Source organism: Streptomyces sp. NPDC025784, from assembly GCF_055558435.1.
Map to the genome: position 1 here is coordinate 223,633 of NZ_JBVHMN010000010.1, position 55,353 is coordinate 278,985.

The following is a 55,353-nucleotide window of genomic DNA, read 5'->3' on the forward strand; positions in this document are numbered from 1 at the left end:
CGACACCGCGGGCACCACCACCGGAAACGGCGGCACACCCACCGACACCGCGGGCACCACCACCGGAAACGGCGGCACACCCACCGACACCGCGGGCACCACCACCGGAAACGGCGGCACACCCACCGACACCGCGGGTGGTACGGGCCACACCAGCGCCGGTACGAGCGGGGCGACGTCGTCCTCGCCGCCTCCCGGCACCCCCGAGGAGTCCCTCTCCGCCGACCCGGGGCCGAGCGACTCGGCCCCGTCCGGATCCGGTGGTGAGGACTCCGTCCCGGCCGACCCGGGTGTCGGCGACTCCGCGACCGACTCCGGTGGGACCACCGGGGACACGTCCTGACCCGCCACGAACCAGCGCAGAACCCGGGGGCAACCGGATGGCACCAGGATCACCGCAGTCAGGGGTGGGCCGGCTCATCGCCGGCCGGTATCTGCTCGTGGACCAGGTCGGCTCGGGCGGCATGGGCCATGTGTGGCTGGCCCACGACCAGCGGCTCGACTGCGACGTGGCACTGAAGGAGATCCGCTTCCGCAACGTGCCGGAGGGCAGTGAGGAGCACGAGGCACGTATCGCGCGGGCCCGCGCCGAGGCACGGCACGCGGCGGTGCTGCGCGGGCACCCGCACGTGGTGACGGTGCACGACGTCCTGGAGCACGAGGGGCTGCCGTGGATCGTGATGGAGTACGTGGCGGGCGCGGAGGACCTGCGCGGCCTGCCCGCCCGGCGCGGCCTGCTCGCCCCCGACGCCTGCGCCCGCGTGGGCCTCGCCGTCCTCGACGCGCTCACCGCGGGGCACGAGCGCGGGATCATGCACCGGGACGTGAAGCCGGCCAACATCCTGCTCGCTCCGGACCGCACGGGCGCACCGGACACCCGGATCCTGCTGACCGACTACGGCATCTCCGTCCAGCCGGACTCCCTGGAGACCCGCTGGACCAGGACATCCGTCCTGGTGGGCACGGCCGGATATCTTGCGCCGGAACGCGCCACGGGCGGGCCGCCGACCGCCGCGACCGACCTGTTCTCGCTGGGCTGCACGCTGTACTTCGGCGTGGAGGGGCACGGGCCGTTCGACCGTGACACCGATCTCGCCGCGATCACCGCCGTGGTCCTGGAGGAACCACCCGTGCCGCGACGGGCCGGCGCGCTGTGGCCGGTCATCGAGGCCCTGCTGGTGAAGGATCCCGCCCGGCGGATCTCCGCCGAGGACACGGCGGCGGCCCTGGCCCGGATCATCACACCCCAGCCGCATCCGCCGACCCGGCTGGACACGGGCTCGCAACCGCCGTGGGCGGGGCCCGGCGGTGCCGTCCCCGGGCCTGAGTCCGAGGTGCCGGCGGGCGACCGGGGCTTCGCCCTGCCGTCCGCGTACCCGCAGACGGCCGCGGGCCCCGACCCCGACCGGGGTCCGGCGACGCCCTCCGGGTACGCCCCGACGTCCCCGGCACCACAGGCGTACTCCCCCACGGCCCACGAACCGCCCGCGCCCCACGAACCGGTCCTCCACCCACCCACGGCACACGCGCAGGGCCCGTACGCCCCCACAGCGCCGGCGCCGGGCCCCTACTCACCGCCGGCTCAGGCGCCCGGCCCGTACGCCCCGCCGGGCACGTACGACCCGCGGTCACCGCGGGAGTTCCCGTCGCCGTCGCCGGGCCCGGCCGGACCGGGGCAGGGCTTCGGCCCGCCCGGCTCCGGAGGGCCGGGGCGGCCGACGGCCTCTCCCCCGCCCCACCGGCGCCGGCGTCCGCGCGTCCTCCAGGCGATGACGGCGGCGCTGCTCGCGCTGGGGCTGACGGCCGGCGGGGTCTGGTACGCGATGGCGCACAAGGTGGTCCGGCCGTACGGCGCGCGGGTCGGGCTCGCCGAACCTCTCGAACTGCGCGACTGTGTGGTGGCCGCGCGGACCGGCGGGCAGGTCACCGGCACCTCGCGGCTGGAGGTCGACCCCGGTTGCGGCCAGGGGACCGACGGACAGGTGCTGGCCCTGTACACGGCTCCCTCCCTGGCGGCGGCACGGTCCGGCGGGCCTCGGCGCTGCGCCGAGGCCACCGACGCGACGGCGGCCGGGCTGGCACGGAACGTCGCATCGGTCCCCGTGATCCCCACGAGCGAGGGCTTCGCGCAGACGGGCGGCCGCGTCGCGTGCCTGCTGGTCGGGAAGTACGGCCCGGTCGGGGGTCCGCTCGGCGCGTACCGGGCGTACGGGTCGGCCATCAACGACGCGGGACAGTTCCAGAAGGGCGACTGCCTCGGCCGCATCACCGGGGACGCGCGCACCTCGAACCACTTCGAACTGGTCGCCTGCGACAAGAAGCACCAGGAGAAAGTCGTGGGGATGACCCATCTCGACGGTCCCGTGGCCGCGAAACGGCTCGACGCGGCGGCGGACGCGCAGTGCGAGGAGGACGCCGCTGCCGGGCTGTTCGGCGACGGAGCGGGACGGGAGGTGAACCATGGCCTCCACAACGAACGCCCTTGGCCCAATGGACGGTTCCTGGTCGTCTGCACCGTCGCGGGCCGCTTCACCGGCACGCGGTGAGGGCGACGGCTGTCCTACCGGCCCTGGCGAACCTCCTCCCTTCGGGTGAAAATGTCCCCAAGGCCACGGGCCGCGTCGCGGACCCTGCCTGGAGGAGGGTGCTGCGATGCCCGGTACGACGAAGGCGATGGGTGTGCTCACCGTGGGCGGACTCGTCGTGGTGACCGCCTACACGGTGGCGCTCGGCAGCAACGGCTGGCTGTGGTTCGGCTGGGTCGTCCTCGGTCTGATCACCGTGGCGATGGTGGCCTCCCGGGGCTCGTGAGGGCACGATCAGCGACCCGTGCGGCCCGTGAGCGGCGCCGGCCGCCTTCGAGGTGAACCTCGGACCGGCGTCGGCCGCGGGCCGTCGCGATGTCCGGGCCCGCCCGTCACTGCCTGGGCAGCCGCCCCGCCGAATGCACGCCGGGCTGGTACTTGGGCAGCCTGGCGGTGATCTTCATGCCCGCGCCCACGGCGGTCTCGATGACGAGCCCGTGGGCGTCGCCGTAGACCTGACGCAGTCGTTCGTCGACGTTGGAGAGTCCGATTCCCCCGGAGGGGCTGCCCTCCCCGGCCAGGATGCGGCGCAGCCGCTCCGGATCCATGCCGGCGCCGTTGTCCTCGATGACGACCAGTGCCTCGGCGCCCGCGTCCTGGGCCGTGATACTGATGTGGCTCTTGTCGGTCTTGCCCTCCAGACCGTGTTTGACGGCGTTCTCCACCAGGGGCTGGAGGCACAGGAAGGGCAGAGCGACCGGCAGCACCTCGGGCGCGATCTGCAGGGTGACGGAGAGCCGTTCGCCGAAGCGTGCCCTGACGAGCGCCAAGTAGTGGTCGATGGCGTGGAGTTCGTCGGCGAGCGTGGTGAAGTCACCGTGCCGGCGGAACGAGTAGCGGGTGAAGTCGGCGAACTCCAGCAGCAGTTCGCGAGCCCGCTCGGGGTCCGTCCGCACGAAAGAGGCGATGACCGCGAGCGAGTTGAAGATGAAGTGCGGTGATATCTGTGCCCGCAGCGCCTTGATCTCGGCTTCGATCAGGCGGGTGCGTGACCGGTCGAGGTCGGCCAGCTCCAGCTGGACGGAGACCCACCGGGCGACCTCGCCCGCGGCACGGACGAGGACGGCGGACTCGCGGGGCGCGCAGGCGACCAGCGCTCCGTGCACCCGCTCGTCGACGGTGAGCGGCGCGACGACGGCCCAGCGCAGCGGGCAGGCGGGCTCGTCGCAGCCGAGCCGGAAGGCTTCGCCGCGGCCGGTCTCCAGCGGGCCGCCGAGCCGTTCCATGATCTCGGTGCGATGGTGTGCGCCGATGCCGTCCCAGGCGAGGACGGTCTCCCGGTCGGTGAGGCACAGCGCGTCGGTGCCGAGGAGGCTGCGCAGCCGTCGAGCGGAGCGGCCCGCCGTCTCCTCGGTGAGGCCGGCGCGCAGCGGAGGTGTGGCGAGCGACGCGGTGTGCAGGGTCTGGAAGGTGGCGTGTTCGACGGGGGTGCCGAGTCCGCCGAGGCTCTCGGGCCGCGCGGTGCGTCGGCCGATCCAGAACCCCGCGGCCAGCAGCGGCAGGACGGCGACGCACAGCCCGGCGAGGAATCCGCTCACACCGCCGCCTCTCGCCGGGACCGCCTCATGCCTGGATCTCCTTCGCTTCGGCGCCCGTCCGCGGTGGGCCGGCGGGCAGTGGACCGCCGGTCAGCTCCTCGGGCAGATGGAACCGGGCCAGGATCGCGGCGGTCCCCGCGGGCACCCGGCCGGGCGTGGCCAGCGAGACCAGGACCATGGTGAGGAATCCGAGCGGTACGGACCACAGCGCGGGCCAGGCGAGGAGCGCGTGCAGGGTGCCGGTTCCGGGATAGCCGGCCATGGTCGCGGCGACGGCGACGAAGGCAGCGCCGCCGCCGACGAGCATGCCGGCCGCCGCACCCGGCGGAGTGAGGCGCCGCCACCAGATGCCCAGGACCAGCAAGGGGCAGAAGGAGGACGCGGAGACGGCGAAGGCGAGCCCCACGGCGTCGGCGACGGGCAGTCCGCCGGCCAGCACGCTCGCGGCGAGCGGCACCGCCATCGCGAGGACCGTGCCGAGCCTGAAGTGCCGTACTTGGCGGGTCGGGAGGACGTCCTGGGTCAGTACGCCCGCGACCGCCATGGTCAGGCCGGACGCGGTGGACAGGAAGGCGGCGAAGGCGCCGCCCGCGACGAGCGCGCCCAGCAGGTCGGCACCGAGCCCGCCGATCATCCGGTCGGGCAGCAGGAGCACGGCGGCGTCCGCGTCCCCGGTGATGCTGAGTTCCGGGGCGTACAGCCTGCCCAGCGCGCCGTAGACGGGCGGAAGGAGGTAGAAGGCGCCGATCAGGCCGAGGACGGCGACGGTGGTGCGGCGGGCGGCGACACCGTGCGGGCTGGTGTAGAAGCGGACGACGACGTGCGGCAGGCCCATGGTGCCGAGGAAGGTGGCGAGGATCAGTCCGTACGTGGCGTACAGCGGGCGTTCCTCCCGGCCCGCCGCCAGCGATGTCGACATGCCGCCGTTGCTGCCGCGCTCGGCCACCGGGACCGGGTCCCCCTCGGTGAAGGTGAGCCGGGTGCCGCGCTCGATGCGGTGGACCCCCGCGGGGAGCCGGATCCGCTCGTCCGTGTGGGGCCGGGCGTCGACCGTGCCGGTCGCCGTGACGTCCAGGGGCCGGGTGAGATTCAGGTCGAGGGTGTCGTCGACGCGGACGACCCGTTGTTCGCGGAAGGTCGCCGGTTCGTCGAAGGCGTCGCGGGGCGCGCCGTGCGACTGCCAGGCGAGGACCAGGAAGAGTGCGGGGACCAGCAGCGCGGTGAGTTTGAGCCAGTACTGGAAGGCCTGCACGAAGGTGATGCTGCGCATGCCGCCCGCGGCGACGGTGGCGACCACGACCACGGCGACGAGTACGCCGCCGAAACGGTCGGGGGCGTCGGTGAGCACGGCCAGGGTCAGGCCGGCGCCCTGGAGCTGGGGCAGCAGGTACAGCCAGCCGACGCCGACGACGAAGGCTCCCGCGAGGCGTCGCACCGCCTGGGAGCCGAGCCGCGCCTCGGCGAAGTCGGGCAGCGTGTAGGCGCCGGAGCGGCGCAGCGGGGCTGCGACGAACAGCAGGAGGACGAGGTAGCCGGCCGTGTAGCCGACCGGGTACCAGAGCATGTCCGGGCCCTGCACCAGGACGAGTCCGGCGATGCCGAGGAAGGAGGCGGCGGAGAGGTACTCGCCGCTGATCGCGGCGGCGTTGAGCCGCGGGCCGACGGTGCGCGAGGCGACGTAGAAGTCGGAGGTGGTCCGGGAGATGCGCAGGCCGAAGGCACCGACGAGGACGGTCGCGACGACCACGAGGGCGACCGCGGGGACGGCGTAGTTCTGGTTCACGGGTCAGCGGTCCTCGACGAGTCGCACGAAGTCCTTCTCGTTGCGCTCCGCGCGGCGCACGTACCAGCGGGCGAGCAGGACCAGCGGCGGGTACACGCCGAAGCCGAGCACGCCCCATTCGAGACCGGCGCCGTCCGGCATCGCGGCGAAGACCAGTGGCAGTGGTCCGACGAGCAGCACGAGTACGGCGAAGACCAGCAGGGCGACACGGAGTTGACTGTGCATCAGGGAGCGGACATAGGTGTGGCCGAGCGTGGTCTGTTCGTCGATCTCGGTCCTGGGCCGGTAGTAGCCGGACGTTCTGCGGGTGTGCCGGGGCACCCCGGTGACGACCACGCGGCGTTCGGTCGGGTCCTGTGGCACGCGGCCCTCCTCAGCTCGTCGTCCGGCGCAGCAACAGGTCGCGCAGTTCGCGTGCGTGGCGGCGGCTGACCTGGAGTTCCACGGGGCCGACGAGGACACTCACCGTGCCCGCGTCCAGCCGGAGTTCGCCGATGTGCCGCAGGGCGACGAGGTGACGGCGGTGGATGCGGACGAAGCCGCGGGAGCGCCAGCGGTCCTCCAGGGTGGACAGGGGGATGCGGACGAGATGACTGCCCTGGGGCGTGTGCAGACGGGCGTAGTCTCCGTGGGCCTCGACGTGGGTGATGTCCTCGACGGCCACGAAGCGGGTGACTCCGCCGAGTTCGACGGATATGTGGTCGGGGTCGGGTTCGTGCACGGGTATCAGGGGGGTGGCGTCCCGGAACTGGGCGGCCCGTCGGACGGCTTCGGCGAGCCGCTCGCGGCGCACGGGCTTGAGCACGTAGTCGACGGCCTTCAGGTCGAAGGCCTGCACGGCGAAGCCCTCGTGCGCGGTCACGAAGACGACGAGCGGAGGGTTGGCGAAGCCGGTGAGCAGCCGGGCCAGGTCGAGTCCGTCCAGGCCGGGCATGTGGATGTCGAGGAAGACGACGTCGATGGCCTCGGGGCCGCCGGGGCCGGACTCCAGGGCCCGGTTGATCCGGCGCAGAGCCTCGGTGGCGTCGCTCGCGCCCTCGACGCTGCTGACGCGGGGATCGGCGTTCAGCAGATAGAGGAGTTCCTCGAGGGACGGTTGTTCGTCGTCGACGGCGAGCGCGCGCAGCATGAGAGTGGAGTGTAAGAGCGATCGGTCCGCCTGGACATGCGCGGAGCGTCCGCGTTCTCGCTGGATGCGTGGGCGTTGACGCTGGATACAGTGCGGTCATGAGCAGCAAGCCCGCGATGTTCGACGAACTCGACCGCAAGATCATCACGGCCCTGATGGCCAATGCCCGGACGAGCTTCGCGGAGATCGGCGCGGCGATCGGCCTGTCCGCCACCGCGGTCAAGCGGCGCGTCGACCGGCTGCGCGAGACGGGTGTGATCACCGGTTTCACGGCCACGGTGAAGCCTGCCGCGCTCGGCTGGCGCACGGAGGCGTACGTGGAGGTGTACTGCGAGGGCGCGGCCCCGCCGCGGCGGCTCGCGGAGGTGGTGCGCAACCATCCGGAGATCACCGCCGCGATGACCGTGACCGGGGGCGCGGACGCGCTGCTGCATGTGCGGGCGACCGATGTCGAGCACTTCGAGGAGGTGCTGGAGCGGATCCGTACGGAGCCGTTCATCCGGAAGACGATCAGCTACATGGTGCTGTCCCACCTGCTGCCGGAGGCTCCTGAGGCCGGGGCGACCCACGCCGTCCCGGACGACGCAGGAAACGTGCGCTGACTCCTTGGATCACGCATCATTGCTGCGCAATCACGCAGCTCTCCTCGCTTGTCGCCCGTATCCCCCGTTTCTTACCGTGGAGGAACCCCCAGCCGACACCGCAGGAAGCGGAGGTACCTCTCTGTGCCCGACAGCCGTGTGCCGCGCCCCCGGCGCTTTCTGGTCTGCGAACCCAGACACTTCGCCGTGCAGTACGCGATCAACCCGTGGATGCATCCCGACACGCCCGTGGACGTCGACCTCGCCCGCGGCCAGTGGGAGGCGCTGATCCGCGCCTACCGCGCGCACGGCCACACCGTCGACTCGGTGGAACCGGTCGCCGGCCTTCCCGACATGGTGTTCGCGGCGAACTCCGCGCTCGTCCTGGCGGGCCGGGTGTTCGGCTCGCTCTTCCACGCAGCGCAGCGCCGTCCCGAGTCCATCGCCTACGACACCTGGTTCAAGGCGGCCGGCTTCGACGTCTACCGGCCCGAGTCGGTGTGCGAGGGCGAGGGCGACCTGGTCCCGACGGGCCGGTACGTCCTGGCCGGCACCGGCTTCCGTACGACCCCCGAGGCGCACCGCGAGGTGCAGGAGTACTTCGGCGTCCCGGTGATCGGCCTCCGCCTGGTCGACCCGCGCTTCTACCACCTGGACACGGCGCTGTTCGTCCTGGACGACGACAACATCGCGTACTACCCGGAGGCGTTCTCGCCCGGCAGCCGTGAGGTGCTCGCCCGGCTGTACCCGGACGCGGTGCTCGCCACCCGGGAGGACGCCATGGCCTTCGGCCTCAACTCGGTCTCCGACGGCCGCCACGTCTTCATCGCGCCGCGCGCCGAGTCCCTCGCCGAGCAGCTCGACCGCCACGGCTACGTCCCCGTCCCCGTCGACCTGTCGGAGTTCCACAAGGCCGGCGGCGGCATCAAGTGCTGCACTCAGGAGATCCGTTCATGACGGCACCCACCCGCATCCCCGCCCGTACGCGCACCTCCGACGAGCTGATCCGCGCGGAGGCGCCGGTCCTCGCGCACAACTACCACCCGCTGCCCGTCGTCGTCGCCCGCGCCGAGGGCACCTGGGTCGAGGACGTCGAGGGCCGCCGCTACCTGGACATGCTGGCGGGCTACTCGGCGCTCAACTTCGGGCACCGCAATCCGGTGCTGATCGAGGCGGCGCACCGCCAGCTGGACCAGCTCACCCTGACCTCGCGCGCCTTCCACAACGACCGGCTGGCCGGGTTCGCCGAGTCCCTGGCCGCGCTGACGGGCCAGGACATGGTCCTGCCGATGAACACGGGCGCGGAAGCGGTGGAGAGCGCCATCAAGGTGGCCCGCAAATGGGCGTACGAGGTCAAGGGGGTCGCCCCCGACCGGGCGACGATCGTCGTGGCCGCCGACAACTTCCACGGCCGTACGACCACGATCGTCAGCTTCTCCACGGACGAGACCGCCCGCACCGGCTTCGGACCCTTCACCCCGGGCTTCCGCGTGGTCCCGTACAACGACCTCGCCGCGCTCGAAGCGGCCGTCGACGAGACCACCGCGGCGGTGCTGATCGAGCCCATCCAGGGCGAGGCCGGCGTGGTCATCCCGGACCACGGCTATCTGACCGGCGTGCGCGAGGTGACCCGCCGGGCCGGCTGCCTGTTCATCGCCGACGAGATCCAGTCGGGTCTCGGCCGTACGGGCACCACCCTCGCGGTGGAGCACGAGGAGGTCGTGCCGGACCTGGTGCTTCTCGGCAAGGCGCTCGGCGGCGGCATCGTGCCGGTGTCCGCGGTGGTGGGGCGCCGGGACGTGCTGGAGGTGCTCCGCCCGGGTGAACACGGCTCGACGTTCGGCGGCAATCCGCTCGCCGCGGCCGTGGGCTCGGCCGTCGTCGGCCTCCTGGAGACCGGGGAGTACCAGCGCAGGGCGGCGGAGCTGGGCGTGATCCTGCGCGGCGGGCTCGCACACCTGGTCGGCAAGGGCGTCGAGGGCTTCCGGGCGCGCGGACTGTGGGCGGGGGTCGACATCGACCCGGCCATCGGCACGGGCCGCGAGATCAGTGAAGGCCTGATGCGCGAGGGGATCCTCGTCAAGGACACCCACGGTTCGACGATCCGTCTCGCCCCTCCGCTGACCATCACCGGCGAGGAACTGCAGTCGGCTCTCGGGGCTCTGGAGAAAGTTCTGACGCAAGGGGTCTGATACCGGCCACGAGGCCACAGAGAGTGACACCGGAATGGTTACGCCCGGCGACGGCCGCGCCTACACTGATCGCTCCCCGGGGGAAACGAGGAGTGCCCCAGTGTTTTATTACGTGCTCAAATACGTGCTTCTGGGTCCGCTGTTGAGGCTGGTCTTCCGGCCTCGGATCGAGGGCCTCGAGCACGTACCGTCGTCGGGCGCGGCCATCGTCGCCGGCAACCACCTGTCCTTCTCGGACCACTTCCTGATGCCCGCGATCCTGAAGCGGCGCATCACCTTCCTCGCGAAGGCCGAGTACTTCACGGGTCCCGGCATCAAGGGCCGGCTCACCGCGGCCTTCTTCCGCAGCGCCGGGCAGATCCCCGTGGACCGCTCCGGCAAGGACGCGGGCCAGGCGGCGATCCGCGAGGGCCTCGGCGTACTGCGCAAGGCCGAATTGCTGGGCATCTACCCGGAAGGGACCCGTTCGCACGACGGCCGTCTGTACAAGGGCAAGGTCGGCGTGGCGGTGATGGCCCTCAAGGCCGGGGTCCCGGTGATCCCCTGTGCGATGATCGGCACCTTCGAGGCGCAGCCGCCCGGCAAGGTCATCCCGAACATCCATCCCGTCGTCATCCGTTTCGGCAAGCCCCTCGACTTCTCCCGCTACGCCGGCATGGAGAACGAGAAGGCGATTCTGCGCGCGGTGACCGACGAGATCATGTACGCCATTCTCAGCCTCTCGGAGCAGGAGTACGTCGACCAGTACGCGGCCGTCGTGAAGGCCGAGGAGGCCGAGGAGAAGGCGGCGAGCGCCCGCAAGTTCCGACGGATGCCGCTGAGCTGAGCGGAACCCATCTGCACCGGACGTACGTCCTGTACATTTTTTACGTATGAGACGTGCTGTGGTGATCGGAGCGACCGGACAGATCGGACGCGCGGCCGTGGACGCGCTGGCCCGCGACGGCTGGGACGTGACGGCCGCGTCCCGCGGCGGAGGCCGCGACGACGGCTGGCCCGCACAGGTGCGCGCCGTCGGACTGGACCGCGCGCAGGACATCGCCCTGGCCGCGGTGGTCGGTGACGGCTGCGACGTGCTGGTCGACGTCGTCGCCTACGGAGCCGAGCACGCACGCCAGTTGACGGGGCTCGCCGGCCGCGTCGGCTCCGCCGTGGTGATCTCCAGCGTGTCGGTCTACGAGGACGACAAGGGGCGCGGCTTCGACACGCAGTCGGAGCCGGACGGATTCCCCGAGTACCCGGTGCCGATCCCGGAGAGCCAGAGCACCGTACGGCCCGGCGAGGGCACGTACAGCACGCGCAAGGCGGCCCTGGAGCGCGATCTCCTCGCCGCGGGCGACCGGTTGCCGACGACCCTGCTGCGCGCGGGTGCCGTGCACGGCCCGTACTGCCGTACGCCCCGCGAGCTGTACTTCGTCAAGCGCAACCTGGACGGCCGTCGTCGGCGCGTCCTCGCGTTCGGCGGCCTGAGCCGCTTCCACCCGGTGAGTGTCCACACCGTCGCCGAGCTGATCCGGCTGGCGGCCCGGCGGCCGGGGTCGCGCGTCCTGAACGCCTGCGACCCCGAGGCACCCACGGTGGCGGAGATCGCGGCGTCGATCGACACGGCGATGGGGGTGCGGGCGCAGGACGTACTGGTGGACGGTCCGCCCCCGGCGCCCACGGTCGGTGACACGCCATGGACGGTGCCGCTGCCCGTCGTCTGCGACATGCGTGCCGCCGAACGGGAGTTGGGCTACCGCCCGGTGGTCCGGTACGCCGACAGGCTCCCCGAGACCATCGCCTCGATCGAACGCCGGCTGGCCGGCCGGGACTGGCGGGAGGCCTACCCCGACATGGTCCGCGCGTACGGCGACCTCTTCGACTACGCGGCCGAGGACGCCTGGCTCGCGTCCTGAGCGAGAGGTCCGGCCCGGCAGGAGCCCGGCCGGACCACGCGTGGGACGACCGGGACGAGTGAGGGGGCGGCCGGAGTCCGGCCGCCCCCTTCCCGCAGACGGGTTACGGCTTCGGCGTGGCGTGCGGCGCGCAGGTCACGTCGGACGCGTCCGTCCTGCCGGAGAGCAGGTAGCTGTCCACCCGCTCGTTGATGCAGGGGTTGACCAGCCCGGTCACACCGTGCGAGCCGGCGCCCTGCTCGGTGATCAGACGGGAGCCCTTGAAGCGCTTGTGCAGTTCGACGGCGCCGGCGTACGGGGTGGCGGCGTCACGCGTGGACTGCACGATCAGGACGGCGGGCAGACCCTTGCCGGTCTTGACGTTCACCGGGGTCTGCTGCTTGGCGGGCCAGGTGGCGCACGGAAGGTTCATCCACGCGTTGGCCCAGGTCATGAACGGGTAGTCCTTGTGGAGCCGGGTGTTGTCCCGGTCCCACTTCCGCCAGCTGGTGGGCCACTGGGCGTCGGTGCACTCGACGGCCGTGTAGACGGCGTTGCCGTTCTCCGAGGCGATGTTGCCCGCGGTGTCCGACAGGTCGGGGGCAGCCGCGTCGACGAGCGCCTGCGTGTCACCGGCGACGTACTTGCTGAACACCGTCGCGACCGGCACCCAGGAGGAGTCGTAGTACGGCGCACTCTGGAAGAAGGAGATCAGCTCGGCGGGGCCGACGACGCCGCCGAGGGGGCTCTTCTTCGCGGTGGCCCGCAGCTTCAGCCACTGGTCCTGGACCTCGGCGCGGGTGTCGCCGAGGTGGAAGACGGCGTCGTTCTCGGCGACCCAGTCCTCCCAGTCCTTCCAGCGGCCCTCGAAGGCGATGTCCTGCTCCAGGTTGGCCTGGTACCAGATGTTCTCCCGCGACGGGTTGACGACGCTGTCGACCACCATGCGGCGGACGTGCCCCGGGAAGAGCGTGCCGTAGACGGCTCCCAGGTACGTGCCGTACGAGACGCCCAGGTAGTTGAGCTTCTTCTCACCGAGGGCGGCCCGGATGACGTCGAGGTCGCGTGCCGTGTTCGGCGTGGTCATGTGCGGCAGCATCGCGCCACTGCGCTCGGCGCAGCCGTCGGCGTACTCGGCGGCCAGCTTGCGCTGGGCACGCTTGTCCGCCTCGCTGTCCGGGACCGGGTCGGCCTTCGGTGCCTTCACGAACTCCTGCGGGTCGATGCAGGAGATGGGGGCCGAGTGGCCGACACCGCGCGGGTCGAAGCCCACGAAGTCGTACGCCTTGGCGGTGTTCGCCCAGACGGGGCTCTTCGTGGTCACGCGGCGCGGGAAGCGCATGCCGGAACCGCCGGGGCCGCCGGGGTTGTAGACGAGGGCGCCCTGGCGCTCGTCCTTGGTACCCGTGTTCCCGATACGGTCCACGGCCAGCTTGATCTGCTTGCCGTTCGGGTGGGCGTAGTCGAGCGGGACGCTGACCCAGCCGCACTGGATCGGCTTCTCCAGGCCCCAGTCCGCGGGACAGTCCTGCCAGTCGATCCCGGCCTTGCCCGCCCGCTCCGCGGCGATCGCCGCTCCACGCTGCTCCCGGTCCTGCCCGTGACGCGACGCGGCGGTGGCCGACGGAGCCGTGACGGCTCCGGCGATCAGGGTCGCCGTGACGAGCGCTCCGGCCGAACCGAGCGCCGTCATCCGTCTCGACGGTCTCTTAGCCCTCAAGTGTGGCCTCCCCGTACATCGTTGCGATTGGTAGGGGGATCCTTTCGGCTGTGAGGTCCCTGAGAACAGATGCGACCGGGCTTCTTTACTAATCCGATAACCGGTGCGTGTTGTGCCGTTGAGCGGAGACACCTCCGCCCCTCCTCGGAGAGCGGGCCACCGCGGCCCGCGGTCAGTCGAGCAGGCGCAGCGCCTCGTCCAGCACGCGCCGCACTCCGAGCCCGTCGGGCGCGAGTGCGGTGACGAGCACGGCGGGCCCGGCGAGCGGAGCCAGCGCGGCGTACTCCCCCAGCATGCGGGGCTCGGGCAGGTGGACGGCGAACTCCGGTCTCACGACCACGAGTTGGCCCACCGCGCGCAGCCCGGCCAGGACGGCGGGCCCGTCCCAGCCACCGGGCGCCCCCGGACCGCAGGCCAACTCCTGGTCCAGCAGCGCCCGTCCGTCCAGCCGCACGACAAGACGGCTGGTGAGCCGCCCGGGTTCCTCGCCCACACGCCCGAGGACCTGCTCCTCCCGGAACACCAGCCGGGCGCGTCCCTGGAGGTCGATCCGCGAGGAGACGCACAGGTCGCTGCCGCCGGCGGAGATCAACTGCTCGGGCAGCCAGTGCAGTTCGCCTCCGTCGACGACGGAGATCCGGACGTCGTAGCGCGCCTCGCCCTTGTTCTGGCCGGGCAGCGCGATCGTCGCGGCGGCCGACCCCACCCTCAGGCGCGCGCCCTCGTCGGCGCGTGCCTCGACGGTGAGGTGGTCGCCGCCGAGCGGGCCGCTCATCGCACCGACGAGCATGACGCGGGCCTCGGGGCCGTGGGACCGGATGCGGCGCACCGCGAGCGGGCCCTCCCCCTCCAGCACGGGCAGCGCGGTGCCACCCCGGCCGTCATCCCGTGCGGCGATGCGCGCGGTCGCCCGCACGCCCGCCGTCGTCAGACGACCTGCCCGGCTCGCGCCACTCGGCCGACGCGCACGCCCCGGCCCGCTGCCGTCCGCCGACGATGTCGCGCCGTGCGTCGGGCCGGCACCGTCCACCGGACCGACACCGTTCGCCCGGCCTGAACCGTCCACCGGACCGACCTCGCCCGTCCTGCCCACGCCGTCCGTCCGGTTCACGCCGTCCACGCGGCGAGCCGCTCCCGCACCCAGCCGGCGACGGCCGCGACCCCGTCCTCGGTGCGCAAGGACTGGAAGACGACCGGGAGTTCGGCGCGCTGCGCCTTCGCGTCCGCCGCCATCCGCCCCAGATCGGATCCCACGTGGGGTGCGAGGTCGGTCTTGTTCACGACGAGCAGATCGGCGGTGGTGACACCGGGCCCGCCCTTGCGCGGAATGTCGTCGCCGCCCGCGACGTCGATCACGAAGATCTGAGCGTCGACGAGCCCCTTGGAGAAGGTGGCCGTGAGGTTGTCGCCCCCGGACTCCACGAGGATCAGGTCCAGCGGACCGACCTCGTCCTCCAGGTCCTCGACCGCTTCGAGGTTCGCGGAGATGTCGTCCCTGATGGCGGTGTGCGGGCAGGCCCCGGTCTCGACGGCGGCGATCCGCTCGGGCGGCAGCACCGCCTCCCGCAGCAGGAACTCCGCGTCCTCCCTCGTATAGATGTCGTTGGTGACGACGGCGAGGGACAACTCGTCGCGCAGCGACCGGCAGAGCGCGGCGACGGTGGCGGTCTTCCCCGAGCCGACCGGTCCGCCGAGCCCGATCCGAAGAGCACGGCGGGCCCCGTCCGGACGACGGGCGTCGGCGCTGACAGCGGACGCACCGTCATGGGTGTGATCGAGATGCACGATGAGTCTCCAAGGTGGTGTGAGGGCGGCGACGGAGAGGGGGCGGGGTGCACCTACGACGCGAAGAGGCGTACGGGCCAGGCCGCGTGCGCCTGAGCGCCGATCTCCAGCAGCGGGGCCGAGGCCGCGGGCAGCGCGTCGACGCCGTGGTCGAGCGCGTCCCGCGCGGCCGCGGCGGCCGCTCCGGCCACCCGGTCCAGTTCCGGCGCCAGCCGGGCCAGGACCGCGCTGACGTCGAACGGATCGAGGCTCAGCAGCCGCACGGTGGCCGTGGCCGGCCCGCTGACACTCTCGTACGCGGCGCAGTACGCGGCGTCGTCCGCCGCGAGGCCGGCGGCCCGGGCCGCCACGCCGAGAACGACGGGCTGATGCGCGCCCTTGGGGAACTCCCCAGCCAGCGCGTCGAGTTCGGTCGAGGGCCAGGCCGCCCGGGCCGCTCTCATCAGCTGTCGCCCGAGCCGTCGCGCGGCGGCCCGCAGGGCGGGTGACGGTGTCCGGGCGTCGGCGGCGGCGTCCAGGGCCGCCGGGTCGGCCCCGAGCGCCGCCGCCGCGGCCAGCGAGGCCGAGACGAGACCGGTCGTGTGCAGCCGGCCCCGGCAGAAGTCCTCCAGGCTCGCCGCCCCGGTGACCCGTCCGGACTTGACGGCCGCCTCCGCCCCGCCGGAGTGGGCGTGCCCTCCGGCGGGGAAGCGTCCGTCGGCGAGGACCAGTAGTGCCGCGCGGGACATCAGAAGAGGAAGTAACGCTGGGCCATGGGCAGTTCCGCGGCCGGTGTCGCCTCGACCAGTTCGCCGTCGATATGCACGGCGAAGCTGTCCGGGTCGATCCGCACCTGCGGTCGCGCGTCGTTCTCGCGCATGTCCGCCTTGGTCACCGCCCGGGTCGACTCGATGGCGACGAACCGCTTCCCGAGGGCGAGCCGTTCGGGTAGCCCGTCCTCGATGGCGAGCGGTGCGACGAAGTTGAACGAGTTGGCGGCCGGTGCCCTCCCGACGGCGCCGTACATCGGCCGGGGCAGGATCGGCTGGGGAGTCGGGATCGACGCGTTGGCGTCGCCCATCTGCGCGTACGCGATCTGGCCGCCCTTGATGACGAGGTGCGGCTTGACCCCGAAGAAGGCGGGCTCCCACAGCACCAGGTCGGCGAGTTTGCCCGGCTCGACGGAGCCGACCTCTCGGGCGAGGCCCTGCGCGAGCGCGGGATTGATCGTGTATTTGGCGACATAGCGACGGACCCGGTGGTTGTCCGCGCGCCCGTCGCCCGGCAGTGCGCCGCGCCGCCGCTTCATCACGTGGGCCGTCTGCCAGGTCCGCATGATGACCTCACCGACACGTCCCATCGCCTGGGAGTCCGAGGAGATGATCGAGATGGCACCGAGGTCGTGCAGTATGTCCTCGGCCCCGATCGTCGACGGCCTGATCCGGGACTCGGCGAAGGCCAGGTCCTCGGGCACCGCCGGGTTCAGGTGGTGGCACACCATCAGCATGTCGAGGTGTTCCTCGGCGGTGTTGACGGTGTAGGGCCGGGTGGGGTTGGTGGAGCTGGGCAGCACGTACGGCTCGGCGACCACGGTCATGATGTCCGGCGCGTGCCCGCCGCCCGCACCCTCGGTGTGGTACGCGTGGATGCCGCGTCCGCCGATGGCGGCCAGCGTGTCGCCCACGAAACCGGCTTCGTTGAGGGTGTCCGTGTGGATGGCGACCTGGATGCCCGTGCGGTCCGCGACGGTGAGCGCGGCGTCGATCGCCGCGGGCGTCGAGCCCCAGTCCTCGTGGATCTTCAGGCCGAGCGCGCCGCCACGGATCTGCGACAGCATCGCTTCGTGCGAGACGGTGTTGCCCTTGCCCAGCAGGCCGAAGTTGAGCGGGTACTGCTCCATCGCCTCCAGCATCCGGGCCAGGTGCCAGGGGCCGGGCGTGACGGTGGTCGCCTTCGAGCCCTCGGCGGGCCCCGTGCCGCCGCCCACGAGCGTGGTGATCCCGGAGGCCAGTGCCTCGTCGGCGATCTGCGGGCAGATCAGGTGCACATGTGCGTCGATGGCGCCCGCGGTCAGGATGCGCCCGTTGCCCGCGATGATCTCGGTCTCGGGGCCGATCACCAGATCGGGGTGGACGCCGTCCATGGTGTCCGGGTTGCCGGCCTTGCCGATGCCGGTGATCCGGCCGTCGCGGATGCCGAGGTCGGCCTTGACGATCCCCCAGTGATCGACGACCACGACACCCGTGATGACGGTGTCGGGCGTGCCGTCCGCGCGCGTGGCACGCGACTGTCCCATGGACTCGCGGATGACCTTGCCGCCGCCGAACACCGCCTCGTCACCGGCGAGTCCGGGACCGCCGGACCGGTCCTCCTCGATCTCGATCAGCAGGTCGGTGTCGGCGAGGCGGATGCGGTCGCCGGTGGTGGGGCCGAACAGGTCGGCGTACGCGGCGCGCGAGATCTCAGGCATCGAGGGCACCTCCGGTCTCACCGCGCAGTCCGGGCACCACGCGGGCGCCGGCGAGCGGGACGAGTTCGACGTCGACGGGGATCCCCGGTTCGAAACGCACGGCGGTGCCGGCCGCGACGTTCAGCCGCCTGCCGCGCGCCGCGGCACGGTCGAAGTCCAGGCCGGGGTTGGCCTCGGCGAAGTGGTAGTGGGAGCCGACCTGGACGGGCCGGTCGGCGGCGTTGAGGACGGTCAGCCGGGTGACTTCGCGGCCCTCGTTGAAGACGACGGGCCCGTCGGCGTGGAGGATCTCTCCGGGAATCACGGCGCTGCCCCCGTCAGACGATGGGGTCGTGGACGGTGACGAGCTTGGTGCCGTCCGGGAAGGTCGCCTCGACCTGGACGTCGTGGATCATCTCGGGGATGCCCGACATCACGTCGTCGCGAGTGAGGATCTTCCGGCCGGAGGCCATGAGTTCGGCGACGGTGCGTCCGTCTCGCGCGCCTTCGAGGATGTGCGACGTGATGAGGGCGACGGCCTCGGGGTGGTTCAGTTTCAGTCCGCGGGCCCGGCGCTTCTCGGCCACGTCGGCGGCCACGTGAATCAGCAGCCTCTCTTGCTCGTGCGGGGTCAGTTGCACGGCGTACCACCTCACAGTCCTCGCTCCGGACCGTGCGGGGTCCGGTGGCCGCAGCCACCGAAACCCCTGGTGGCGTGGATGCGCACGCTAGTTGGCCGGGGTTTCAGGGACGTTAACCAGCCTGTGGCCGAGTGTCGGCCCGTGGGCGGGCCGTGCCGGACGCACGGGGCGCTTCTCGGCGTGCGGGTCGCCGAGGGCATCTCCGGTGGCACGGTGCCGGGGCCGGCATGTCGCATCGCGGGGCGACGAAGCCATCGTCCGGGACGCCGCCGCGAGCCGGACCGTATACGGCATGCCGCGGCTGCCCCGTACGGGCCGGTCGCGGTCGTGCTCGTACGGCAGGTCCCGGCCACGCCGGTGCGACAGGACGGGGAGCGACGCGATGCGGCGCGCCTGAACGACCACATGGCGGCGACCCGATGCGCCGCGCCTGAACGACGGAACGCGGAGCGACGCGATATGGCCGGTCGTGGCCGCACCTCGACAACAGGACGGGGCGACCCGGTGCGGCCGATCGTGGACCCGTCCCGCGCGGGCACGCGTCACCCCGCCGTGCGGCAGTGGGCGCACGGCACGTGGACCGCGCCGGTTCCGTCTAGGAGGCGCTCGGCCCCCGGTGCTCGGCGGCGATGCCGAAGCGCTGGCGCTCGCGGGGCGCCGACGCGACCTCGCGAACGCTGGAAAGGGAGCTGATCACCTGCTCGTCGGCGGGGTCCTGGAGTTCCTCGAGGCGTTCCAGGTCGGCGGCGGAGACCAGCGCGACGAGAGGCTTCCCGTGCCGCGTCACCACGACGCGCTCACCGCCGTACACCACGCGGTTGATCAGGTCGGCGAGCTCAGCCCTGGCTTGCGTCACCGGAATCTCGTAGGCCATGCCGTCCAGCTTAGACCGGTGTCCCGAACCCACCCGGGGCGAACGATCTCTCCCCGGACGCTCCCGTACATCCCCAGGGCCCCACCCGTGTACTCCGCCGGACTTTTCCTGAGCGCTCCCCCGGGCCCCTCCCGTCCGTGTTTTCGCTGTCAGCGAGTACCCATCGACAAGCTCTGTACGTCCTGTACATTTTTGACAGAGTCCCCCAGAGGAGGCGCGCACCATGTCCGAACCGTCCGCCCGCTACGTCCTGCCCGAGTTCACCGAACGCACCAGCGCGGGACACCGGACCCTGGATCCGTACTCGAAGCTGCTCGACGAACGGATCGTGTTCCTCGGGACGCCGATCGACGACACGTCGGCGAACGACGTGATGGCGCAGTTCATGCATCTCGAATATCTGGCCCCGGACCGGGACATCTCGCTGTACATCAACTCCCCGGGCGGTTCGTTCAGCGCGATGACCGCGATCTACGACACGATGCAGTTCGTCACCTGCGACGTGGAGACGACCTGCCTCGGACAGGCCGCGTCGGCCGCGGCCGTCCTGCTCGCCGGCGGCACACCGGGCAAGCGGTTCGCCCTCCCGGGTGCCCGTGTCCTCATCCACCAGCCGTCGTTGCCCGAACCGGTCCAGGGCCAGGCGAGCGATCTGGCCATCCAGGCAGAGGAGTTGATCCGCACCCGCGGACTGCTGGAGGAGATGCTCGTCCGGCACACGGGCCAGAGCCCGGAGCAGGTCGCCGCCGACATCGAACGCGACAAGATCCTCGACGCACCGGCGGCGGTGGCGTACGGACTGATCGACCGGATCATCCCGAGCCGCAAGAGCTCGCACAGCACGTCCGGCGGGAGGTGACCGGCCGATGCTCCCACCGGAACTGCCCCCGCTGCCCGCGCTCACCCGCGCCGAGGCCGAGTTGATCGACCGCTACCTCGACGTCGTCGACCTGCTCGGCCGCATCAACCCGGCCCGCCCCGGCGACACCTACCGAGGCCTGAGGGCCGCTCAGGCACTGGTGGTCAAGGCGACCGCGCTGCGTGACGCGCTGACCCTGATGCACCAGCGCGGCGAGAGCGAGGTGCATGCCCCGACGCTCGCGCAGGCACTGCGCGTGCTCGACGGCGAGCGGCGCGCGTCCCGGGTCACCGTGCCCCCCTGCTCCGGAAGTTGACACGCGTCCGGTACGCACGCCCGGGCCGCGACGCACGCCGACGGGCGGGACGTCCGGCCCGGGTTTCAAACGGGCCAGAAGGATTACCCCCCGTTGGAGTATCTGCGGGTCCTTTGTACGACGTCCCCGAGTTGCGCAACACGCGTGGTCATGAGCCTGAATTTGACGTTCCGTTGCAGGTACGGGCGTCGTCGCGCACCTCAACACCCGCCCGAACAAAGGAGTGTCCACCCGAACGGGTGAGTGGTGAGTAACGCCACAAATCACCGGTTCCGCTCGGCATTTCCGACTCTCATGCGTGAAGATCCCTTGCGACGACAAGCCCCCGCCACAGCGGCGGGGCGGTCCGGGCGGACGCCGAGTCCTGCCGCCGCCCGGATGTCCGGTCGACAGAAGTGGATCGGCAGGAGTGGAGGACCCAGCACGACGGGCCGCCGGAGAGATCCGGGCGGTCCTTGGGGTGAAGCCGCAGTACGCGGCCGGGCTACTTCGCCAGCCCGAATCCGACAGGTCATCCTTCACAGGCGGCTGACGAAGGGTTGCGCATGACTGCGCTCAATCGTGTCCCGTCGCTGTGGACCCGGGCCGGTACGGCCTCGGCTCTGACGATCGCCGCCGTCGGCGGCAGCCTGGTGGTGCCGGGCGCGGCTCCCGACGCCGAGGCGGCCACCGTGGCGACGAAGGCACTCCAGGTCGCGGCATCCAAGAAGGGCGCCCCCTACAAGTGGGGGGCCGCCGGACCGCGTCGCTTCGACTGCTCCGGGCTGACCCTGTACTCGTTCAAGAAGGCGGGCAAGAGGCTCCCTCGAACGGCCGCGGCGCAGTACAACAAGACCCACCACATCTCGGCCTCGCACCGCAAGGCCGGAGACCTGGTGTTCTTCCACTCGGGCCGGAGCGTGTACCACGTCGGCATCTACGCCGGGAAGGGAAAGATCTGGCACTCCCCGAAGACCGGGGACGTCGTGAAGCTGCAGAAGATCTGGACGAGGAGCGTCTGGTACGGACGGGTGAGCTGATCCACCCTTCGGTGGCGGCGGCGCGAGGCCGCCGCCGCCGAAGGGCGTGCGACTGGAGACCGCGAGGACCCGCTCGGCGTCCCGCCGAGGCGATCGGCGGCGCCGCCCCGGCCGGTGAGGCGGGCGCTCAGCTCCTCAGGGGCTCCAGGACGAGGACCAGACCGAGCACCGTCAGTGCCGTGCCGGTGACCGCCTCCACGGCCCGTGCGGCACGCGGTGCGCGCAGCCACCGCCCGAGCCGGTCCACGAGGAGCGCCACCGCCGGGAACCACACCAGGCCCAGGACCACCACGATCAGTGCCAGCAGCAGGGTCCGCGGCATCGCGGGACTGCCCGCCGGCACGAACTGCGGCAGCAGGCTGAGAAACGTGATCGGGGCCTTCGGGTTGAGCGCGTTGGTGACGAAGCCCTGCCGCAACGGACGCGCGCCGCCCCCGGTCGCCTCCACGACTTCTTCGCGCGACCGCCCCAGCGACCGCAGCGTCCGCGCCCCGAGCCGGAGCACGTAGACACCGCCGAGCAGTTGCAGTGCCCGGAAGAGCGCCGGCACGGCGGTGAGCACCGCGGCGACCCCGGCGACGGCGAGCGCCGTGTGCAGGAGCAGTCCGCCGACGATGCCGAGCGCGCTGGCGAGGCCGGCCCGGCGCGAGACCAGGCCGTTGCGCACCACGACGGTGAAGTCCGCACCCGGCACGGCGACCATGCCCGCGGCGACCGCTGTGAAGGCGATGAGCTGAGCGTCCATGGACCCCAGGTTGCCTGTGCCGGGCCTTCAGCAGGTATGTCGAATATTCTGGGTCGGTCTTAAGCATTCGTTAAGACCGGCGCGGTCGTGGCGAGATCCGGGGTGGTCCGATGTACGACCCGAGGCGGCTCGCGGCGCTGGTCGCGGTCGCCGAGGCGGGGTCGATCACCCGGGCCGCCGAACGGCTCGGCTACACCCCGCCCGCGCTCTCCCAGCAGCTGGCGAAGCTGGAGCGCGAGGCGGGCGCGACGCTCCTCGTCCGGTCCCATCGCGGGACGCGGCTGACGGGCGCCGGCGAGCTGCTGGTGACGCGGGCGCGCCGGGTGCTCGACGAGATGGAGCGGGCCCGGCACGAGCTGGCGCACCTGGCCGGCCTGTCCGGCGGCACACTGCGGCTCGGCACCTTCCAGACGGCGGGCATCCATCTGCTGCCGCCCGTGCTGAGCGCCTTCCGCCGGACCTACCCGGACGTGGAGCTCGCGGTCGCCGACTACGAGCCGCCCGCCGGTGTCGCGGCCGTCGCGGCGGGCGAGGTCGACCTGGCTCTGACACACACCTACGAGCCTGCGGCCCCCGTCGCCGTCCCGTCGTCCGTGAGTCTGGAACCGGTGCTGGTCGAGGAGCTGGTGCTGGTGACCGCCCCCGGGCACATCCTGGCGGGCGGCTCGGCCCGGCTCCCGCTCGCCGAGCTCGCGGGTCAGCCGCTGATCAGCATGGCTCCGAATCATCCGCCCCGGCAGGGCGTGGAGGCGGCACTCGCCCGCGCGGGGGCCACCCCCGCGGTGCTGGTCGAGACTCCGGTCTACGCGCTCGTGTGCGCCCTGGTGAGCGCCGGACTCGGGGTCGCGGTCGTACCGGAGATGGTCGCCAGGACAGCGGCGACTCCGGTGGGGACGCGCCTGCTGGAGCCGGGAGATCTGCGCCGTACGATTTCGGTCGTCCACCGGACCGACGAGACGTCGCCCGCCGCCGACGCGTTCCGTGCGCTGCTGCGCGGCACCTTCGAACGGGCCGGCCGCCACCGCCCGGACAACTGAGCCGTCGCTCAGGGCTCTTGCGGACCCCCGGCCACCACCGGCTGGACCCGTGCCGTCCAGGGCAGTTCGATCGAGATGGTCTTGCCGCCCTCCCGGGTGGGCCGGACGGTGAGTCTGCCGCCGCACTCGGCGGTCAGCCAACGGATGATCACCATGCCGCGTCCGTTGTCCTGTTGGACGGCCGCCGGAAGCCTCTTGGGGAAACGCGGGTGGCTGTCGGTGACTCCGAGACGGAGCTGTTCGTCCCGTTCCAGCCGGACGTCGACGGTGAAGGTGGGCGACTGCCCGAAGGTGTGCTGGACTGCGTTGGTGGCGAGTTCGGAGACGATGAGCCGTACGGTGTCGGCGACTTCGGAGTCGCACGGCAGACCCCATTCGACGAGTACGTCGGCGACGAACCTGCGGGCCGCGGAGACCGAGGCGGGATCGCTCGGCAGGGTGACGGATGCTTCCTGGTGATCTGCCATGGCGACGTCGTCCCTTTCCCACGGGACCGGAGTCCGACACGGAGCGGATGGTTCGAGTACGGTCCCGGACTGGTGCTTCGCGCCAGACTGCCATTACCGGGCCGGTCACGGGTGCGATCCACCAAGTTATGCATATATCTGTCGCTCGAAGCGGTGAACTCTGCGACCGCAGAGCGTATTTGGGCGGCTCGGAAGGAGTAAGGAGTACGGCCATGCAGCACGGTCCCGCGGTACGCCGCCGCAAGCTCGGTGCCGAACTGCGCGCGCTGCGCGCCGGCGCGGGTCTCACGAGCGGTGAGGCCGCTCGGCTCCTGGGCTGGCACCAGTCGAAGGTGAGCCGGATCGAGACCGGGACCAGCGGGGTGAAGCCCACGGACGTGACGCGTCTGCTGGACGTCTACGCGGTCGAGGACCCCGAACTGCGCGACCTGCTCACCGTGTTGGCGGGCTCCGAGGACGACGGCAGACATCACTGGTGGCACGCGTACCGCGGGGTGCTGCCGCCGGCGTACCGGGACTTCATCAGTCTGGAGTCGCAGGCGCGCGGGATGCGGACGCTGGAGACGTCCGTCGTACCCGGGCTCCTCCAGACGCCCGAGTACGCACGCGCCGTGACGCGGGCCGCCGTCGACGGGCTGGAGGACTGCAAGCTCGACGCGCTCGTCGAGGTGCGCCTCGCCCGGCAGGACGTGCTGCGCTCGTGTCCGCCGCTGGAGCTGAACGCCGTCCTGGACGAAGCGGTGTTACGGCGCGAGGTCGGCGGACCCGAGGTGATGGCGCACCAGTTGCGGCGGTTGTGCGACGCCGCGGCACTGCCCCAAGTGCGGCTTCAGGTACTGCCGTTCACCGCCGGAGCGCACATCGGCGTCACCGGGCCTTTCGTTATCTTCTCATTTCCGAACACAACTGATCTGGATGTGGTTGTTCTCGACCACTTGACGAGTAGCCTCTACCTCGAGCGGAAAGAAGACCTTCAGGCCTACAGCGAGGCCTTCGACGCTCTTCAGTTCCACGCCCTTTCGCCCGAGGAATCGTTGGACTACATCGCCGGGATAGCTGACGGCGCGTAAGGAGGCACCATGTCTGCATTGCCTCGGAACGTACCTTCCAGTACCTCACTCCACGACGCACGGTGGCTGCGCAGCAGCCGCAGCACGGGAATGAACAATTGCGTCGAGACGGCACGACCCGGCCCGGGCCCCTGGTCCGGACTGGTGGCCGTGCGCGACTCCAAGAACACGACAGGACCCGCCCTGCTGTTCGCCCCCGCCGCCTGGGAGGGCTTCATCAGCGGACTGGGCTGACCCCGTACCCGCACACCTCGATCACCGCGTCCGGCTGATCACGCTCACGGCGTGCTCGATCTGCTCCTCGGTGAGGTCCGCGCGAGCGGTCAGCCTCAGCCGTGAGATGCCGTCGGGCACGGACGGGGGACGGAAGCACCCGACGGCGAGTCCCGCCTCACGGCAGTCGGCCGCCCAGCGCACCGCTCGTTCGGGGGACGGCGCGCGCACGGAGACGACGGCGGCGTCCGGCCGTACGGCTTCGAGACCCTCGGCCGTCAGCCGGGTGTGCAGCACCGTCGCCACCGCGCGCGCCCGCAGCGCGCGTTCCGGCTCCCGGCGCAGCAGCCGCAGAGCCCCCAGAGCGGCTCCGGCCGCGGCGGGTGCGAGGCCCGTGTCGAAGATGAACGTACGTGCCGCGTTGACCATGTGGTCGATGACGACTGCCGGGCCGAGGACCGCGCCGCCCTGACTCCCGAACGACTTCGAGAGCGTGACCGTCACGACGACGTCCGGCGCTCCCGCGAGCCCCGCCGCGTGCGGCGCACCCCTGCCGCCGTCGCCCAGGACACCGAGTCCGTGCGCGTCGTCGACGACCAGTCCGGCCCCGTACTCCCGGCAGGCGTCCGCGAGTCCGGCCAGCGGAGCGGCGTCCCCGTCGACCGAGAAGACCGTGTCCGAGACGACGACCGCGGGCCCCTGGTGGGCACCGAGCGCCTTGCGCACGGCGTCGGGGTCGGCGTGCCCGACCACCTGTGTGGTGCCCCGGGCGAGCCGGCAGCCGTCGATCAGCGAGGCGTGGTTGCCCGCGTCGGAGACGACGAGTGAGCCGTGCGGTGCGAGGGCGGTGACGGCGGCGAGGTTGGCCGCGTAGCCGGAGGAGAAGACGAGGGCGGACTCGAAGCCGCAGAAGTCGGCCAGTTCGCGTTCCAGCTCGCCGTGCAGTTCGGTCGTGCCCGTCACGAGGCGGGAGCCGGTCGCGCCGCCGCCCCACCGGTGCGCGGCGTCCGCCGCCGCCCCGGTGACCTCCGGGTGCCGGGCCAGTCCGAGGTAGTCGTTGCTCGCGAGGTCGAGGAGCGGCGAGTCGGCGGGGCGCGGACGCAGCGTGCGGACAAGTCCGGCGGCGCGACGCGCCCGGGCCTGCTCGTCGATCCAGCCGAACGCCATGTGTCCTCCGGACCGTAGGGGCGGGTGTTTTGTAGGCAGTGCACAGACCCTAGCGGCCGGGCCAGCGGGCCAGGGTGTGGCAATACCCACACGTCGAACCGTCTCTCTTGTGCAAACTCTCCTTGGCCGGGAGTGGTCGCATAAGCAAGGATCGGGCCTCATGGACCTGCTGAACACGCTGGTGGACAAGGGGCTTCGGCGCGAGCTGCCGACCCGCGACGAGGCGCTGGCCGTACTGGCCACCTCCGACGACGACGTGCTGGACGTGGTGGCCGCGGCCGGCAAGGTGCGCCGGCAGTGGTTCGGCCGACGGGTGAAACTCAACTACCTCGTCAACCTCAAATCCGGCCTGTGTCCTGAGGACTGCTCCTACTGCTCGCAGCGGCTCGGCTCCAAGGCCGACATCCTCAAGTACACCTGGCTCAAGCCCGACGAGGCCTCTCAGGCCGCGGCCGCCGGTCTGGCCGGCGGCGCCAAGCGGGTCTGCCTGGTGGCCAGTGGGCGCGGTCCGACGGACCGTGACGTGGACCGGGTCTCCGACACCATCAAGGCGATCAAGGACCAGAACGAGGACGTCGAGGTGTGCGCCTGCCTCGGCCTGCTCTCCGACGGCCAGGCCGAGCGGCTGCGCGACGCGGGCGCGGACGCGTACAACCACAACCTGAACACGTCCGAGGGGACGTACGGGGACATCACGACCACCCACACGTACGCCGACCGGGTGGACACGGTGCAGAAGGCGCACGCGGCGGGACTGTCCGCCTGCTCGGGTCTGATCGCCGGCATGGGCGAGTCCGACGAGGACCTCGTCGACGTCGTGTACGCGCTGCGCGAGCTCGACCCGGACTCCGTTCCGGTGAACTTCCTGATCCCCTTCGAGGGCACCCCGCTCGCCAAGGAGTGGAACCTCACGCCGCAGCGCTGTCTGCGGATCCTCGCGATGGTCCGTTTCGTCTGCCCGGACGTCGAGGTCCGCATCGCGGGCGGCCGCGAGGTCCATCTGCGCACCATGCAGCCGCTCGCCCTGCACCTGGCCAATTCGATCTTCCTCGGCGACTACCTCACCAGTGAGGGCCAGGCCGGCAAGGCGGACCTGGAGATGATCGCCGACGCCGGCTTCGAGGTGGAGGGCGCGGGCGAGGTCACGCTGCCCGAGCACCGGACGACCGCGGGCGGCGGCTGCGGCTCGCACGCCGAAGCCGGCTGCGGTTCTCAGGAGGACGCCGGCTGCGGCTCGCACGCGGACGCCGGCTGCGGCTCGCACCAGGGCGGCGGCGTGTGCGGCTCCGCCCCGGCGGCCGCCGCCACCGTCACGGAGCAGCACTCCGACGCGCGCACCGACCTCGTCGCCGTACGCCGTCGCGGCGCCGGAACGGACCTCGCGCCCAATGCCTGAGCTGTCCGTCAGGGAACTGCTCGACCTCGACCGGCGCCATGTGTGGCACCCCTACGGGCCGATGCCGGGACGTCAGGAACCGCTCGTCGTGGAGTCGGCGAGCGGTGTCCGGCTGCGCATGGCGGACGGTTCGGGCGAGCTGATCGACGGCATGTCCTCCTGGTGGTCGGCCATCCACGGCTACAACCACCCGGTCCTCAACGAGGCCGCACGCGGTCAGCTGGACCGCATGAGCCACGTGATGTTCGGCGGACTCACCCACGAACCCGCCGTACAGCTGGCGAAGCGCCTTGTCGACATGTCGCCCGATGGGCTGGAGCACGTCTTCCTCTGCGACTCCGGCTCGGTCTCGGTCGAGGTCGCCGTCAAGATGTGCCTCCAGCACTGGCGCTCGCTCGGCCGCCCCGGCAAGCAGCGGCTGCTGACCTGGCGCGGCGGCTACCACGGGGACACCTGGCAGCCGATGTCCGTGTGCGACCCCGAAGGCGGGATGCACGAGTTGTGGCAGGGCGTCCTCCAGCGCCAGGTGTTCGCCGAGGCGCCGCCCGCCGAGTTCGACGAGGCGTACGCCGAGCGGCTGCGTGAGCTGATCGGGCGGCACGCGGACGAGCTCGCCGCGGTGATCGTGGAACCGGTGGTGCAGGGCGCGGGCGGGATGCGTTTCCACTCCCCCGAGTACCTGCGAGTGCTGCGCGAGGCGTGCGACACGCACGACGTGCTGCTCGTCCTCGACGAGATCGCCACCGGTTTCGGCCGGACGGGCGCGCTGTTCGCCGCGGACCACGCCGGTGTCACCCCGGACGTGATGTGCGTCGGCAAGGCTCTCACCGGCGGCTACATGACGATGGCGGCGACGCTGTGCACCCCACGGGTCGCCGACGGCATCTCACGCGGCGAGGTTCCGGTACTCGCGCACGGGCCCACCTTCATGGCCAACCCGCTGGCCGCCTCGGTCGCCTGCGCCTCGATCGACCTACTGCTCGGCCAGGACTGGCGGACCGAGGTCAAGCGGATCGAGACGGGTCTGCGGGACGGGCTCGCGGAAGCCGCCTCGGCACCGGGGGTACGGGAGGTACGGGTCCTCGGCGCGATCGGTGTCGTGCAGCTCGACCACGAGGTGGACATGGCGGCGGCGACGGCTGCCGCGGTCCGCGAGGGCGTGTGGCTGCGGCCGTTCCGCGACCTCGTCTACACGATGCCGCCGTTCGTGACCGGTGACGAGGACGTGGCACGGATCGCTCGCGCGGTCTGCGCCGCGGCACGGGAGGGATGACATGCCGGTACTGGTGATCACCGGGACGGGCACGGAGGTCGGCAAGACGGTCACGACCGCCGCCGTGGCGGCCGTGGCCCTCGCCGCCGGCCGTTCCGTCGCCGTACTGAAACCCGCCCAGACGGGTGTGGGTCCGCGCGAGTGCGGTGACGCGGACGAGGTGGCCCGGCTCGCGGGAACCCTGACCACGCGCGAACTCGGCCGTTTTCCGGAGCCGTTGGCGCCCGCCACGGCCGCACGGCGCGCCGGTCTCGCCCCGGTGCGGCCGCAGGAGGTCGCGGACGCGGCGGGAAAGCTGGCCGCCGACCACGACCTCGTGCTCGTCGAGGGCGCGGGTGGACTGCTCGTCAGGCTCGACGACGAGGGCGCGACGCTGGCCGACGTGGCGCGACTGCTCGACGCGCCCGTGCTCGTGGTCGCCGCGGCAGGCCTCGGCACGCTCAACAACACCGAGTTGACGGCCCGTGAACTCCGGCGGCAGGGGCTGGACTTCACGGGAGTGGTCATCGGCAGCTGGCCCGACTCCCCCGACCTGGCCATGCGGTGCAATCTGGCGGACCTGCCGGAGGTGTCGGGCGGGCCGCTCCTCGGCGCGATCCCGGCCGGCGCCGGCGCGCGGGACCCGCTGGACTTCCGTGCCGGGGCGGCGGCCTGGCTCGCCGCGCCGCTCGGCGGGACCTGGGACGCGCACGACTTCACCGCGGCACATCCCGCCTGAGGCGACTTCGGGGGCGCGGCACGTCCGAGGCGGCGATGCGTCCGGACGTGCGGCGCCCGCCGGTACGTCCGGCCGTGCGGAGCGGGAGCCTGGGCGCGCGACACCGGTACGTCCGGTTGCGTCCCGGGCGGCACCGGTACGTCCGGCTGCCGCACCGGCTTCCCGGGCGCGCGCGACCGGTATGTCAGGACGGGCCGAGCCTGCGTGACGACCGTGCGGCATCGGCGTCCTGGGCATGCCGTGCCAGTGCATCCGGACGGGCCGGCCGACGTCCTGGCCGTGCGGCACCGGTGCACCCGGATGTGCCGGGCCGGCCTTCTGGGGCGTGCCGATCGGGTGTCCCCGTACGGCTTTTCCGGTGCGCCGCGGCTCCTCGTGGGCCGGGTCGCGCGTGCGGCGGAGCTCCCGGGGGGACAATCACGGTAGGGCGCGTCCTCCCGGGAGGTCTTCCATGCCGTTCACGCCGCTCAGCCGGGCCGGCTCCCGCAAGGTGGCACGAGACGCGGTCCACCATCCCCTCTTCGCCCGCTACTACGCCCGCATCAGCGTGGCCGCCGAGACGCGGATGGGCATGGGCGGGATCCGCGACCGGCTGCTCGCCGGACTGTCCGGGCGTGTCATCGAGATCGGCGCGGGCAACGGCCTGAACTTCGCGCACTACCCGCACACCGTCTCGGAGGTCGTCGCCATCGAACCGGAGCGGCTGCTGCGACAGTTGGCGGTCGAGGCGGCGCTGCGTTCCGAGGTGCCCGTCGACGTCGCGCCCGGTACGGCTGAGGCCCTGCCGGTCAAGAGCGAGGCCTTCGACGCCGCCGTGGTGTCACTGGTGCTCTGCAGCGTCCGTGATGTGCGGCGCGCCCTCGCCGAGTTGCAGCGCGTACTGCGACCGGGCGGCACCCTGCGGTTCTTCGAGCACGGCAGGGGCGGTGGATCCGCGATGACCTTCGCCCAGCGCGGCCTGGACCGCACGGTCTGGCCCCGCCTCACCGGAGGCTGCCATCTGGCCCGCGACCCGGTCGCCGCGCTGCGGCAGGCCGGGTTCGAACTCGGCCCGTACAGGCGGCTGATGATGCCCGAGAAGGGGCCGCGGCTGCCCACCTCGTACTGTGTGCTGGGCACGGCGTGGCGCCCTCGCCTCACCGAGCCGGAGAAGCCGGAGAGGCCGGGACGGACGGTGTGAACGCATCGGCCGGCGCGGCAGGAGCGGTCGGCGCGCCAGGAGCGGCCTGTACTGCAGGACCGGCCGGAGCGGCGGGACCGGCCGACGCCACCGAAGCGGCCCGCGCCGCCGTCCCCGTACTCACAGGCTCCAGCGGCGCAGCTCGTGCGCGATGTCGTGCACCGTGGCCTCGCCGGTCTTCACCAGTCGCGCCAGTTCGCGCACCTGCTCGGGCGAGGTCACGACCTTCAGCCCGCTCGCGACGAGATAGGCGTACGCGACGGCCGCGGCGAACATGGCGTTGGAGCGTTCCAGGGCGGGGACGTGCAGCAGCAGCTGGAGCAGCGCGGCGGCACGGGCGTGCGGGGTGTCGTAGACGGGGATGCCGAATATCTCCGCCTCGTGCCGGCTGACGGCGGCGACGAGCGCTCCCCAGTCCGTGACCTGGGGATCCCCGGGTGTCTTCTGTTCGGCGATCATGAGGAGCCAGGCAAGGTCGACTCTGAGATTGCTCAACGGATCAACGACGACCTTCGCGCGTGCCTTCTCGGTCCGCGCCGAACTCCTCGGCGAAGACGGATTCGTACTGCTTCATGAAATCGGCGGCGGCCTCCACGAAGGTGTGGCCGACCTCCCCGGTGTCCTGCCGGACCAGCTCTTCGATGTAGCGGTTCACACTCATCCCGCGCTCCAGCGCTCGCTCGCGGGCGGCTCGGGCCGTGCCCTCGTCCACCCGTACGTTCAGCTGAGTCTTGGCCATGCTTCGAAGCTAGCGCCGGATCGCTAGCACCGGCAAGGGGGGTCGGGGCATCCGGGGGTGGAGTGCCCCGGGTGGAGCATGGCCCTTACACCGGCATCGTGGGCACGACCTGCGGTGGAGGCCGACCGGCACCTCGGGGGGATACCGAGTGTGCCCCCGATCACATTAGGCTCTGCCGGGACATGAGGAGTCGGGACGTCGATCGCTGAGGAGGCGGCCTTGTCCACACCTGCTGCGGAGCATGCTCTCGGGCGCGCGGAGGGGGACGGGATCGCCGCCCGCGCCCGGGGCCTGACCAAGGCCTACGGCTCGGGCGAGACCGCGGTGCTCGCCCTCGACTCGGTCGACGTGGACATCGCGCGCGGCCGCTTCACCGCGGTGATGGGCCCGTCGGGGTCCGGGAAATCCACCCTCATGCACTGCCTGGCGGGGCTCGACACGGTCTCGGCCGGTCAGGTGTGGCTGGGCGGCACCGAGATCACCGGCCTGAAGGAGCGCGAGCTGACCCGGCTGCGACGGGACCGCATCGGCTTCATGTTCCAGTCGTTCAACCTGATCCCGACGCTGAACGCGGCCGAGAACATCACGCTGCCGATGGACATCGCCGGCCAGAAGCCCGACCAGAAGTGGCTCGACCAGGTCATCGACACGCTGGGGCTGCGCGCACGGCTGAAGCACCGGCCCGCCCAGCTGTCCGGCGGCCAGCAGCAGCGCGTCGCCTGCGCCCGTGCGCTCGCCTCGCGCCCCGAGCTGATCTTCGCGGACGAGCCGACCGGCAACCTGGACTCGCGTGCGGGCCTGGAGGTCCTCGGATTCCTGCGCGAGGCGGTCGACGACCTCGGCCAGACCGTCGTGATGGTCACGCACGATCCCGGTGCCGCCGCCCACTCCGACCTGGTGCTCTTCCTCGCCGACGGACGGATCGTGGACGAGATGGAGCGCCCCACGGCGGACGCCGTCCTGGAGCGGATGAAACGCTTCGACACGATCCGGGTGGCCCACGACGGCACGGGCGACGGACCCGCCACCGCGGTACCCGCCACCGGCAGTGTCGGCCGTCCGGGCGAGCCCGGCGACTCCATCGAATCCAGCGACGTGACCCTGGACAAGGACTGAGGCGGTCGTGCTCAAGGCGACACTGCGAAGCTTTCTCGCGCACAAGGGGCGGCTGCTCCTCTCCGCGCTGGCCGTCGTGCTGTCCGTCGCGTTCGTCGCGGGCAGCCTCATCTTCTCCGACACGGTCACCCGTACCTTCGACCGGCTCTTCGCCTCCACCGCGGCCGATGTGACGGTGGAACCGAAGAACGACCTGGACTCGCAGATCCCGACCGGCGCCACCCAGACGGTGCCCGCCTCGCTCGCGGACCGGCTGGCGAAGGTCGACGGCGTCGCCGCCACCCATGTGGACGCGGCCGTCGAGAACGCCACGGTCGTCGACGCCGACAACAAGTCGGTCGGCCCCACCACCGGCGCCCCCACCATCGTGACCAACTGGGAGGTCACCGAACGCAGTCCGGTGAAGCTGACCTCCGGCCACGAGCCGAGGGGTGACCGCGAGGCGCTGCTGGACGCGGACACCGCCGAGAAGAAGCACGTCGGCATCGGTGACACCCTGACGGTGCAGGCGCAGCCCGGCTCGTTCAAGGTGCGGATCGTGGGCATCGCCACCTTCACCACCACCAACCCCGGTGCCGCGCTGCTGTTCCTCGACACACCGACCGCGCAGACCAAGCTGCTGGGCAGCCCCGACGTCGCGACGAGCGTCTCCCTGGACGCGGCGCCGGGGGTGAGCGACGCCGTTCTCAAGCAGCGCGTCGCCGCCGAACTGGGCACCCGGACCTACGAGCTGAAGACGGCCGAGGAGCAGGCCAAGTCCTCCTCCGAGCAGCTCGGTGGCTTCCTGGACGTCATCAAGTACGTGATGCTCGGCTTCGCGGGCATCGCGGTCCTGGTCGGCATCTTCCTGATCGTCAACACCTTCTCGATGCTGATCGCCCAGCGCACCCGCGAGCTTGGGCTGTTGCGGGCGCTGGGCGCGGACCGGCGTCAGGTGCGCCGGTCCGTGCTCACCGAGGCACTCCTGCTGGGTCTGGTGGGCTCGACGCTCGGGCTGGCCGCCGGGATCGGCCTCGCGCTCGGGCTGATCAAGCTGATGTCCGCGTTCGGCATGAACCTCAAGTCGACCGAGATGGTGATCGGCTGGGCGACCCCCGTCTCGGCGTACGTGGTCGGCGTCGGGGTCACCTTCGTGGCGGCCTATCTGCCCGCGCGGCGCGCGGCGGGCGTCTCCCCCATGGCGGCCCTCGCGGACGCCGAGATCGCCGGCGTGGGGCGGCCCCTGCGGATGCGCGCCGTGGTGGGTTCGGTGGTCGGCGCGGCCGGTGTGGCCGCGCTCGCGGGGTGTGCCGCCTCGTCGAAGACCTCGACGGCCGCCTCTCTGCTGGGCCTGGGCGTCGTCCTGACGCTCATCGCGACGGTGATCGCGGGTCCGCTCCTGGTGCGGCCCGTGATCCGGGTCCTGGGCGGGGCCTTCCCGGCCCTGTTCGGCTCGGTCGGCCGGATGAGCCAGCGCAACGCGCTGCGCAATCCGCGTCGCACGGGCGCCACCGCGGCGGCCCTGATGGTGGGCCTCGCTCTGGTCGGCGGGATGTCCGTGGCGAGCGCGTCGATGACCAAGTCGTTCGACCAGCAGATCGACAAGACGCTCGGCGCGGACTTCGTGATACAGAACAGCAACTTCCAGCCCTTCTCGCAGGAGCTCACGGACAAGGTCCGCGGCACGGACGGCGCCGGGCTGGTGGTCCGTCAGCGGTTCACACCGGTCGCGGTGCGGCTGCCGGACGGGAAGCGCGTCGAGACGACCGCGGCGGCCTACGATCCGCGACTCGACGAGGTCGCCCACGTCACGTACGCGCAGGGCGACACGGCGGCGGCGCTCGGCGACGGCCGTATCGCCATGGACAGGAAGTTCGCGAAGGAGCACGACGTCCGGGTGGGCAGCACCGTCCCTGTCGAGTTCCCCGCGGGCCGCGACACCCGCCTGACGGTGGGGGCCCTCACCGACCAGGACTCCGGCGACGGCTTCGGCATGCAGGGCGGCCTGTTCTTCGGCTTCGGCACCATCGAGAAGTACGTGCCCGGCGGGCAGGACTCCGCGCTGTACGTGAACGCGGCGTCGGGCACCACGCCCGACCGGCTGCGCACGAATCTGGAGAAGGCCCTCGACCCGTATCCACAGGTGCAGGTCCGCGACCAGGCCGACTACAAGAAGCTGATCCACGATCAGATCGCGGTACTGCTCTACCTCGTGTACGCGCTGCTCGGACTCGCGATCGTCATCGCGGTGCTCGGGGTGGTCAACACCCTGGCCCTGTCGGTCGTGGAGCGCACCCGTGAGATCGGTCTGCTGCGCGCCATCGGGCTCGCGCGCCGTCAGCTGCGCCGGATGATCCGCCTCGAGTCGGTGGTGATCGCCGTGTTCGGAGCGGTTCTCGGTCTGGCGCTGGGGGTCGTCTGGGGCGTCTGCATCCAGCAGGTCCTCGCCCTGCAGGGCATGAAGGCGCTCGCCGTCCCGTGGGCGACGATCATCGCCGTCGTGGTCGGTTCGGCGGTGGTGGGCATCGTCGCCGCCCTGCTGCCGGCCCTGCGCGCCTCACGGATGAACGTGCTGGCCGCGATCGCGCACGAGTGACGCACCCGCCTCCTGTCCGCCGCCCGGGCGCAAGTCGACCGTGACCGAGGAGAGTTCATGTCCCGCCTGCCGCGTCCCTTCCGTTTCGGCGTCAGCCTGCTCGCACCGGCCCCGGTCGACGAGTGGCACGCGAAGTGCCGCCGGGCGGAGGACCTGGGATACGACGTGATCACGGTGGCCGACCACCTGGGCCTGCCCGCGCCGTTCCCGGCCCTGGTGGCGGCCGCTCAGGTGACCGAGCGGCCGCGCCTCGGCACGTTCGTGCTCAACGCGGGCTTCTGGAACCCCGCACTGCTGGCCCGCGAGGTGGCCACCACGGACGCGCTGACGGGTGGGCGTCTCGAACTGGGCCTGGGCACCGGCTATGTGCAGGCGGAGCACGAGACGGCCGGACTGCCCTGGGGCACACCAGGTGAGCGCGTCGACCATCTCCAGCACACCGTCGAGGAGTTGGACCGGCTGCTGAGCTCGGAGGACCACCAGCCGCGCCCCGTCCAGTCGCCCCGGGTCCCGCTGCTGATCGGGGCCAACGGCGACCGGATGCTGCGGCTCACCGCCGAGCACGCCGACATCGCGGCGTTCACCGGGGCGCGCACCCTGCCGGGCGGCAGGCTGGAACCGGTAACGGCCGCGGAGCTCGAACAGCGCGTCGCCGTGTACCGGGAGGCGGCGGCCGGGCGGAAGGAGCCCGCCGAGCTCAACCTGCTGATCCAGATCGTCACCGTCGCCGAGGACCGTTCCGAGGCGATCCGGCCGTGGCTGCCCCGTATCCCCCACCTGACGGAGCAGCAGGTCCTGGAGCTGCCCATCGTCCTGGTGGGCACGCTGGAGGAGATCACCGAGCGGGTGCGGGCACAGCGTGAGCGGTACGGCATCTCGTATCTGACGGTCCTGGAGCCCCACATGGAGGCGTTCGCTCCTGTCGTCGAGGCGCTGCGCGGCGAATGAGAGCCCGCCTCGCGCACCCCGCGCGTCCTCGGCGACGGCGGTGTCCGGATGATGGAATTCCGTGCCACCGTCCGGACCGGGTGATGGGATCGCCGCATGACTGAGCTGCGGATACGGGCCGCCGCGCCCGCCGACGTCGACACCGTGCTGGGCTTCTGGAAGGTGGCCGCGGAGGGGACGAGCATCAGCGACGACCGGGACGGCGTCGAACGGCTGGTGGCCCGCGACCCGGAGGCGCTGATCCTCGCCGAGCGCGACGGAGAACTCGTCGGCACGGTGATCGCGGGCTTCGACGGGTGGCGGTGCCATCTGTACCGGCTGGCGGTGCACCCGGAACGGCGCCGGCTCGGCATCGGCTCCGCGCTCCTCGCGGCCGCGGAGGACCGCTTCGTACGGCTCGGAGGGCGGCGCGGGGATGCCATGGTGCTTCAGCGGAACGAGACCGCGCACCATGCCTGGCGCGCGGCCGGGTACCGGTCCGAAGAACACTGGCGGCGCTGGGTGAAGCCGCTCTCCGGCTGAGAGGTGCGGCCGGGGGGCTCACCGCCCGGGGACACCCCCGGCCGGAACACTTTGCCCGTCCTTTACTATTGGAAGATCACTCGATCGTCCGATGACACATGAAAGGTGTGAGCGTCCGCCCATGGGCGAGCCTCCCAGTAGCCGATGCCGTGCCCCGCACGGCGACCGCCGACGTCGCGCGGTCCTCCCGTCCCTGGCCGACCATGGGACGGAGGTGACCCGATGACCGAAGTGCTCCTCCTTCTGGTGGCGGTGCTGCTGTCCCTCGCCTGTGGCGCCTTCGTCGCGGCGGAGTTCTCGCTGACCACCGTGGAGCGCAGCGAGCTGGAGCGCGCCGTGGAGCGCGGTGAACGCGGTGCGTCCGGCGCCCTCAAGGCCGTGCGGAGCCTCACCTTCCAGCTCTCCGGCGCCCAGCTCGGCATCACCGTCACCAACCTGGTGGTCGGCATGCTCTCGGAATCCTCGATCGCGAAACTGATCGCGGGTCCGCTGGAAGCCGTCGGCATCTCCCCCTCCGCGTCGCAGTCGGTGGCCCTCGTCATCGGTACGGCACTGTCGACGATCTTCCTGATGGTCGTCGGCGAGCTCGTGCCCAAGAACTGGGCGATCTCCTCCCCCCTCGCCGTGGCCAAGCGGGTGGCGACACCGCAGCGCTGGTTCAGTGCCGCGTTCCGCCCGTTCATCACGCACCTGAACAACACCGCCAACCGTGTCGTACGCCGCTTCGGCCTCGAACCCGCCGAGGAGCTGGCCTCCGCGCGCGGTCCGCAGGAGCTGGTGGCACTCGCCCGGCACTCCGCCAAGGAGGGCGCCCTGGAGGCGGACACCGCCGAGCTCTTCGTGCGCACGCTGAACCTGGCCGACCTGACCGCGGAGAACGTGATGACCCCGCGCGTCCAGGTCATCGCGCTGGACGTCCAGGCGACCGCCGAGGACGTGGCGAACGTGACCCGGGCCACGGGCCTGTCCCGCTTCCCCGTGTACCGCGGCAGCCTCGACGCGGTCGTCGGCGTCGCGCACATCAAGGACGTGCTGACCGTGCCGGCCGAACGTCGCGCTCAGACGTCCGTCTCCCAGATCGTGCGCGAGCCCCTCCTCGTCCCCGAATCACTGACCGTCGACCGGCTGCTCGACCGGCTGTCCGGCAAGCGCACCATGGCCGTGGTCATCGACGAGTACGGCGGGACGGCCGGGGTCGCCACCCTGGAGGACATCGTCGAGGAGGTCGTCGGCGAGGTGCGGGACGAGCACGACCCGCACGAGACACCGGACCTCGCCCCGGTCGGCCAGGACGAGGACGGCCGCGAGCTGTACTCGGCCGACGGCTCCGCCCGCATCGACCAGCTCGCGCGGGTCGGCCTGCGGGTGCCCGAGGGCCCGTACGAGACGCTCGCCGGCTTCGTCGCCGCCGAGCTCGGCCGCATTCCCGCCGTGGGCGACACCGTCGACGTCGCCGACTGGCGGCTCGACGTGGTGGACGCCTCCGGGCGACGCGCCGCGCGGGTACTGATGCACGCGCCGATCGACGAGGAGGAGGGGGCGCGATGACCGCCGTACAACTGCTGATCGGCCTCGCGACACTCGTCGTGAACGCCTTCTTCGTGGGCGCCGAGTTCGCGCTGATCTCGGTGCGCCGCAGCCAGATCGAGCCGCACGCCGAGCAGGGCGACCGGCGGGCCCGCAGCGTGCTGTGGGGGCTGGAGCACGTGTCGGCGCTGCTCGCCGCCGCACAGCTCGGCATCACCCTGTGCACGCTGGTCCTCGGCATCGTCGCCGAGCCCGCCATCGCCCACCTGCTGGAGCCCGCGTTCCACGCGATGGGCGTGTCGTCGAGCGCCGGTCACGCCGTCTCGTTCGTCATCGCGCTGACCCTGGCGACGTATCTGCACATGCTCCTCGGCGAGATGGTGCCGAAGAACATCGCGCTCGCGGAACCGGTGCGCACGGCGCTGCTGCTCGGCCCGCCGCTGGTCGCGCTCTCCCGGGCACTGCGCCCGGTGATCTTCACGGTCAACGCGTTCGCGAACGGGCTGCTCAAGCTGTTGCGGGTGGAGGCGAAGGACGAGGTCTCCGCGACCTTCTCCGACGACGAGCTGGCCCGGCTGGTGCAGGACTCCGGTGCCGCGGGGCTCATCGACGACCGCGCCAAGGAGCGGCTGCACGACGCCCTGGAGCTCGGCCGCCGGCCGGTGCGCGACGTGGTGCTGCCACTGGAACGCGTCGTCTACGCGCGCGTGGGCGTCACCCCGGAGCAGCTGGAGCGGCTGTCCGCCGAGTCGGGCTTCTCCCGCTTCCCCGTCGTCGACGACGGCCGTCGCATCGTGGGCTACCTGCACGTCAAGGACGCGCTCGACGCGACGCCGCGCGACCTGCCGTTCCGTGTCCAGGACATGCGGTCCATCGCACGGGTCCGCGAGAGCACCCCGCTCGACGACGTCCTCACGGCCATGCGCCGCAGCCGCACGCATCTCGCGGCGGTCATGAGCAGCGACGGGCGGCTCGCGGGGCTGATCACCATGGAGGACGTCCTGCGGGAACTGTTCGGTCAGCCGGCCTAGCGGAGGCCCACCGGGCGGGCCGTCGCGGACCCCGGTGGTCCGGCCGGGCGCGGGTGGGCCTGCCGTGCGCTCCGACGCGCCGGGGCTTCCCCGGGCGTCGGGGCCCCGGGGGCCGCTCCGGGTCCCGAACGTGGCGCGCCCGCCGGACGTTCACGCCGAAAGGGCGGATCCCGAGGGGGACGCGCGCCCCGCGCCTCCGGTCGAGGTGGGGCGGGGCGACGGCCCGACCGACCGACAAGTATGTGATCGGGTTACCATCTTTGGCGCCATGCAAACACATGCCACCTACACCAGCCTCGTCGCGGTCGGCGACTCCTTCACCGAGGGAATGTCGGATCTGCTGCCCGACGGTTCGTACCGCGGATGGGCCGATCTCCTCGCGAGCCGGATGGCGGCCCGAACGCCCGGTTTCCGTTACGCCAACCTCGCGGTGCGCGGCAAGCTCATCCAGCAGATCGTCGCCGAGCAGGTGGACGTGGCAGCCGCGATGCGGCCCGACGTCATCACCTTGGTCGGCGGGCTCAACGACACGCTGCGGCCCAAGGTCGACATGGGGCGCGTCCGCGGTCTCCTGGAGGAGGCCGTGGAGCGGCTGGCCCCCGCCTGTGAACAGCTGGTGCTGATGCGCAGCCCGGGCCGCAACGGTCCGGTGCTCGAACGCTTCCGGCCCCGCATGGAGGAGCTCTTCGCCTGTGTCGACGACCTCGCGGCACGGCACGGCGCGCTCGTGGTGGACCTCTACGGAGCGCCTTCGCTCGCCGACCCCCGTCTGTGGGACGTGGACCGGCTCCACCTGACGCCCGAGGGACACCGCAGGGTCGCGGAAGCCGTGTGGCAGACCCTCGGCCACGAACCGGAGGACACCGCCTGGCGGACGCCGATGGCGGCCACGGCCCCACCGCGCTGGCTCGCCCGCCGCACCGCCGACGCGCGGTTCGCCAAGCAGCACCTGCTGCCGTGGATCGGACGCCGGCTGACCGGCCGGTCCTCCGGCGACGGCCGCCCGGCGAAGCGTCCGGAGCTGCTGCCGTACGAGGGGCCGGCGGCATAGCCGCCGACGCCCGAACGGCGCGGTGGGGTACACAGGAGACGTACCGCTGAAGGGAGCCCCGTGCCCACGACCGTGATCAACCTGAAGGGCCACATCCGCGAGTTCGGTCCCCGGCTGGAAACCGCCCCCGACGATCTCGTCTACGTGGGCCGCCGCTGGACCATGGGCCATTGGGACCTTCCGCAGCATCCGCTGTACAACCCGTTCGCGCCCGACACCGCCACCAAGCGGCGCGACGGCACCCGCGCCGAGGTGATGGTGAAGTACCGGGCGTATCTGCTGGAACGGCCCGAGCTGCTGGAGCTGGTGCCCGCTCTGCGCGGGAAGACCCTGGCCTGCTGGTGCGCCCCCGAGCTCTGCCACGGTGACATCCTGGCCGAGATCGCGGACGGGTCGGCGCCGGACTCGTAGCTTCCCACGAACAACCCCGCGGCGCTGGCCTGCAGGAATCGCCAGTAGAATCCGTACACGTGACTGCTGCGCCTGCAAAGCCCCGTATCCCCAACGTCCTCGCCGGACGCTATGCCTCCGCCGAGCTCGCCACGCTCTGGTCCCCCGAGCAGAAGGTCAAGCTGGAGCGTCAGCTCTGGCTGGCCGTATTGCGGGCCCAGAAGGACCTCGGGATCGAGGTTCCGGACGCCGCCATCGCCGACTACGAGCGCGTCCTCGACCAGGTCGACCTCGCGTCGATCGCCGAGCGCGAGAAGATCACCCGCCACGACGTGAAGGCGCGGATCGAGGAGTTCAACGACCTCGCCGGGCACGAGCACGTGCACAAGGGCATGACCTCCCGCGACCTCACCGAGAACGTCGAGCAGCTGCAGATCCGGCTGTCGCTGGAGCTGATGCGCGACCGCACGGTGGCCGTGCTGGCGCGTCTCGGCAAGCTCGCCGGCGAGTACGCCGAGCTGGTCATGGCCGGCCGCTCGCACAATGTGGCCGCCCAGGCGACCACCCTCGGCAAGCGTTTCGCGACCGCCACGGACGAGCTGCTCGTCGCGTACGCCCGGGTCGAGGAGCTGATCGGCCGCTACCCGCTGCGTGGCATCAAGGGCCCGGTCGGTACGGCTCAGGACATGCTCGACCTGCTGGGCGGGGACGCGGCGAAGCTCGCGGACCTGGAGCAGCGCATCGCCGGGCACCTCGGCTTCTCGCAGGCCTTCACCTCCGTCGGCCAGGTCTACCCGCGCTCCCTCGACTACGAGGTCGTCACGGCCCTCGTGCAGCTGGCGGCGGCCCCGTCCTCGCTGGCCAAGACGATCCGCCTGATGGCCGGGCACGAGCTGGTCACGGAGGGCTTCAAGCCGGGCCAGGTGGGTTCCTCGGCGATGCCGCACAAGATGAACACCCGCTCCTGCGAGCGCGTCAACGGCCTGATGGTCATCCTGCGCGGCTACGCGTCGATGACGGGCGAGCTGGCGGGCGACCAGTGGAACGAGGGCGACGTGTCCTGTTCCGTGGTGCGCCGGGTCGCGCTGCCCGACGCCTTCTTCGCGCTGGACGGCCTGCTGGAGACCTTCCTCACCGTGCTCGACGAGTTCGGCGCGTTCCCGGCCGTCGTCGCGCGGGAGCTGGACCGTTACCTGCCGTTCCTCGCGACGACGAAGGTCCTGATGGGCGCGGTGCGCGCGGGCGTCGGCCGCGAGGTCGCGCACGAGGCCATCAAGGAGAACGCCGTCGCCTCCGCCCTCGCCATGCGGGAGCAGGGCGCCGAGCGCAACGAACTGCTCGACAAGCTCGCCGCGGACGAGCGCATCCCGCTCGGCCGCACCCAGCTCGACGAGCTGATGGCGGACAAGCTGTCCTTCACCGGCGCGGCGGCCGACCAGGTCGCCGCCGTCGTGGGCCGGGTCGAGGAGATCGTGAAGCAGCACCCGGAGGCCGCCGGCTACACGCCGGGAGCGATCCTCTGACACGGCTCACACCCGCGGACCTCGAGGCCGCCCGCGACCGTCTGGTGCCGGATGTCGTCGCGGACAGCCTCGAGGTGCTGTTCTGCGGTATCAATCCGGGTCTGATGACGGCCGCGACGGGTCACCACTTCGCCCGCCCCGGCAACCGCTTCTGGCCGGTGCTGCACCTTTCCGGCTTCACTCCCCGGCTGATGAAGCCGGCGGAACAGCAGGAGCTGCTGTCCTACGGGCTCGGCATCACCAATGTGGTGGCGCGGGCCACCGCCCGTGCCGACGAACTCGGTGCCGACGAGTACCGCGAGGGCGGGCTGCTGCTGGCCGCCAAGGTGGAGCGGCTGCGGCCGCGGTGGCTGGCCGTGGTGGGCGTGACCGCCTACCGGGCCGCGTTCGGTGAGCGCGGGGCCCGGGTGGGGCCGCAGGAACGGACGATCGGAGCGAGCCGCGTGTGGGTGCTGCCCAACCCCAGTGGGCTCAACGCTCATTGGACGGCGGCGACGATGGCCGAGGAGTACGCCCGGCTGCGGGAGGCCGCCGCCGAGAGGTGACGGGCCCGAAGTGACGGGTCCGACGGGTCCGACGGGTCCGACGGGTCAGGGTGGGTCCGACGGGTCAGGGTGGGTCGATGTCCGTGATGACGGCGAGCAGCTGGAACGGCAGCTCCTTGTCCCAGTGGGAGACTCCGAGGGCCACCCAGCGGTCGTGGTGATCGGCCTTCCACAGGTGCACGTCCGGTACGTGCGAACTCAGGTCGCCCCACGGCTCGGGTATGTCCTCACCGCTCGCCGTCCGCCCGAACACGCTTCTCAGACTGACCCGCTGAGGTGCTCCCCAGCGGCGGGTGAGCAGCTCCGACAGACCGTCCCGGTCGGCCTCGTACTGCTCCTCCGTCTCCTCCCACGCCGTGCCGTCGTCCTCCCAGAAGTCCTCGCTCGTCGCCAGTTCGGCTATGTGGTAACCGGGTCCTGCGGTGCCGACGTCCGACCGGCCGTGCTCCGCCGGGAAGTCCGCGGAGCACAGCCGCTCGATCGTGGCGAGGTGCTGCGCGCTGGTCATGACATCCAGTAAAGCGGCTGCCACTGACAATTGGCGTCCCGTCAGGCGTCCCGGCGCCGCATACTCCACGCTCCGGCCGCGAGGGCCGCCGCCGCCCAGAGCGCAGTGACGCCGAGCCCCGTCCAGGGGCCGAGGACGCCGTCCCACGTCTTGTGCAGCACCACCTGGCCCGCCTTGTCCGGCAGGAAGTCCGCCACGGTTCCCGACGCTCCACCGACGACGAAGGACACGATCAGGAGGAACGGGATCAGGATGCTCAATGTGGCGACTCCACTGCGCAGGACGGCCGCGATTCCCGCCGCGAAGAGGGCCATCAGCGCCAGATAGATGCCGCAGCCGACAGCCCCGCGCAGTTCCTCGCCCCACGTGAGCGTGCTCGCCCTGGAGCCGAGCACCGCCGTGCCCACGACCGTGCTCACGCCCCCGGAGACCAGGCCGATCACGAGGGCGGGGCCGCCCACGGCCACGGCCTTGGCCGCGAACCAGCGCACGCGGTCGGGAACCGCGGCGAGCGAGAGGCGCAGGGCACCTCCTTGGAATTCCGCCGAGACCGCCTGCGCGCCGAAGGTGATCGCCGCGATCTGTCCGAAGCTGACGCCGAAGAACGTGGAGAACAGCGGGTCGAACTCCTCCCCGGAGTCGTCCAGTCCGGCGAGTGCGGAGAAGGCGGTGGTCGCGAGGAGGACGGCGGCCAGTCCCCACAGGAGCGACCGCAGCGTACGGATCTTGATCAACTCCGAGCGGAGTGCGGGTGCGAACGTCATGGTCAGGCCTCCTGAGTCTGCGGCGTGGTCGGGGTGGCGGCGAACTCGGTCTCGGCGCCCGTCAGATCCAGATAGGCCTGCTCCAACGTGGCCTCCTCCGAGGCGAGTTCGAGGATCGGGAGGCGCGCGGCCGAGGTGAGGCGGCCGATGTCCTCCACGCGTGCGTCGAAGGCCGTCCAGCGGCCGCCCTCGCCCTCGACGGCCTCGATGCCGTGCCGGGCGAACAGGTCGCCCAGCGCGGCTGCGTCCGTGGTGCGCACGCGCACCCGGGGCTGCACGCGCGCGTGGATGAACTCCCGCATGGGCATGTCCGCCAGGAGCCGCCCGCGGCCGAGGACCACCAGGTGGTCGGCGAAGGACGCGGTCTCGTTCATGAGATGGCTGGAGACGAGGACGGTGCGGCCCTCGCGGGCCAGCTCGCGCAGCAACTCCCGGATCCAGATGATCCCTTCGGGGTCGAGCCCGTTCGACGGCTCGTCGAGCAGCACCACCGGCGGGTCCCCCAGGAGGGCGGCCGCGATGCCGAGGCGCTGACGCATCCCCAGGGAGTACGTCTTGACCCGGCGCCGGGCCACGGAGCCGAGTCCCGACTGCTCCAGCACCTCGTCCACCCGGCGTTCGGGGATGCGGTTGCTCGCGGCGAGTGCCCTCAGATGGTCGCGGGCGGTCCGCGAACCGTGTGCGGCCTGCGCGTCGAGCAGGGCGCCCACATGGCGCAGGGGCTCGTCGAGCGTGGCGTAGGCACGGCCTCCGACGGTGGCGGTACCGGACGTGGGCCGGTCGAGGCCGAGCACGAGTCGCATGGTGGTGGACTTTCCGGCGCCGTTGGGACCGAGGAATCCCGTGACCCGGCCCGGGAGAACGCTGAAGGTGAGGTGGTCGACGGCGCGCTTGGTGCCGTACTCCTTGGTCAGGTCCTGGACGTCGATGCTGGTCATGGCGACAGCGTGGCCGGTGCCGACCGGGTAGGGCCTCCCCCGCCGGTGGAGATCGTCTCCCCCGCTCGGGGGAGGTCCGTTGTCAGTGGCTCCTGGCACGATGACGCAATGGCCCGCTTTCTGCGCCCGCTGGTCCGGGGGACGACGTACACACGACTGCTGCACCTGTGGGTGCCGATGCTGTTCGTCTCCGTGTGGCTGTTCATCGACATGTCGAAGCCGTGGGTGCCGGCCGCCGTGCTCGTCCCGCTGGGGCTGATCCCCGCGGTGCGCCGAGGTGAGGGAGTACAGGCGCGCTACATGCTGGCGCCCGGCGGGCGGGAGGGCTCGGAGTCGGCCTTCTCCCTCTCGCCCGCGGTCACCTGGCGCGACCGGCTGCGGACCGTACTCTGGCTGGAAGCGCGCATGGTCCTCGGGTGGGTCCTGGCGCCCGCCACGGTCTGGCTGCCGGCGACGGCGGTCGTCCTCACCCAGGCCTCGTTCCGATCCGTGTCGATCGACACCCCGATCGTGACCCTCCATACCGATCCGCACTGGGCGTACGCGCTGCTCGTCCCGCTGCCGCTGCTCGCGCTGTACGGCGTGGTCGTCGGGTTCGGTGAGCTGATCACGGCGATCGCGCGCCGACTCCTCGGCCCCTCCCCCACCGAGCGGCTCGCGGCACTGGAGGAGCGCACCGAGCAGCTGCTGGAGCGCAATCGGATCGCCCGCGAGCTCCACGACTCGATCGGACACGCGCTGACCGTCGCGGTGGTCCAGGCCGGAGCGGCCCGCGCGGCCGGTGACCCCGCCTTCACCGAGCGAGCACTGGCGGCCATCGAGGACACGGGCCGCGCCGCCCTGGAGGATCTGGAGCGCGTGCTGGGGGTGTTGCGGGAGGCGGAGCGGCCGGTGAGCAGCCGCCCCACGCTGGCCGACGCCGACCGGCTCCTGGAGTCCGCGCGCGCGTCCGGGGCCAAGGTCGACGCCGAGGTCAGGGGCCCGTTGGACACGGTGCCCGGTCCGGTGTCCCGGGAGGGTTACCGCATCCTCCAGGAGTCGCTCACCAACGTGCTGCGGCACGCGGGCGGCGTCCCCGTCCAGGTACGTGTCGAAGTCCGGGACGAGTCGCTGGACCTGGAGGTCCGCAATCTGCTGACCTCGGACGTACCGGGGCCCGGCCGGGGCAGCGGGCTGCGCGGCATACGGGAACGGGCCGCGCTGCTCGGCGGTCGTGCGCGGACGGGTCCGGACCAGGGCGAATGGCAGGTGCATGTAGAGCTGCCGCTGAGTTGATCTAGGCTGGCCGGATGCCGGTCACCGTTCTTCTCGTCGACGACGAACCCCTCGTACGCGCGGGTCTGCGCGCCGTCCTGGAGGCGCAGCCCGACATCGAGGTCGTCGGGGAGGCGGCGGACGGTGCCGCGGTGATCCCCCTGGTGCGGCAGCTGCGTCCCGACGTGGTCGCCATGGACGTCCGTATGCCCCTTCTGGACGGTATCGAGGCGACGCGCGCGGTGCTGCGCACGGTGAGCGATCCGCCGAAGATCCTCGTGGTGACGACGTTCGAGAACGACGAGTACGTCTACGAGGCGCTGCGCGCGGGAGCGGACGGGTTCCTCCTGAAGCGGGCGCGGCCGGCCGAGATCGTGCACGCGGTGCGACTGGTCGCCGAGGGCGAGTCGCTGCTGTTCCCCTCCTCCGTAAGGCAGTTGGCCGCCGAGTACGGCGACACCTCGGGCAATCCCGCTGCCCGGGCCGCCATGGAGCGGGCCGCGCTGACCGAGCGGGAGGCGGAGGTCCTGCGCCTGATGGCCAGGGGTCTGTCGAACGCGGAGATCGCCGCACGGCTGACCGTCGGCACCGAGACGGTGAAGTCCCACGTCAGTGCCGTACTGGCGAAGCTGGGGGCCCGGGACCGCACCCAGGCGGTCATCGCGGCGTACGAATCGGGGTTCGTGGCACCGGGCTGATCATGACGCGTGGGCCGTGAAGGGGTCCCGGCACTCGCCGGGGTGCGCCCCGCCGAGTACGATCCGCCCAACACGCGCGCGAGCTGGGAGGACGGACGTTGGGGCGGTTGACCGGCGGGGACCCCTCTCTGCTGCGAAGGATCAATTCCGCGGTGGTGCTGCACGCACTGCGCGCCACGGACTGTGCGACCCTCACCGAGATCACCCGGGTGACCGGACTGTCCCGGCCGACGGTCGAGGGCGTCGTCGAGGGCCTCATCGAGAACGGGCTCGTCGTCGAGAAGGCGGCCGAGGAAGGCGCCGCACGGCGCCAGGGGCGTCCGGCGCGCAGGTTCCGCTTCCGGGCCGAGGCCGGCCATCTGCTGGGCCTGGAGATCGGCCCGCACCGGGTCGCCGCGCTCCTCGCCGACCTGGACGGCCGGGTCATGGGCGCCATGGCGAAGGACGTCGACGAGACCGCGTCCGCGGACGAGCGGCTCGAACGGCTGCGGGTCGCCGTCGCGGAGCTGCTGCGCCGGGCGGGCGTCTCCCGCAACTCCCTGCGTGCGGTCGGCGTGGGCAGCCCCGGGATCGTCGAGGCGGACGGCACCGTGCGGCTGGGCACGGCGCTGCCCGAGTGGACGGGCCTGCGGCTGGGCGAACGGCTGAGCCGTTCCTTCAAGTGCCCGGTGCTGGTCGAGAACGACGCCAACACGGCGGCGGTCGCCGAGCACTGGAAGGGCGCGGCCACCGAGTCCGACGACGTGGTGTTCGTCCTCGCGGGACTGAGTCCGGGCGCCGGGTCGCTCATCGGTGGCCGGCTGCACCGCGGGTACGGCGGCGCGGCCGGCGAGATCGGCGCGCTGCATCTGCTGGGGCGCGACGTCACCCCGGAGACCCTGCTGTCCACGACGGACGAGCCCTTGCACCCGCTGGACGAGCAGGCCGTGGCCGAGGTCTTCGCCCTCGCGCGGAACGGCGACCAGCGGGCCCGCGCGGCCGTCGACCGGTTCATCCAGCGCCTGGTGCACGACGTGGCGGCGCTCGTCCTCGCCCTCGACCCCGAACTGGTCGTCATCGGCGGCTGGGCGGCCGGGCTGGACGGCGTACTGGAGCCGCTGCGGCGCGAGTTGGCACGCTACTGCCTGCGCCCGCCGAAGGTGACGCTGTCGATGCTGGGCGAGGCCGCCGTGGCGACGGGTGCCCTGCGGCTGGCCCTCGATCACGTGGAGGAGCAACTGTTCGCGGTCGAGGGCACCGTGACGGCCCGCCGCTGACCCGCGAAGCGCGCCGCGCCCCGGGCGTGACCGGGGCGCGACGTGCGGCTCAGGAGGCGCGGCGCTCCGGGTCGTGGTGTATCTCGACCCCGCCGGAGTCACCGAAGGTCAGCCGGCAGGTGTCGGCCCGGTACGTGGCGACGGAGACCGCGGCGGTACGCCCCTCGGCGAAGAACCGGGTCGTGACGACGAGCACGGGAGCTCCGGGGAGCCGGTCCAGTTCCTTGGCGTCGTCCGCGCGCGCCGAACCGAGCTCCACCGCCCTGTCCTGGTTCTCCAGGTCCAGCCGCTGGAGCTCGCGCAGCACGGCACGCGCGCGTGCCGCACCCGAGGGTGCGTCTATGGCCGACAGGTCCGGGACCGAGGACGCCGGCACGTAGAGCAGCTCGGCGGCGACCTGCTGACCGTGGGTCACCCGGGAGCGGCGCACCGTGTGGACCTGTTCGCCGTGTGCCGTCTCCAGGATGCCGGCCACCGAAGCGGGCGGCGCCGCCATCGTGCAGTCCGTGGCCTGCCACGCGTCGCCGGCCGCACCGGGCCAGGTGTGCTGTTCGGATCCCACGGCCACGCCCACGCGCGGCGGCGCGACGGTGGTGCCGACACCACGGCGGCGCTGGAGCCTGCCTTCCAGTTCGAGCTGTTCGAGAGCCTGCCGCAGGGTGGCCCGGGCGACGCCGAAGCGGGCTGCCAGGTCACGTTCGTTGGGCAGGATCTCGCCGACCGAGAACTCGGAGTCCAGCGCCTCACTGAGCACGGTCTTGAGATGCCAGTACTTAGGCTCCGGCACCGATTCCAACTGCGTGGTCCCCACCCTGTCCTCCGCAATCGCCGTGTCCCGGCGGCGTTTTAGCGCCCTTGTTTATTAAAGGTTCTTGCACTATCTCTGCGACGATAGGCCCGCCCCCACCCTTGGTCAAGACCAATCCTCGATCCCTTACGCAGTGCACAGGCGTGTTGCCGCAGAGCGTTCACGGGGCGTTCTCACGGGGCGACCTTCCGGACACAACGCCGAAAACCCCCGTCCGGAGGACGGGGGCTTTCGAGCACGTACAGGGTCGATCCGGACGGCGCGCGCCGCCGCGGGCCGCCGCGCCCGGCCCGCGGCGGCTCAGCCGCGGGTGCGGCTCATTCGACGTCGAGCGTCAGCAGCTTCTCCGGATTGCGCATGATGTAGATGCACTGGATCCGGCCGTCCGCGACGTCCAGTTGGAAGACACTGTCGGGCTTCGTACCGGACATGATCACGAGCGCGGGGCCGCCGTTGATCTCCAGGAAGCGGAACGAGACGTGCGGTACGCCCTTCTTCGCGGCGCCGTGCAGGAACCGCCCCACCTTGTCGGCGGACTCGATGACCCGCAGCGGGGCCTGCGACCGCCCGCCGCTGTCGCCGACGAGGCGGACGTCGGGGGCCAGCATGGCCATGAGCCCTTCCAGGTCGCCGTCCGCGGCGGCGGCGAGGAACCGCTCGGTGAGATCGCGGCGTTCGGCGGGGTCGACCTCGTAGCGCGGCCGGCGTTCGTCGACGTGCCTGCGCGCCCGCCCGGCGAGTTGGCGCACGGCGGGCTCCTCGCGGTCGAGGACGGCGGCGATGTCCGCGTACGGGTAGCCGAACGCCTCCCTCAGGACGAAGACGGCCCGCTCCAGGGGCGAGAGGGACTCCAGGACGACGAGGACGGCGAGCGAGACGGAGTCGGCGAGGACGGCCCGCTCCGCGCTGTCGGGGACGGTGTCCGCGAAGTGCGTGACGTACGGCTCGGGAAGCCACGGCCCCACGTACGCCTCTTTGCGCGTCTGCACTTGGCGCAGCCGGTCGATGGCGAGCCGGGTGGTGACGCGGACCAGATAGCCGCGCGGCTCGCGCACGTCCGAGCGGTCGGCGCCGGACCAGCGCAGCCAGGCCTCCTGCACCACGTCCTCCGCGTCGGCGACCCTGCCGAGCATGCGGTAGGCCACCCCCGTCAGCAGGGGGCGGTGCTCTTCGAAGACGTCGGTCGCCGTGTCGGGTGCCACGGCTCCATCCCACCCGACGCATCCCCTCATGTCCAGGCGGAATCGGTCGCCGCCGGAGCAGAATGACCCGCGGGCCACCGGTGGCCGGCGGCCCCGACCCTGGAGGAGTGACGATGCGGTACGCGGTTCTGGGCACGGGCGAAGTGGGACGCACCCTCGGCGGCAAGCTGATCGAACTGGGTCACGAGGTGTCGTTGGGTTCGCGGGTGAAGGACAATCCGGCAGCCGTGGAGTGGGCCGACAGCATGGGCCCCGGCGCGGGCCACGGGACGTTCGCGGAGGCGGCGGCCTTCGGCGAGGTCGTCGTGAACGCGGTGGGCGGGCGGGTCGCCCTCACCGTGCTGCGTTCCGTCGACGAGGCACATCTGGACGGAAAGATCGTCCTCGACGTGTCCAACCCCATCGCTTTCGAGGAGGGGCAGGTGCGTCTGGCCCCGGTCGAGTCGGACAGCGTGGGTGAGCAGATCCAGCGGGCCTTCCCGAACACGCGCGTGGTGAAGAGCCTGAACACCATCAACTGCTATCTGATGGTGGACCCGGCGCTGGTGCCCGGGGAGCACCAGATCTTCGTGTCCGGTGAGGACCAGAGCGCGAAGGAGCAGGTGACGGCGCTGCTCGGGGAGTTCGGCTGGCCTCCGCACCGCGTCATCGATCTCGGCGGCATCCGCACGGCCCGGGCCGCGGAGATGATGCTGCCGCTGTGGCTGACCCTGTTCCAGCACATCGGGCACCCCGAGTTCAACGTGGAGGTGCGCAGGGCGCGTTGAGGACGGTGAGCGCGGGGGCCGCTCGGGCGTGACGGACCCGGGACGCGAGGGCGCGCACCGCACTCACTCAGCACCTCCACGCGGGGACGCGTGCAGGTCAGTACGCACCCGTGGGGACGCATGGAGGCATGCGCGCGTCCCCGTGTCCGCATGTCCGCGAATCCCGGTGTCCGCGAGTCCGCGTCCCAGGGTTCTCGGCGTGGGGGCTACCCGTCGGTAGCAGTTGCTGACAAGCTGTCTACAAGACTGTCCGTCAGCGTTCCCATGCGTCCCAGACGAGGAGCAGCCCCATGTCCGCCACGGTCTCGTTCAGCCTCCCCACCTCGCGCGGCCCCAGGACCGTCACCGTCTCCTACGCGCGCGTGGGCACCGGTGAACCGCTCCTGCTGCTCCACGGGATCGGTCACCACCGGCAGGCCTGGGACCCGGTGCTCCACATCCTGGCCGCCGAACGTGACGTCATAGCCGTCGACCTGCCCGGCTTCGGAGAGTCCCCGGCGCTGCCCGACGGGCTCACCTACGACCTGTCGACGGTGGTGCCCGCACTCGGCGCGCTCTGCGAGGCACTCGGCATCGAACGGCCGCACGTGGCGGGCAACTCGCTCGGCGGGCTGCTGGCCCTGGAACTGGGCCGCGAGAAGCTCGTGCGGTCCGTCACGGCGCTCTCGCCCGCCGGCTTCTGGTCGCCGGTCGAGCGGCGCTACGCGTTCGGGGTGCTGAGCGCCATGCGGCAGGGGGCCAGGCGGCTGCCGCTCCCGGTGGTCGAGCGGCTGTCGCGGTCGGCCGCCGGACGGACGGCGCTGACGAGCACCATCTACGCCCGGCCGGGACGCCGTTCACCCGAGGCCGTCGTCGCCGAGACCCTGGCACTGGCCCACGCCGAGGGATTCGCCGAGACCCTCAGGGCGGGGACCACGGTCCAGTTCACGGACGACGTCCCGGGCCTTCCCGTCACCGTGGCCTGGGGAAGCCGTGACCGACTGCTGGTGCGCCGCCAGGGGGTCCGCGCCAAGCACATCATTCCGCGTGCCCGGCTGGTGCGGCTGCCCGGTTGCGGACACGTCCCGATGAACGACGATCCCGCGCTCGTCGCCCGCGTCATCCTCGACGGCAGCCGCTGAACGGCGGCCGACGAAGGCCAGGGCACCGGAGCCGAGGGCGACTCCGGCGCCCACCAGCCCGCTTCCGACGGCTTGCGCGGCTCCGTAGACGCCCGTGCCGACGAGCGGCGCGCTGCACGCCGCCGCGACGGGGATGAGGCCGGAGAACAGGGTCGCGCGCTCCGCGCCGATGCGCTGCATGCCCATGTACCAGCACACGAACCCGACGACCGTGACGACCGCCGCCTGCCACAGCAGCGCGGCGGTCTCGGTGGCGTCCGGCACCCGCAACCACGCGCTGCCGCCCGTGAGCAGCCCCGCCACGGCCGACTCGACGGCGGCGATCCCGCAGACGGTGGCCGACAACAGCCTTGGCCCCAGCGGCCGCAGGACGGGTACGGCGAGGACCGCGAAGCCCACCTCGCCGCACAACGCCCCCACGGAGCAGGCAATACCCGCGGCGTCCGTGCGGCCCCACCCCTGGACCGTGAAGGCGCCCAGTGCCACGAGCAACGCCCCGTACAGAATGCGGCGTTGAGGCCGGCGTCCCTCCTGGAGGGGCACGACGACGGCCACGACGACCGGGGCACAGCCCACGAAGACGCCCGGCACCGCGGGTTCCGCCGTCCGTTCGGCGGCGATCACCGCGAGGTTGAAGCCGACCATGCCGACGGCCGCGAGCAGTGCGAGGCGGCTCCACCGACGCGCGTCGAGGGAGCGCAGCCGCGTCATGGAGCCCCGGCCGACCAGGGGCCACAGCAGCAGGCAGGCCAGTCCGTAGCGCAGGAACTGACCACCGGCGTAAGGATAGTGGCCCAGGACGCTGTTGGCGGTGAAGGAGCCTCCGACGAGGACGCAGGCGAAGGCGGCGAGCAGGGCGCCTCGGACGGTGGTGGGGTTCATGAGGGCGACGCTACGAAGGCGCGTGGTCCGGTTTAAGGTCCACTTCCATGACGTCATCGGGGACCAATCACAGCGGACCGGCGGGACCCGGGCCGTCGGACGGCGCTCCGTGGGCGGCCGCCTGGGAAGTACTCCTTCCGGCCGCTTCGGCCCCCGCACGCGCGCGTGGCCGCACCCTTCAGGCGGCGCTCCGCGAGGCGGTCCGCACGGGCCGGCTCGCTCCGGGGACCCGGCTGCCGTCGAGCCGCGAGCTGGCCGCGGACCTCGGCGTGTCACGGGGCCTGGTCACCGAGGCGTACGAGCAGTTGACGGCCGAGGGCTACCTGCGCAGCGACCGGGGTGCCGGGACCTGGGTCGGTGACGCCGTCCGGGCGGCCGGTCCCCGCGCGCGTGACCTGGCCCCGCGCAGTTCCGGCGCGCGGGCCGACTTCGTGCCCGGTACGCCCGACCTGTCGCTGTTCCCGCGCGCCGCGTGGGCGACCGCGCACCGCGGCGTGCTGGCCGAACTGCCGCACCGCGCCCTGGGTTACCCCGATCCGCGCGGGCTGCCCCGGCTGCGCACCGTGCTCGCCGAGCTCCTCGCCCGGCGCCGCGGCGTGGTCGCCGACCCGGAACGGATCGTCGTGGTCTCGGGAGTGGCGCAGGCCATGGCCCTGCTCGGATTCGTGCTGCACGCGCGCGGGCTGCACACCGTCGGCGTGGAGGACCCCGGCAGTCCCGAGCACGGTGCGCTGTACGCCTCCGCCGGCATCGGCACCGTACCGCTGCCCCTCGACGGCGAGGGACTGGCCGTCGGCCCGCTGAAGGCCTCGGGGGTGCGGGCGGTGGTGACGACGCCGGCTCATCAGTTCCCCACGGGCATCGCCTGCTCGGCGCGGCGCCGTGCCGAACTCCTCGACTGGGCGCGCTCGGTGGACGGGCTCGTGATCGAGGACGACTACGACGGGGACTTCCGCTACGACCGTGCCCCCGTGGGCGCCCTCCAGGGGCTCGACCCGGGGCACGTCGCCTACACCGGGTCGGTCAGCAAGTCCCTCGCCCCGGGCCTGCGGCTCGGCTGGCTGCTCGTACCGGCCCCGCTCTGCGAGGAGGTCGTCGAGCGCAAGCGCACCATGGACCTGGGGAACCCGGTCGTCGACCAGGCGCTCCTCGCCCGCTTCCTGGAGCGCGGGGACTACGACCGGCAGCTCCGCCGCTGCCAGCGCGCCTACCGGGAACGGCGCGACGCCCTGGTGGCCGCGCTGGCGTCGCACTTTCCCGGTACGGAGGTGTCGGGCATCGCGGCCGGCCTCCACGCCATCGCGGCGCTGCCCGAGCGGTACGGGCCACTCGACCGTTTCCTGGAACGCACCCGTGCGGCGGGCGTGGCGGTGCGTCCGCTGGCGCAGTACGGGACGGCGGTCGAGGACGGCCTGCGGCTGGTGCTGGGGTACGCCCATCTGTCGCCCGCGCGGATCCGGGACGGGGTGGCGCTGATGGCGGACGCGGTACGCGACTGATCCCGTCGGCGCGCACCCACCCCCGGCGCGCATGAGCGCACGCGGGCCCGCCACCCACGAGCGCACCCGCCCCGGTGCGCTCGAGCGCACCGACCCTCCGCCCGCGAACGGCCCTGGAGGTCCCGTCCCGTTCCGCGATGCCCATCGGTGTGCGCATGCCCGAAACGGCGGTTCCCCTGCCCCTGGGGCCAGTTGTTCACTTGTGGTTTCCGTGTGCGCTGCGGCGCACCAGTAGTTGTGGCACTGCACACCGGCCGGATCCGTCCCAGGAGGCGCATTCATGTCGCACCGTCCGCCAAGCCACTTCCCCGGTCGTCGCAGCGTGCTGCGCGGCTCACTCGCCGCGTCCGCGGCGATCGCCCTGCCCACCGCGCTCGGCTCGGCACCGGCGTTCGCCCTGGCCGGACGGCCGAAGGCGGGGTGGGGCGTCCAGGCGGGCGACGTGACCGCCGACTCCGGCCTCGTGTGGGTCCGCTCCGACCGCCCCGCGCGGATGATCGTCGAGACGTCGGCGACCGAGTCGTTCCACCATTCGCGCAGATGGCAGGGGCCGCTGCTCGGCGCGGACACGGACTTCACGGGGAGCACCAGGCTGCGCGGGCTGCCCGCCGGCGAGCAGATCCACTACCGCGTCCTGCTCGCGGACCCCGACGACCCGCGGCGCACCGGCGAACCGGTGACCGGCACCTTCCGCACGACGCCCGCCGGACGGCGGCGTGGCGTGCGCTTCCTGTGGTCGGGCGACCTGGCGGGACAGGGCTGGGGCATCAACCCCGACATCGGCGGCTACCGCATCTACGACGCCATGGCCCGGCTCGATCCGGACTTCTTCCTCTGCAGCGGGGACAGCATCTACGCCGACGGACCGATCGCGGCGACCGCGACGCTCCCCGACGGCAGCACCTGGCGGAACATCACGACCGAGGAGAAGTCCAAGGTCGCCGAGTCGCTGGCCGAGTTCCGCGGCAACTTCCGCTACAACCTGCTGGACGAGAACCTGAAGCGCTTCAACGCCCAGGTGCCGTCGATCATCCAGTGGGACGACCACGAGGTGCGCAACAACTGGTACCCCGGTGAGGTGATCGCGGCCTCGGAC

The 55,353-nt window shown here is 72.0% G+C and carries 56 protein-coding genes, 2 pseudogenes and 1 riboswitch (1 of these 59 only partly in view); of the genes and pseudogenes, 35 read left to right on the top strand and 23 right to left on the bottom strand.

The features are described from left to right. The 3 genes and pseudogenes from ACZ4IF_RS23460 to ACZ4IF_RS23470 form a co-directional block, all read left to right on the top strand. A pseudogene (locus ACZ4IF_RS23460) lies at positions 1-343 on the top strand (hypothetical protein); the annotation flags it as partial. A 37-nt stretch (positions 344-380) separates the two neighbouring features. Then, on the top strand, positions 381-2,546 hold the full coding sequence (locus tag ACZ4IF_RS23465) for a serine/threonine-protein kinase (protein ID WP_467565676.1): 2,166 nt from the start codon (positions 381-383) through the stop codon (positions 2,544-2,546). A gap of 106 nt (positions 2,547-2,652) precedes the next feature. Continuing rightward, positions 2,653-2,811: a hypothetical protein gene (locus tag ACZ4IF_RS23470; RefSeq protein WP_467565678.1), complete on the top strand. Its 159-nt coding sequence runs from the start codon at positions 2,653-2,655 to the stop codon at positions 2,809-2,811. 106 nt (positions 2,812-2,917) lie between these two features. On the opposite strand, the gene ACZ4IF_RS23475 is transcribed toward ACZ4IF_RS23470, so the two are convergent. Genes ACZ4IF_RS23475 through ACZ4IF_RS23490 form a run of 4 tightly spaced genes read right to left on the bottom strand, consistent with a single transcriptional unit; the run spans position 2,918 to position 7,035 of the window. Beyond that, the gene (locus ACZ4IF_RS23475) at positions 2,918-4,123 is read right to left on the bottom strand and encodes a sensor histidine kinase (RefSeq protein WP_095932791.1); all 1,206 of its coding nucleotides are present in this window, start codon (positions 4,121-4,123) and stop codon (positions 2,918-2,920) included. A 25-nt stretch (positions 4,124-4,148) separates the two neighbouring features. Further along, a complete protein-coding gene (locus tag ACZ4IF_RS23480; RefSeq protein WP_467565681.1) occupies positions 4,149-5,906 on the bottom strand; it encodes a sodium/solute symporter in 1,758 nt (585 codons plus the stop codon). A gap of 3 nt (positions 5,907-5,909) precedes the next feature. Beyond that, entirely contained in the window at positions 5,910-6,269 is a 360-nt protein-coding gene (locus ACZ4IF_RS23485; protein WP_467565684.1) for a hypothetical protein, read from the bottom strand. A gap of 10 nt (positions 6,270-6,279) precedes the next feature. After that, entirely contained in the window at positions 6,280-7,035 is a 756-nt protein-coding gene (locus ACZ4IF_RS23490; RefSeq protein WP_467565687.1) for a LytR/AlgR family response regulator transcription factor, read from the bottom strand. 98 nt (positions 7,036-7,133) lie between these two features. On the opposite strand from ACZ4IF_RS23490, the gene ACZ4IF_RS23495 reads away from it, so the two are divergent. The 5 genes from ACZ4IF_RS23495 (at position 7,134) to ACZ4IF_RS23515 (ending at position 11,706) form a co-directional block, all read left to right on the top strand. Continuing rightward, positions 7,134-7,637 carry an Lrp/AsnC family transcriptional regulator gene (locus tag ACZ4IF_RS23495; RefSeq protein WP_095932795.1) on the top strand — a complete coding sequence of 168 codons (504 nt, stop codon included), beginning with the start codon at positions 7,134-7,136 and terminating at the stop codon, positions 7,635-7,637. Between the two features lie 123 nt (positions 7,638-7,760). Beyond that, on the top strand, positions 7,761-8,573 hold the full coding sequence (ddaH, locus tag ACZ4IF_RS23500) for a dimethylargininase (RefSeq protein WP_467565691.1): 813 nt from the start codon (positions 7,761-7,763) through the stop codon (positions 8,571-8,573). Then, the gene (gene rocD, locus ACZ4IF_RS23505; RefSeq protein ID WP_467565694.1) at positions 8,570-9,808 is read left to right on the top strand and encodes an ornithine--oxo-acid transaminase; all 1,239 of its coding nucleotides are present in this window, start codon (positions 8,570-8,572) and stop codon (positions 9,806-9,808) included. The genes ddaH and rocD overlap by 4 nt, the downstream gene beginning before the upstream one ends. 100 nt (positions 9,809-9,908) lie before the next feature. Then, positions 9,909-10,634, top strand: coding sequence for a lysophospholipid acyltransferase family protein (locus ACZ4IF_RS23510; protein WP_467565697.1), 726 nt, complete (start codon positions 9,909-9,911; stop codon positions 10,632-10,634). Between the two features lie 58 nt (positions 10,635-10,692). Further along, positions 10,693-11,706, top strand: a complete 1,014-nt coding sequence (locus ACZ4IF_RS23515) for an NAD-dependent epimerase/dehydratase family protein (RefSeq protein WP_467566037.1) — start codon at positions 10,693-10,695, stop codon at positions 11,704-11,706. Positions 11,707-11,809: 103 nt separating this feature from the next. On the opposite strand, the gene ACZ4IF_RS23520 is transcribed toward ACZ4IF_RS23515, so the two are convergent. From ACZ4IF_RS23520 to ACZ4IF_RS23555, 8 genes are all read right to left on the bottom strand, one after another. Then, positions 11,810-13,378 (bottom strand): alpha/beta hydrolase, encoded by a 1,569-nt coding sequence (locus ACZ4IF_RS23520; protein WP_467565700.1) that lies wholly within the window; start codon positions 13,376-13,378, stop codon positions 11,810-11,812. A 199-nt stretch (positions 13,379-13,577) separates the two neighbouring features. Next, positions 13,578-14,336, bottom strand: coding sequence for an urease accessory protein UreD (locus tag ACZ4IF_RS23525; RefSeq protein ID WP_467566040.1), 759 nt, complete (start codon positions 14,334-14,336; stop codon positions 13,578-13,580). 176 nt (positions 14,337-14,512) lie between these two features. Continuing rightward, on the bottom strand, positions 14,513-15,190 hold the full coding sequence (ureG, locus tag ACZ4IF_RS23530) for an urease accessory protein UreG (RefSeq protein WP_467565703.1): 678 nt from the start codon (positions 15,188-15,190) through the stop codon (positions 14,513-14,515). 53 nt (positions 15,191-15,243) lie between these two features. Further along, the gene (locus tag ACZ4IF_RS23535; protein WP_467565706.1) at positions 15,244-15,918 is read right to left on the bottom strand and encodes an urease accessory protein UreF; all 675 of its coding nucleotides are present in this window, start codon (positions 15,916-15,918) and stop codon (positions 15,244-15,246) included. Then, on the bottom strand, positions 15,918-17,639 hold the full coding sequence (locus tag ACZ4IF_RS23540) for an urease subunit alpha (RefSeq protein ID WP_467565709.1): 1,722 nt from the start codon (positions 17,637-17,639) through the stop codon (positions 15,918-15,920). Before ACZ4IF_RS23540 ends, ACZ4IF_RS23535 begins: the two co-directional genes overlap by 1 nt. Further along, positions 17,632-17,943, bottom strand: coding sequence for an urease subunit beta (locus tag ACZ4IF_RS23545; protein WP_467565712.1), 312 nt, complete (start codon positions 17,941-17,943; stop codon positions 17,632-17,634). The genes ACZ4IF_RS23540 and ACZ4IF_RS23545 overlap by 8 nt, the downstream gene beginning before the upstream one ends. A gap of 13 nt (positions 17,944-17,956) precedes the next feature. Further along, positions 17,957-18,259, bottom strand: coding sequence for an urease subunit gamma (locus ACZ4IF_RS23550; protein ID WP_095932918.1), 303 nt, complete (start codon positions 18,257-18,259; stop codon positions 17,957-17,959). A 595-nt stretch (positions 18,260-18,854) separates the two neighbouring features. Next, positions 18,855-19,133, bottom strand: coding sequence for a type II toxin-antitoxin system Phd/YefM family antitoxin (locus ACZ4IF_RS23555; RefSeq protein WP_028800395.1), 279 nt, complete (start codon positions 19,131-19,133; stop codon positions 18,855-18,857). Between the two features lie 223 nt (positions 19,134-19,356). Here ACZ4IF_RS23555 and ACZ4IF_RS23560 point away from each other — a divergent pair, with 223 nt between their 5' ends. From ACZ4IF_RS23560 to ACZ4IF_RS23570, 3 genes are all read left to right on the top strand, one after another. Next, positions 19,357-19,992, top strand: coding sequence for an ATP-dependent Clp protease proteolytic subunit (locus tag ACZ4IF_RS23560; protein WP_467565717.1), 636 nt, complete (start codon positions 19,357-19,359; stop codon positions 19,990-19,992). A 7-nt stretch (positions 19,993-19,999) separates the two neighbouring features. Continuing rightward, the gene (locus ACZ4IF_RS23565; RefSeq protein WP_359489845.1) at positions 20,000-20,308 is read left to right on the top strand and encodes a hypothetical protein; all 309 of its coding nucleotides are present in this window, start codon (positions 20,000-20,002) and stop codon (positions 20,306-20,308) included. Positions 20,309-20,685: 377 nt separating this feature from the next. Next, positions 20,686-20,850, top strand: a riboswitch (cyclic di-AMP (ydaO/yuaA leader). 3 nt (positions 20,851-20,853) lie between these two features. After that, positions 20,854-21,327 carry a C40 family peptidase gene (locus ACZ4IF_RS23570; protein ID WP_467565720.1) on the top strand — a complete coding sequence of 158 codons (474 nt, stop codon included), beginning with the start codon at positions 20,854-20,856 and terminating at the stop codon, positions 21,325-21,327. A gap of 127 nt (positions 21,328-21,454) precedes the next feature. On the opposite strand, the gene ACZ4IF_RS23575 is transcribed toward ACZ4IF_RS23570, so the two are convergent. Further along, on the bottom strand, positions 21,455-22,072 hold the full coding sequence (locus tag ACZ4IF_RS23575) for a LysE family translocator (RefSeq protein ID WP_467565723.1): 618 nt from the start codon (positions 22,070-22,072) through the stop codon (positions 21,455-21,457). Between the two features lie 110 nt (positions 22,073-22,182). On the opposite strand from ACZ4IF_RS23575, the gene ACZ4IF_RS23580 reads away from it, so the two are divergent. Beyond that, a complete protein-coding gene (locus ACZ4IF_RS23580) occupies positions 22,183-23,109 on the top strand; it encodes a LysR family transcriptional regulator (RefSeq protein ID WP_467565727.1) in 927 nt (308 codons plus the stop codon). An 8-nt stretch (positions 23,110-23,117) separates the two neighbouring features. Here the strand turns inward: ACZ4IF_RS23580 and ACZ4IF_RS23585 are convergent, their stop codons facing one another. Beyond that, a complete protein-coding gene (locus ACZ4IF_RS23585) occupies positions 23,118-23,576 on the bottom strand; it encodes an ATP-binding protein (RefSeq protein WP_359489838.1) in 459 nt (152 codons plus the stop codon). Positions 23,577-23,788: 212 nt separating this feature from the next. Here ACZ4IF_RS23585 and ACZ4IF_RS23590 point away from each other — a divergent pair, with 212 nt between their 5' ends. Together ACZ4IF_RS23590 and ACZ4IF_RS23595 are read left to right on the top strand one after the other, a co-directional pair. Next, complete coding sequence (locus ACZ4IF_RS23590; protein WP_467565730.1) at positions 23,789-24,646, top strand: helix-turn-helix domain-containing protein; 858 nt, start codon at positions 23,789-23,791, stop codon at positions 24,644-24,646. Between the two features lie 9 nt (positions 24,647-24,655). Further along, a complete protein-coding gene (locus ACZ4IF_RS23595) occupies positions 24,656-24,880 on the top strand; it encodes a DUF397 domain-containing protein (protein ID WP_095932812.1) in 225 nt (74 codons plus the stop codon). A gap of 21 nt (positions 24,881-24,901) precedes the next feature. Here ACZ4IF_RS23595 and ACZ4IF_RS23600 read toward each other — a convergent pair whose 3' ends face one another. Then, positions 24,902-26,026: an 8-amino-7-oxononanoate synthase gene (locus ACZ4IF_RS23600; RefSeq protein ID WP_467565734.1), complete on the bottom strand. Its 1,125-nt coding sequence runs from the start codon at positions 26,024-26,026 to the stop codon at positions 24,902-24,904. A 160-nt stretch (positions 26,027-26,186) separates the two neighbouring features. Between ACZ4IF_RS23600 and bioB the strand changes: the two genes are divergently transcribed. The 4 genes from bioB (at position 26,187) to ACZ4IF_RS23620 (ending at position 30,593) form a co-directional block, all read left to right on the top strand. Continuing rightward, the gene (gene bioB / locus ACZ4IF_RS23605) at positions 26,187-27,422 is read left to right on the top strand and encodes a biotin synthase BioB (protein WP_467565737.1); all 1,236 of its coding nucleotides are present in this window, start codon (positions 26,187-26,189) and stop codon (positions 27,420-27,422) included. After that, entirely contained in the window at positions 27,415-28,695 is a 1,281-nt protein-coding gene (locus ACZ4IF_RS23610) for an adenosylmethionine--8-amino-7-oxononanoate transaminase (protein ID WP_467565740.1), read from the top strand. The genes bioB and ACZ4IF_RS23610 overlap by 8 nt, the downstream gene beginning before the upstream one ends. A 1-nt stretch (position 28,696) precedes the next feature. After that, the gene (gene bioD / locus ACZ4IF_RS23615; RefSeq protein ID WP_467565744.1) at positions 28,697-29,413 is read left to right on the top strand and encodes a dethiobiotin synthase; all 717 of its coding nucleotides are present in this window, start codon (positions 28,697-28,699) and stop codon (positions 29,411-29,413) included. Between the two features lie 451 nt (positions 29,414-29,864). Further along, positions 29,865-30,593, top strand: a complete 729-nt coding sequence (locus ACZ4IF_RS23620; protein WP_467565747.1) for a class I SAM-dependent methyltransferase — start codon at positions 29,865-29,867, stop codon at positions 30,591-30,593. A gap of 120 nt (positions 30,594-30,713) precedes the next feature. On the opposite strand, the gene ACZ4IF_RS23625 is transcribed toward ACZ4IF_RS23620, so the two are convergent. Together ACZ4IF_RS23625 and ACZ4IF_RS23630 are read right to left on the bottom strand one after the other, a co-directional pair. Continuing rightward, the gene (locus ACZ4IF_RS23625; protein WP_467565750.1) at positions 30,714-31,088 is read right to left on the bottom strand and encodes a fic family toxin-antitoxin system, toxin component; all 375 of its coding nucleotides are present in this window, start codon (positions 31,086-31,088) and stop codon (positions 30,714-30,716) included. 4 nt (positions 31,089-31,092) lie between these two features. Then, positions 31,093-31,332 (bottom strand): toxin-antitoxin system antitoxin component, encoded by a 240-nt coding sequence (locus ACZ4IF_RS23630; RefSeq protein ID WP_028800409.1) that lies wholly within the window; start codon positions 31,330-31,332, stop codon positions 31,093-31,095. A gap of 219 nt (positions 31,333-31,551) precedes the next feature. Between ACZ4IF_RS23630 and ACZ4IF_RS23635 the strand changes: the two genes are divergently transcribed. From ACZ4IF_RS23635 to mug, 10 genes are all read left to right on the top strand, one after another. Continuing rightward, positions 31,552-32,448, top strand: coding sequence for an ABC transporter ATP-binding protein (locus tag ACZ4IF_RS23635; protein WP_467565754.1), 897 nt, complete (start codon positions 31,552-31,554; stop codon positions 32,446-32,448). 7 nt (positions 32,449-32,455) lie between these two features. Then, complete coding sequence (locus ACZ4IF_RS23640; RefSeq protein WP_467565757.1) at positions 32,456-35,023, top strand: ABC transporter permease; 2,568 nt, start codon at positions 32,456-32,458, stop codon at positions 35,021-35,023. A 66-nt stretch (positions 35,024-35,089) separates the two neighbouring features. Beyond that, the gene (locus tag ACZ4IF_RS23645) at positions 35,090-35,971 is read left to right on the top strand and encodes an LLM class F420-dependent oxidoreductase (protein WP_467566043.1); all 882 of its coding nucleotides are present in this window, start codon (positions 35,090-35,092) and stop codon (positions 35,969-35,971) included. A 96-nt stretch (positions 35,972-36,067) separates the two neighbouring features. After that, positions 36,068-36,493: a GNAT family N-acetyltransferase gene (locus tag ACZ4IF_RS23650; RefSeq protein ID WP_467565760.1), complete on the top strand. Its 426-nt coding sequence runs from the start codon at positions 36,068-36,070 to the stop codon at positions 36,491-36,493. 222 nt (positions 36,494-36,715) lie between these two features. Further along, the gene (locus tag ACZ4IF_RS23655) at positions 36,716-38,041 is read left to right on the top strand and encodes a hemolysin family protein (protein ID WP_467565763.1); all 1,326 of its coding nucleotides are present in this window, start codon (positions 36,716-36,718) and stop codon (positions 38,039-38,041) included. After that, positions 38,038-39,051, top strand: a complete 1,014-nt coding sequence (locus ACZ4IF_RS23660; RefSeq protein ID WP_467565766.1) for a hemolysin family protein — start codon at positions 38,038-38,040, stop codon at positions 39,049-39,051. The genes ACZ4IF_RS23655 and ACZ4IF_RS23660 overlap by 4 nt, the downstream gene beginning before the upstream one ends. Positions 39,052-39,319: 268 nt before the next feature. After that, positions 39,320-40,102: an SGNH/GDSL hydrolase family protein gene (locus tag ACZ4IF_RS23665; RefSeq protein ID WP_467565769.1), complete on the top strand. Its 783-nt coding sequence runs from the start codon at positions 39,320-39,322 to the stop codon at positions 40,100-40,102. Between the two features lie 60 nt (positions 40,103-40,162). Then, the gene (locus ACZ4IF_RS23670) at positions 40,163-40,513 is read left to right on the top strand and encodes a DUF4326 domain-containing protein (RefSeq protein ID WP_345658144.1); all 351 of its coding nucleotides are present in this window, start codon (positions 40,163-40,165) and stop codon (positions 40,511-40,513) included. Positions 40,514-40,572: 59 nt separating this feature from the next. Beyond that, positions 40,573-42,015 carry an adenylosuccinate lyase gene (gene purB / locus ACZ4IF_RS23675; RefSeq protein ID WP_467565772.1) on the top strand — a complete coding sequence of 481 codons (1,443 nt, stop codon included), beginning with the start codon at positions 40,573-40,575 and terminating at the stop codon, positions 42,013-42,015. Further along, positions 42,012-42,560 (top strand): G/U mismatch-specific DNA glycosylase, encoded by a 549-nt coding sequence (gene mug, locus ACZ4IF_RS23680; protein WP_467566046.1) that lies wholly within the window; start codon positions 42,012-42,014, stop codon positions 42,558-42,560. The genes purB and mug overlap by 4 nt, the downstream gene beginning before the upstream one ends. Positions 42,561-42,624: 64 nt before the next feature. Here mug and ACZ4IF_RS23685 read toward each other — a convergent pair whose 3' ends face one another. From ACZ4IF_RS23685 to ACZ4IF_RS23695, 3 genes are read right to left on the bottom strand one after another with little or no spacing between them, the layout of a single operon-like run. Beyond that, positions 42,625-43,068: a hypothetical protein gene (locus ACZ4IF_RS23685; protein WP_467565775.1), complete on the bottom strand. Its 444-nt coding sequence runs from the start codon at positions 43,066-43,068 to the stop codon at positions 42,625-42,627. A 41-nt stretch (positions 43,069-43,109) separates the two neighbouring features. After that, a complete protein-coding gene (locus ACZ4IF_RS23690; protein WP_467565778.1) occupies positions 43,110-43,832 on the bottom strand; it encodes an ABC transporter permease in 723 nt (240 codons plus the stop codon). Positions 43,833-43,834: 2 nt separating this feature from the next. Then, on the bottom strand, positions 43,835-44,770 hold the full coding sequence (locus ACZ4IF_RS23695; protein ID WP_467565781.1) for an ABC transporter ATP-binding protein: 936 nt from the start codon (positions 44,768-44,770) through the stop codon (positions 43,835-43,837). A gap of 108 nt (positions 44,771-44,878) precedes the next feature. On the opposite strand from ACZ4IF_RS23695, the gene ACZ4IF_RS23700 reads away from it, so the two are divergent. The 3 genes from ACZ4IF_RS23700 (at position 44,879) to ACZ4IF_RS23710 (ending at position 47,978) form a co-directional block, all read left to right on the top strand. Next, positions 44,879-46,045: a sensor histidine kinase gene (locus ACZ4IF_RS23700; protein WP_467565784.1), complete on the top strand. Its 1,167-nt coding sequence runs from the start codon at positions 44,879-44,881 to the stop codon at positions 46,043-46,045. Between the two features lie 14 nt (positions 46,046-46,059). Beyond that, complete coding sequence (locus tag ACZ4IF_RS23705; protein ID WP_359489799.1) at positions 46,060-46,722, top strand: response regulator transcription factor; 663 nt, start codon at positions 46,060-46,062, stop codon at positions 46,720-46,722. Between the two features lie 98 nt (positions 46,723-46,820). Continuing rightward, on the top strand, positions 46,821-47,978 hold the full coding sequence (locus ACZ4IF_RS23710) for an ROK family transcriptional regulator (protein WP_359489798.1): 1,158 nt from the start codon (positions 46,821-46,823) through the stop codon (positions 47,976-47,978). Positions 47,979-48,027: 49 nt separating this feature from the next. On the opposite strand, the gene ACZ4IF_RS23715 is transcribed toward ACZ4IF_RS23710, so the two are convergent. Both ACZ4IF_RS23715 and ACZ4IF_RS23720 read right to left on the bottom strand, forming a co-directional pair. Continuing rightward, the gene (locus ACZ4IF_RS23715; RefSeq protein ID WP_359489796.1) at positions 48,028-48,789 is read right to left on the bottom strand and encodes a GntR family transcriptional regulator; all 762 of its coding nucleotides are present in this window, start codon (positions 48,787-48,789) and stop codon (positions 48,028-48,030) included. 314 nt (positions 48,790-49,103) lie between these two features. Beyond that, positions 49,104-49,988, bottom strand: a complete 885-nt coding sequence (locus ACZ4IF_RS23720) for an RNA polymerase sigma-70 factor (protein WP_467565789.1) — start codon at positions 49,986-49,988, stop codon at positions 49,104-49,106. 113 nt (positions 49,989-50,101) lie between these two features. Between ACZ4IF_RS23720 and ACZ4IF_RS23725 the strand changes: the two genes are divergently transcribed. Together ACZ4IF_RS23725 and ACZ4IF_RS23730 are read left to right on the top strand one after the other, a co-directional pair. Next, complete coding sequence (locus tag ACZ4IF_RS23725; RefSeq protein WP_467565791.1) at positions 50,102-50,755, top strand: NADPH-dependent F420 reductase; 654 nt, start codon at positions 50,102-50,104, stop codon at positions 50,753-50,755. 290 nt (positions 50,756-51,045) lie between these two features. Next, the gene (locus ACZ4IF_RS23730; RefSeq protein WP_467565794.1) at positions 51,046-51,876 is read left to right on the top strand and encodes an alpha/beta fold hydrolase; all 831 of its coding nucleotides are present in this window, start codon (positions 51,046-51,048) and stop codon (positions 51,874-51,876) included. Positions 51,877-51,921: 45 nt separating this feature from the next. Here ACZ4IF_RS23730 and ACZ4IF_RS23735 read toward each other — a convergent pair. Further along, positions 51,922-52,815, bottom strand: a pseudogene (locus ACZ4IF_RS23735) (DMT family transporter); the annotation flags it as partial. Here ACZ4IF_RS23735 and pdxR point away from each other — a divergent pair. Next, positions 52,806-54,257 (top strand): MocR-like pyridoxine biosynthesis transcription factor PdxR, encoded by a 1,452-nt coding sequence (gene pdxR / locus ACZ4IF_RS23740; protein WP_467565797.1) that lies wholly within the window; start codon positions 52,806-52,808, stop codon positions 54,255-54,257. The pseudogene ACZ4IF_RS23735 and the gene pdxR sit on opposite strands and share 10 nt — an antisense overlap. 280 nt (positions 54,258-54,537) lie before the next feature. After that, positions 54,538-55,353, top strand: the 5' portion of a protein-coding gene (locus ACZ4IF_RS23745; protein ID WP_467565800.1) for an alkaline phosphatase D family protein. 780 nt of this gene lie beyond the right edge of the window; only the first 816 of its 1,596 coding nucleotides appear in the window; the start codon lies at positions 54,538-54,540; its stop codon lies off the right edge, out of view.

Coding starts and splice junctions, on each gene's coding strand:
- bioD (WP_467565744.1), top strand. CDS start 28,697: ATGCCGGTACTGGTGATCACCGGGACGGGCACGGAGGTCGGCAAGACG.
- ACZ4IF_RS23600 (WP_467565734.1), bottom strand. CDS start 26,026: ATGGCGTTCGGCTGGATCGACGAGCAGGCCCGGGCGCGTCGCGCCGCC.
- ACZ4IF_RS23705 (WP_359489799.1), top strand. CDS start 46,060: ATGCCGGTCACCGTTCTTCTCGTCGACGACGAACCCCTCGTACGCGCG.
- pdxR (WP_467565797.1), top strand. CDS start 52,806: ATGACGTCATCGGGGACCAATCACAGCGGACCGGCGGGACCCGGGCCG.
- ACZ4IF_RS23725 (WP_467565791.1), top strand. CDS start 50,102: ATGCGGTACGCGGTTCTGGGCACGGGCGAAGTGGGACGCACCCTCGGC.
- bioB (WP_467565737.1), top strand. CDS start 26,187: ATGGACCTGCTGAACACGCTGGTGGACAAGGGGCTTCGGCGCGAGCTG.
- ACZ4IF_RS23560 (WP_467565717.1), top strand. CDS start 19,357: ATGTCCGAACCGTCCGCCCGCTACGTCCTGCCCGAGTTCACCGAACGC.
- rocD (WP_467565694.1), top strand. CDS start 8,570: ATGACGGCACCCACCCGCATCCCCGCCCGTACGCGCACCTCCGACGAG.
- ACZ4IF_RS23570 (WP_467565720.1), top strand. CDS start 20,854: ATGACTGCGCTCAATCGTGTCCCGTCGCTGTGGACCCGGGCCGGTACG.
- ACZ4IF_RS23650 (WP_467565760.1), top strand. CDS start 36,068: ATGACTGAGCTGCGGATACGGGCCGCCGCGCCCGCCGACGTCGACACC.
- ACZ4IF_RS23465 (WP_467565676.1), top strand. CDS start 381: ATGGCACCAGGATCACCGCAGTCAGGGGTGGGCCGGCTCATCGCCGGC.
- ACZ4IF_RS23575 (WP_467565723.1), bottom strand. CDS start 22,072: ATGGACGCTCAGCTCATCGCCTTCACAGCGGTCGCCGCGGGCATGGTC.
- ACZ4IF_RS23490 (WP_467565687.1), bottom strand. CDS start 7,035: ATGCTGCGCGCGCTCGCCGTCGACGACGAACAACCGTCCCTCGAGGAA.
- ACZ4IF_RS23610 (WP_467565740.1), top strand. CDS start 27,415: ATGCCTGAGCTGTCCGTCAGGGAACTGCTCGACCTCGACCGGCGCCAT.
- ACZ4IF_RS23665 (WP_467565769.1), top strand. CDS start 39,320: ATGCAAACACATGCCACCTACACCAGCCTCGTCGCGGTCGGCGACTCC.
- ACZ4IF_RS23660 (WP_467565766.1), top strand. CDS start 38,038: ATGACCGCCGTACAACTGCTGATCGGCCTCGCGACACTCGTCGTGAAC.
- ACZ4IF_RS23590 (WP_467565730.1), top strand. CDS start 23,789: ATGCAGCACGGTCCCGCGGTACGCCGCCGCAAGCTCGGTGCCGAACTG.
- ACZ4IF_RS23620 (WP_467565747.1), top strand. CDS start 29,865: ATGCCGTTCACGCCGCTCAGCCGGGCCGGCTCCCGCAAGGTGGCACGA.
- ACZ4IF_RS23685 (WP_467565775.1), bottom strand. CDS start 43,068: ATGACCAGCGCGCAGCACCTCGCCACGATCGAGCGGCTGTGCTCCGCG.
- ACZ4IF_RS23555 (WP_028800395.1), bottom strand. CDS start 19,133: ATGGCCTACGAGATTCCGGTGACGCAAGCCAGGGCTGAGCTCGCCGAC.
- ACZ4IF_RS23540 (WP_467565709.1), bottom strand. CDS start 17,639: ATGCCTGAGATCTCGCGCGCCGCGTACGCCGACCTGTTCGGCCCCACC.
- ACZ4IF_RS23535 (WP_467565706.1), bottom strand. CDS start 15,918: ATGTCCCGCGCGGCACTACTGGTCCTCGCCGACGGACGCTTCCCCGCC.
- ACZ4IF_RS23695 (WP_467565781.1), bottom strand. CDS start 44,770: ATGACCAGCATCGACGTCCAGGACCTGACCAAGGAGTACGGCACCAAG.
- ACZ4IF_RS23655 (WP_467565763.1), top strand. CDS start 36,716: ATGACCGAAGTGCTCCTCCTTCTGGTGGCGGTGCTGCTGTCCCTCGCC.
- ACZ4IF_RS23595 (WP_095932812.1), top strand. CDS start 24,656: ATGTCTGCATTGCCTCGGAACGTACCTTCCAGTACCTCACTCCACGAC.
- ACZ4IF_RS23470 (WP_467565678.1), top strand. CDS start 2,653: ATGCCCGGTACGACGAAGGCGATGGGTGTGCTCACCGTGGGCGGACTC.
- ACZ4IF_RS23630 (WP_028800409.1), bottom strand. CDS start 31,332: ATGGCCAAGACTCAGCTGAACGTACGGGTGGACGAGGGCACGGCCCGA.
- ACZ4IF_RS23730 (WP_467565794.1), top strand. CDS start 51,046: ATGTCCGCCACGGTCTCGTTCAGCCTCCCCACCTCGCGCGGCCCCAGG.
- ACZ4IF_RS23495 (WP_095932795.1), top strand. CDS start 7,134: ATGAGCAGCAAGCCCGCGATGTTCGACGAACTCGACCGCAAGATCATC.
- ACZ4IF_RS23565 (WP_359489845.1), top strand. CDS start 20,000: ATGCTCCCACCGGAACTGCCCCCGCTGCCCGCGCTCACCCGCGCCGAG.
- ACZ4IF_RS23585 (WP_359489838.1), bottom strand. CDS start 23,576: ATGGCAGATCACCAGGAAGCATCCGTCACCCTGCCGAGCGATCCCGCC.
- ACZ4IF_RS23690 (WP_467565778.1), bottom strand. CDS start 43,832: ATGACGTTCGCACCCGCACTCCGCTCGGAGTTGATCAAGATCCGTACG.
- ACZ4IF_RS23580 (WP_467565727.1), top strand. CDS start 22,183: ATGTACGACCCGAGGCGGCTCGCGGCGCTGGTCGCGGTCGCCGAGGCG.
- ACZ4IF_RS23520 (WP_467565700.1), bottom strand. CDS start 13,378: ATGACGGCGCTCGGTTCGGCCGGAGCGCTCGTCACGGCGACCCTGATC.
- ACZ4IF_RS23700 (WP_467565784.1), top strand. CDS start 44,879: ATGGCCCGCTTTCTGCGCCCGCTGGTCCGGGGGACGACGTACACACGA.